This is a genomic window from Streptomyces albicerus (assembly GCF_008905045.1).
GTDB classification, from domain to species: domain Bacteria; phylum Actinomycetota; class Actinomycetes; order Streptomycetales; family Streptomycetaceae; genus Streptomyces; species Streptomyces albicerus.
Map to the genome: position 1 here is coordinate 1 of NZ_VWMY01000023.1, position 57671 is coordinate 57671.

Genomic DNA, 57671 nt, shown 5'->3' on the forward strand with positions numbered 1-57671 from the left:
GAGGACGAGGCCGTTCAGGCCGATAGCGGGGGTCTGGGGGCGCAGCCCCCAGGGGACGGGAACGGGTAGGGGCGGCGGGGGCGAAAAACCCCGCGCCGACCACCCCCGCTCACGCCTCGTCCTCACGGCGGGCCCGGGGCTACGGCCCGGAACCGTACCGCGAGGACGAGGGGACTACTGAGTTGCAGTCCGAGGAGCAGTCAGAACTGCAGGCCCCAGGAGTTGATGTACCCGGTGTCGAGCGAAGCGTTGTCGCTCACCCGCAGCGTCCACGTCCCGTTCGCGACCTCGGACGAGGCGTTGACCGTGTACGTGGTGTTGATGTTGTCCGTCGAACCGCCCGTGCCGTACGCCTTCAGCGTGTAGGCCGTCCCGTCAGGGGCGATCAACTGGACCTGGAGGTCGCCGATGTACGTGTGGACGATGTTCACCGGCACGCTCAGGGCCGCGGGCGCGTTGCCCGTGACGCCGCTCACCGTGACCGGGGAGTTCACGGTGGAGTTGTCGGCTATCGCGTAGTCCGCGGTGTTCTCGAAGAGCTCACCGGTCGGCGGCGGAGTCGTACCGCCGCTGCCGACGCGCAGCAGACGGTTCGGCGAGCCGGTGCCGGGGCTGGTGACGACTCCGGTGGTGGCGGAGTTGACCAGCGAGGTCTGGACGGCGGCCGGGGTCGCGGTGGGGTTGTCCGCGAGATGGAGCGCGGCGGCTCCGGCGACGTGCGGGGTCGCCATCGACGTACCGGAGATGGTGTTGGTCGCACTGTCGCCCGTGCCCCAGGCGGAGGTGATGGAGGAGCCGGGGGCGAAGAGGTCCAGGACCGTGCCGTAGTTGGAGTAGCTGGCCTTCGCATCGGTGCTGGTGGTGGCGCCGACAGTGATGGCCTCGGTGACGCGGGCGGGCGAGCGGGTGCTGGCGTTGGTGGTCTCGTTGCCGGCCGCGACGGCGTAGGTGACGCCGGAGGCGATGGAGTTGCGTACGGCGGTGTCGATCGCGGTGTCGACGGTGCCGCCAAGGCTCATGTTGGCGACGGCCGGCTTGACGGCGTTGCTCGTCACCCAGTCGATGCCCGCGACCACCTGGGCGGTGGTGCCCTGGCCCGAGTTGTTGAGGACGCGCACGCCGACGATCTTCGCCTTCTTGGCGACGCCGTACGCCGTGCCGCCGACCGTGCCGGCGACGTGCGTGCCGTGGCCGTGGCCGTCCTGGGCGGTGTTGTCGTTGTCGACGGCGTCGTAGCCGTAGGAGGCCCGGCCGCCGAAGTCGGTGTGGGTGATGCGGACACCCGTGTCGATGATGTAGGCGGTGACGCCCTCACCTGCGGTGTCGTCGTAGGTGTAGCTCTGGTTCAGCGGGAGGGCCGCCTGGTCGATGCGGTCCAGGCCCCAGGAGGGCGGGCTGGGCTGGGTGGCCTCGATCGAGAGGATGCGGTTCTGGACGACGGAGGCGACGGCCGGGTCGGCGGCGAACTGCTTCGCCTCGGCCTCGGTGGCCTCGACGGCGTAACCGTTCAAAGCCTTCTTGTACGTACGCTCGATCGTGGCGCCGTACTCCTTCGCGAGGGCCTTGCCCTCGGCCGAGCCTGCCTTCGCGGCGTCCGCGTGGAGCGTGACGATGTAGCTGTTCGCGATCGCGTCGGGCGCGCCCGCGTACTGGATCCGGCCTTCGGAGTCCGCGGCGGCGTTCGCCGGGAGGGCGGAGACGAGGCCGACGACGAGGGCTGCCGTGCCTATACCGGCAAGTCTTCGCCGGGCATGACGCATCACTGCCATCTGAGGGATCCTCCTCAATCGGTGGTGCGCTGGTGGGGGGTGGTACGGATGGGGCACACACGGTGATGCGCAGGGATAGCATGGTCATGCCAAGTCATTCGGCACGCCGACCCTGCGCTCAGCCGAAAGATTGAGGCTTCCACAGGAATTGCACAAGAGCCCTGCACAGACGTAACGCAGCTGCCATATGCCAGTCATGACACAACGTCCTCAACCGGTGCGTCCAGGGTCTGCCCGGCGGATCACGCCGGAGACGCGGGGTCCGGCCCGCCCATCTGCGGCGTTGTCACCGGTCGCCGACTCCCCCTCCGAGCCGATCCACCCTGATCCGACCTGATCCAGCTTGATCCGACTTGATCCGACTTGATCCACCGGACAGACCCTAATCTGCGCACATGACTCCATTGCCGGATTGTTTCTGCCCGGTGGACGGCACGCGCGTCCCCACGGACTCGCTCGCGTGGTGCTGCCCGGTCTGCCGCGGCCCGCTCGACCTGGACTTCGCGCCCACGCCGGCCTCGCTCAAGTCTCTTGCGGGGAGGGTGAATTCACTCTGGCGGTACGCGGAGTGCCTGCCGCTGCCGACCCCCTCGGTGTCGCTCGGCGAGGGCCGCACCCCGCTGGTCCCGCTCAAGGAGGGAGTTTCGGCCAAGCTGGACTTCCTGATGCCGACGCTCTCCTTCAAGGACCGCGGGGCCGCCCTGCTCGCCGAGCTGGCCATGCGGCTGCGGCCCCGGCGGGTCGTCGCGGACAGCAGCGGCAACGCGGGCACGGCGATCGCCGCGTACTGCGCAAGGGCCCAACTGCCCTGCACGGTATACGTCCCTGACGGCACATCGGCGAAGAAGCTGGAGCAGATCGGGGCACACGGGGCCCGCCTCGAAGTCGTACCCGGCGACCGGGAGGCGGCCGCGCGGGCGGCCCGGGAGGCGGCGGACGAGGAGGGCACGTTCTACGCCTCGCACGTCTTCAACCCGTATTTCCTGCACGGCACGAAGACCTATGTCCACGAGCTGTGGGAGGACCTAGGCGGGCGGCTCCCCGAGGTACTCGTCGTCCCCGTCGGCAACGGCACCCTCCTGCTCGGCGCGGCCCTCGCGGTCGCCGAGCTGCACGCGGCGGGCATGATCGACCGCCGCCCCGCCCTGTACGCCGTCCAGTCCGCCGCCGTCGCCCCACTCGCCCACGCCTGGCACGAGGGCGCGGACGACCTGGTCGGCGTCACCCCGGCGGCCCCCACCTTCGCCGAGGGCATCGCGATCCCCCGCCCGCCGAGGGCCCGCCAGATCCTCCGCGCGGTACGCGACTCCGGCGGCACCTTCTTCACAGTGACAGAGGACCAAATCCGCCACGCCCAACGGGACTTGGCCTCCCGCGGCCTGTACGTGGAGTCGACCGGGGTCGCGTGCTGGGCGGCGGTACGGGAGGGAGCACTGGGGTCGCGTACGGCGGTGGTACCGCTGTGCGGGGCGGGCCTGAAGACGGGCTTGGCGGGCGCCCCGTAAGGGGCGCGGGGCGGTGACATTGTGCGGCTCCGCCGCGTGGGCGCGACCAGCCACAACGGACCCGCAGTTTCCGTACCCCACCCCCCACCCCGGACTCCCGCGAACGCTACCCACCACTTCCACCAAGTAGGGAGTGAGACCGCCACCCGACGGTCCGGAGACGGAGACCCCGTGACCACACACCTGGACGACGAGGAGCTACTGACCCGCGCCGCACGGCACCCGGCAGCCTTCGAGCCCCTGGTGGCACGCCACTCAACAGCCCTGCACAGCTACTTCGCGCGCCGCGCGCCGGCCGTCGCCGACGACCTGCTCGCCGAACTGTGGCTCCAGGCCTACGCGACCCGGCGCGGCTTCGACCCCGGCAGGGGCCCCGCACGGGCCTGGCTGTTCGGCGTGGCCAGAAACGTACTGTCCGCGCACTGGAGACGCCTCGCGGCGGCGCGAGCCGACGTCCCGGGGACCGCCCGCCACGACGACCCGTGGGAGGCGGTCGACGACCGTCTCGACGCCGCGGCGGTGGCACCCCGGCTGCGCGCTCGGCTCGCTCAGCTGCCGCCCGAGGAACGTGAGTTGCTCCTGCTGGTCGCGTGGGAGCAGCTGACGCCCACGGAGGCCGCCGCGGTGGTCGGCATACCCGCCGGGACGGCCCGCTCCCGGCTCCACCGGGCCCGTAACCGCATGCGCGCGGGCACCCCTCTCAAGCTGACTGGAGACCTGGCATGAGCGAGCGCGACGACTTTCTCGACTTTCCCGGAGCGGACGAACTGATCCTGGCGGGGCGGGTGGCGCCCCCGTCGGCGGAGCGGACGCGGGCCGTACGAACGCTGCTGGCGCAGGCGGCCGAACGCGACGCCCGGCTGTCGCGCACCTCGGACACCACGGTCGTGCCGGACGCCCCGGAGACGGGCGCGGAGGTCGTACCCGCCGCCGCGCGCCGCGACGGACCGACGGCCGCGCTCGCGCCGCCGCCCGACGGGCCGGTGGTCGTCCTCGCCGCCCCCGGACCCCTCGGAGAACCGGGCGCCGCCACCCCCCGGCGTTCCCGCGTCACGCGCCGCCGCCGGGTCCTGATCGCCGCGGCGGCGGTGGCCGCGATCGCCGTCGGCACCGTCGCCTACCCCGTGCTGGACGTGGGCGGAAAGCAGGCGTCGACAGCCTCGGCGGCCTCGGCGTTCCTGAACGACATGGCGGAGGTCTCGGAAGACGCCCCGGCGACGCAGGCGAAGTACTGGAAAGTCCATGCCGAGACGGTCAAGGGGGGCAAGCCCCGGGCGGAGACCTGGTACGTCGACCGTGCGGGTCGCACCTGGATCGTGGACGCGAAGGGCAAGGCGAGCGAGTGGGCCGAGAACCACGCCAGGTGGCGGGTGGGTGGCCGGTACCTGACCTGGCCCGAACTCGACAGGCTGCCCACCGACCCGAACGCGCTGGAAGCCCGCTTCGCGAAGGACCCCGAAGTGCGGTTCTCCGAGGTCGTGAATCTGCTGGAGTCGTCGCCCGCGAGCCCCGAGCTGCGTTCCGCGCTCTTCCGCGTCATCGCGGAGATCCCCGAGGTGACGCTGACCCCTGGGGTCAAGGACGGCAGGGGCCGATCGGGCACCGCGATCACGAAAGCGCAGAAGGTCATCCGCCACGCTGTCAACGGGGGCGAGCGGACCTACTTCTGGTACACCGTGCGCTACGTCATCGACCCGAAGACCGGCCGCATGCTGGAGTCGAGCGGCACGCCCGCGGGGGAGAATCGCAGCACATGGCTGGAGTCCGGCCCGGCCGACCGAATCAGCTGACCCCGGCCGACCGCATCGGCTGACCCCGGCCGACCGCATCGGCTGATCCCGGCGGCCCGGATCCGCTCCGGCCTCCGTACGTGGGACGCCCCCGGCGCGCGTGCCGTGCCGGGGGCGTCCGCCGCCGCAGAGTCGGACGGTGATCCTTCGCCGTCTGCTCGCCCCTCTCCTCACCGCCGCGCTCCTCCCCCTTCCCCAGGCATCCGCCGCGCCCGCCGCCGGTCCCGCCGAGTGCTTCCCCGGCGACCCCACCTGGTCCCCCACGGCGACCGAGGTCGACCCCGAGGACACGCACCACCCCTACGTCGGAAACGGCTACCTCGGCACCCGTGTCCCGCCCGCCGGCCAGGGCTACGCCGCGTCCGGCGACAAGACGGGCTGGCCGCTGTACACCCCGCGCTACGACGGCGCGTTCGTGGCGGGGCTCTACGCGCAAGGCCCCGAGAACACGGCGGGCCGCGAGGCACTGGCCGCGCTGCCGACGTGGACGGGCCTCGACGTCACGGTCGGCGACGAGACGTACGGCAAGGGAACGTACGACACCCGGGACCGGATCAGCGACTACCGCCAGACCCTCTTCCTGCGCTGCGGCTTCGTCCGTACGTCGCTGACCTGGACGACCTCGGACGGCCGCCGCACCGACCTGACGTACGACGTCCTCACCGCCCGGGACGCCCCGCACACCGGAGCCGTACGCCTCCGCCTCACCCCGCACTGGAACGGCGAGGCGACGGTCACCGACCGCATCGACGGACGCGGTGCCCGCCGCATCACGCAGTCGGGCGGCGACGGCGGCGGCGGACGGCTCGGGGAGCGCACGGTCGGGGTGGCGTTCCGGACGGACGGCACGGGCGTCGAGGGCGCGGTGGCGTCCACACTGGACGCACCTGGACGCCCGCAAAAGACAGGCCCGGCAAGGGACTTGAGTGCCCGCCAGTCGGCGCACCTCCGCGTCCGCGACGGTCACTCGTACGACATCACCAAGTACGTAGGCGTCGACACCTCCCTCACCTCGCGCAATCCCCGAGCCGCCGCGCAGGCCGCCTCGGAGCGTGCGGCCGGGCGCGGCTGGAGTGCGCTCGCGGGCGCCCACACAGCCGCCTGGATCCGGCTCTGGTCCTCGGACATCGAGGTGCCGGGCCGCCCGGACATCCAGCTCTGGGTGCGCTCGGCGCAGTACGGGCTGCTGTCCTCCGTACGCCGCGGCGCCCGTCACAGCATCGCCCCCGCCGGGCTGACCAGTGACAACTACGCGGGCATGATCTTCTGGGACGCCGAGACGTGGATGTTCCCCGGGCTGCTCGCCACCCACCCCGAGCTCGCCCGCCCGATCCTCGAGTACCGCCACCGCACCCGCGCGGCCGCCGCCGACAACGCCCGCAGGACCGCGGTCAATGGCCTCTTCTACCCGTGGACGAGCGCGAGTCGCGGCCGCCTGTGGACCGAGTGCCAGAGCTGGAACCCACCCCACTGCGTCACCCAGAACCACCTCCAGGGCGACATCGCGCTCGCCGCCTGGCAGTACCACCTCGCCACGGGCGATCGGAACTGGCTGCGCGACCGCGGCCTGCCTCTCCTCAAGGGCCTTGCGGAGTACTGGAGTTCGCGTGTCACGGCCAACCCGGACGGCACGTACTCCATCAAGGGCGTCGCGGGCCCCGACGAGTACAGCAACGGCGTGAACGACGGCGTCTACACGAACGCCGTCGCGGCGACCGCCCTGCGCGCCGCGGTCTCCGCCGCGCGCACGCTCGGTACCTCCGCCCCCGCCGACTGGACGCGGATCGCCGACCGGCTCCGCATCCCGTACGACCCGGAACGCAAGGTCTTTCTCCAGTACGCCGGTTACGACGGTTCGCAGATCAAGCAGGCCGACACCGTGTTGCTGATGTATCCACTGGAGTGGCCGATGCCGGCCGGCGCCGCGTCCGCGACCCTCGACCACTACACGGCCCGCACGGACCCGGACGGCCCGGCCATGACCGACTCCGTCCACGCCATCGACGCGGCCGCGATCGGTGAGCCGGGCTGTGCGACGTACACCTTTCTGCAGCGCGCCTACCGGCCCTTCTCCCGGGGCCCGTTCGCCCTGTTCTCCGAGGCACGCGGCGACAAGGCGGGTGCGGGCGACGCGCTCGCGGGCTCCCCGGCCCAGGACTTCCTGACCGGCAAGGGCGGTTTCCTGCAGGTCTTCACACACGGCCTGACGGGTCTGCGGCTGCGCGCGGACGCGCTCCGGCTCGATCCGCTGCTGCCGCCCCAACTCGCCCGCGGCGGCGTGCGGTTGCGGGGGCTCAGGTGGCGGGACCGGACGTACGACATCGAGATCGGGCCACGGACGACGACGGTCCGGCTGACCTCCGGGAGCCCCTTCCCGCTGGAGACGCCTCAGGGGCGCTTCACGGTGGACGGCTCGGGCGTCGACCTCAAGACGCGTCGCCCCGACCTCACCCCGACGGACGACCTCGCGCGCTGCCGCCCGGTGACCGCGACCTCCGCCGAGCCCGGCCTGTACGCGGAGGCGGCGGTGGACGGCAACCCGGCCACGGCGTGGCGGCCCGCGGCGGCGGGCGGCGCGCCGACCGTGGATCTCGGCAGGGCCCGGAAGATCTCAACGGTCACCGTGACGGGCACGCGCGCGTACGCCCTCACGACGTCGGCCGACGTCAAGCGGTGGCAGCCGTACGAGCCGAGTACGAAGGCGCGATATGTGCGGATCACACCGAAGGGCGAGAAGCCGGGAGAGGTACGGGAGTTGATGATCCGTTAGATGGGGCTGACGGCGAGTCTCTGCTGCTCTTCCTCCACGATGCGGCGGGCGAGCGTGCCGTCCGACACGTCGACGGCGTCCGGGGTCGCCTCGGCGACGTCGCTGCGGCGGGCATAGGCGTCGAAGAGGCGGGTCTTGCTCTCCAGGATGCGCAGCAGCCGGTCGTCCACGCTGTCCGTGGCGAGGAGGCGGTGCACCTGGACCGTGCGGACCTGGCCCATGCGGTGGGCGCGGGCGACGGCCTGATGCTCCAGAGTGGGCTTTACCTGCGGTTCGCAGAGGATCACCACGGACGCGGCCTGGAGGTTGAGGCCGACACCGCCTGCCTCGATCTGGCAGAGCAGCACGGCGTGGCCGGGTGCGGCGGTGAACTCGTCGACGAGCTGCTGCCGGCGGGCAGCCGGGACACCGCCGGCCAGCGGCCCCAACACCCGCTCCCCCAGGGCCTGTTCGACGGTGGCGAGGACGTCCCGGAAGTAGGAGAAGACGACCACCTTCAGGTCGTTCGCGGCGGCTTCCGCGACGAGCTCGCGCAGCCGCTGGAGCTTCGCCGACTTCTCGGCGTGCGCGTACGCGGCTCTGCGCATCGCCATGAAGTTCCCTGCGCCGACCGCCTCGCGGTAGGCGTCCTGGTCGGCGGCGCTGAACTCCTCCCACTCGTCGACCTGGACCAGCGCGGGCAGTTCGGTGAGCACGTCCTGCTGATTGCGCCGCAGATAGGCCGGGGCGACGGACTTGCGGAACGTGTGCGGGCCCGCGACGGCGTCGCTGCTCTGGATCCTTGGCACCAGCTCGGGCTGGAGGTAGCGGACGAGGGCGCGGAACTCCTCGACGCGGTTCTCCATCGGCGTACCCGTGAGGAACAGGACGCGCTCGCACAGGTCGGTCCATCGCGCGACGGCCCGGGAACGGCGCGCGTCGGGGTTCTTGACGTAGTGGGCCTCGTCGACGACGAGGGCGGCAGGGGCTTCGGCCGGACCTTTCGCGTATTTCTTCGGGTTCGGCAGGCTGTGGAGTACGTCGAAGGTGGTGACCGCGATGCCGCCGCGCTCGCGCCACTCGGCATACGCGTCCTGCCGGTCGGGGCCGTGCACGGGCACCGCGCGCAGGGTGCTGCGGGAGCGGATCTCGCGCGTCCAGTTGATCAGTACGCTCGCCGGGCACACCACCAGGAAGTGGCTGTGCCCGGCGGCGGCGAGGTGCGCGAGCACGGCGATGGCCTGGACGGTCTTGCCGAGCCCCATCTCGTCGCCGAGGACCACCCGGCGCTGGGCGAGCGCGAACCGCGCGCCGAAGGACTGGTAGCCGCGCAGCGAGACCCGGCGGTGTGTGTCGTCGAGCCCCTGCGCGTGCACGCGGTCCGCGACGGCGGACGGCAGGAATCCCTCGGCGGCCGCGACGTCGGGCGCGCTGCCGGCGATCTCGGCGAGCTGGCTGTAGTACTCCGTGGACCGCAGCTCGAAGTCCACCCACGCCTCGGCGTCGGACGCGGACTCCCGCAGCAGGTCGGTGGAGGCCTGCGTGAGCAGCAGGTGTACGTCCTCGGCGACGGCGTCGGCGGTGAGCGCGCGCAGCTCGGCGACGGCGGTGAGCGCGCGATCGCGCTTCGCCGTGCTCGCGAGGCCCGTGAGGGCCATCCGCAGCCGCCCGGTGGCGGGCCGGGCCGCCGGAAGGAGCGCGGTGACCTTCCGCCCGATCTCCTGGGCGGCGTCCACGGCGCGGCGCAGTTCGGGTCCCGCCTCGACGAGCCGGCGCAGCGCGATGACGAGGGCGGTGGTCCGCGGCTCCGGATGATCGACATCGATCCGCACCGACACGGTCTCCTCGACCGCGCGCGCGATCTGCCGGGCGGCGGCGAGCGCCTGGTCGGCGGTCTGGGCGCCGACTCCCGGTATCTGCCGCAGCTCGTACCGGCTCGCCTCGAACACGGCCCGCACGCTTCCGAGCCCCGCCGTCTCGAGGGCCCCGAGCCGCAGCCGCCCCTCGGTGACGTCCTTCAGCCGGGAGACGGGGATGCCCTCCAGCTCCTCGGCGACCAGCTCGGCAAGGACCGGCGCCAGGGCCGTACGCACCTGGTCGAGTGCCCGGGCGTGATCGTCGAGCACGCCCCGCGCGAGCCCGTACAACCGCTCGGCCCGCGCGACGATCCCACGCGCCTTGCGCCCCACCGGTACGGGGCTGCCGACCGCCCCCTCACCCTCCGCCATGACGCCCCTCGTGTGCTGTACGCCTGCTGTACGCCGCGATGAGCGGACATCCTGCCACGGGCCACTGACAGCCGACCCTGCCGGATCCGGAGTGGGACCATTTACACAGGAGACCGACAAAGGAGGAGGAATGTCCGCCATCAAGGAGAGCGTAGACATCTCTCGCCGACCCGAGGACGTCTACTCCTACGTGATCGACCCGTCCCACCTCACCGAGTGGCAGGAGAGCGCCGTGTCCGTGGTGCCGCTCGGCGACGCCCCGCTGAGCGTCGGGTCGCGCATGGTCGTGACGCGGCGCATCGGCCGCCGGATATTCCCGATGACCATGGAGGTGGTCGAGCTCGACCCGCCGCGCAGCTGGCACATGCGCGGCGTCGACGGCCCCGTCCGAGGCGATGTCCACGGCACGATCGAACCGCTCGGAGACGGCGAACGGTCCCGCCTGACGATCGACCTCGACTTCGAAGCCCACGGCAGGGGCAAGCTCCTCGTCCCGCTGGTCGTCCGCCCGAACGCACGCAAAGAGGTACCGAGGAACGAGCAGAAGCTCAAGGACGTACTCGAAGGCAGCGCCGCGTAGGCGGCAGGGGCCCGTTGGTTCGGGGTCGGGTACGGGTTCGGGGTCGGGGTCGGGTTCGGGTTCGGGTTCGGTCAGGCCGTACTACATCCCGTCACCGCAGCAGCTCGAACGTCACCCCCGCCACCACCCCGCCCAGCACCGCTCCGGCCACGACCTGGGCCGGGGTGTGGTCGCGCAGTGCGATGCGGGACCAGCCGACCAGGGCGACCAGGGGGTAGACGGCCAGCAGCCAAGGGCCGTAGTCGAGGGCGAGGATGGCGATGCTGCCGGAGGAGACGGCGGCGTGGACCGATATCTTCCACGCGAAGGTGATGGCCATGAGGACGACCAGAGTGGAGACCATCGCCGCGATGAGCGCGATCATGGCCGACGGGGCGCCCAGGAGGCTCATCAACAGGGTGCCGGTGGTGACCGAGCAGATGATGAAGATCATGACCACGAGCCGCTGCTGCCGCTCGCCGAGGTGACGGTCGGCCCAGGTGCCGCGCCGGACACCGAGCTTGATGAAGAGCACCGGGATGACGGCCGCGAACAACGCGCCGAACAGCCCCCAGCCGACCCCGGTCAGTCCGTCGGTGTGCCAGCCGACGACCAGGGTGACGACGAGGATCCAGTTCTTCGGCTCGAAGTAGTCGGTGACGAAGCGGGCGGCGCGGGACTCCGGCGGAGCGGCTGAAACGGTTTCGGTGCTGGTCACTGGTGGGCTTTCTGCTGGGCGGAGCGGTGGCTGCCGTCGGTGCTGTGGGTGCGGACGAAGTCCCGTACGGTGTCGCCGGCCCGGGCAGCCTCGATCCGCCGGAGCCATTGGGCCTCGACTTCGAGGTCGAGGGCAGCGTCATCGCCGGCGGAGCCGACGTCGCGGCGCTGGACGGCGTCGTCCGGGGCGCGGCCCGCGAGCTTGGCGTGGCGGGCGGTCTCGATCCAGCATGCCTCCGTGATGTCCCGCCGGGCGGCGGGCGCGACGGCGTCGGCGGCGTCCCGCTGGGTGGCCGAGACATACGGCTGGAGGGCGAGGATCGCGTCGCGGATCTCCACGACTCGGCGGTGCAGCCGCATCCGCAGCTCCCGGCGCCGCAACTCCTCGCCCAGCACGACCTCGGGGACAGCGCCGGTCAGGTCCTGCCACAGGGGGTGCAGCGCGCGCAGGTACCGCCAGTGCCGGGCCGCCCGCCAGGCCACTCCGACGGCCGGGACGGAGCTGCCGACGAGGATCAGGCCGATGGCGGCATGCTTCATCGCGTCGGTGACCGTGCTCGCGTCCGCGTCGCTGTCGGGTCCGGCCACCTCGGTCAGGCGCAGCACGAGGTAGACGGCGCGGGACAGCGCGTAAGCCACCCCGGCCGCCGTGCCCGCGCCGAGCAGCCGCAGGCCGGTGCGCAGCCAGCCCGCGCCCGCGTGGCGGCTGGAGCCCCAGAAGAGCCAGGTGGCCATGGCCATCGCCGTGGCCAGGTAGGCGAACCAGACGAGCAGGTAGGCGGTGGCCGGGACGGATCCGGCGCTGCGGTCGAAGAAGTCCTCGGCCTCGGTCCGGCGCGGTACGAAGACGAACAGCACGGTCAGCACGGCCATGGTCGCCCCGACGGCGGCCATCCGTCGCCGTACCCCGGTACGGCTGTGAGGCCGGGAGATGACGTAGACGAACTCCAGGACGGCGGCCGCCGCCGTGAGGCCCAGGTAGTGCTTGAGCAGGGTCGACAGGTTGTTGATGCCGATGCCGTCGTCGATGGCGTGCATGATGGCCGGGCGGCGCAGGGTCATGGCGAGGGTCAGCGCGGCGAAGGCGATCCACAGGGTGCGCTGCTTCGACGACCGTACGGCTGCGGGAGCACGCCAGGCGGCGACCGTCCACAGCAGGACCAGAACCACGGTGGTCATACGCGCGCCCTCACGATCTGCGGTCCCGGGGGGTGTCTGTGGAGGTGCGGATGGGGTGGCCGAGCGCGTCGCCCAGCCGTTCCAGCACGGGGTTCGTGGTGGCCTCGCGGTCGAGGATGCGATGACTGAGGATCGTCGCCAGAAGCTCGGCGTCCTTCTCCTCGTTGTCGCTGTAGCTGGTGCGCCCGAGGATGTGCAGCACCTGGTCGAGGTCGATCCCGAGGCCGTCCTCGTTGTCTTCGCAGTCCTCGGTGTCCGGCAGCAGTCTGGTGGCGTACGCGGGCCGGTCGGCATCGGGCGCGCCGTGGCCGAGGAGCAGATGGGCGAGCTCGTGCAGCACGATCTGGAGCTTGTGCAGGGCGCTGGTCGCCGGCTCGTAGAAGATCAGGTCCGCGCTCTCGGTGGCCACCAGAACCCCGCAGGGCATGCTGCTGTCCGGAGCACCCTCCAGTGCGACCAAGCGCAATGGACGGCTCCTCTGAGCCGCGATGCCCTCGCACAAGGCGTCGAGGTCGAAGGGGCGCGGGATGGCGACCACGTCGGCGGCGGCCTCGCAGCGGGCGCGGCGGCGCGTGATGTACATGCGGTCCTCGCTGGCCGGGCAGACCTGGGCTGGCCGGAAGTCCCGGGTGTCCATGACATTTCGCCGAAGCGTTGTGCGCTAAACAGGTTGTGCGCTAAACAGAGCGAACGAATTCCGTGTGAGCCTAAGCGATGGCGTGCGCATGCTCAAGTCACGCCATGTCGGCTGTGCGGCACATCGATACATTCCGGCCGCGAACGGCTCGCACCTCAGGACTTCGTGTCCCGCGCGCGGCCGGGCGGCGGCTCCGGCAGCCCCTCCAGCCTGCGCGCCTGGTCGATCACGCCGCGGATCGCCTGGATGCTTCCGGCCGACAGGCCGTTCATACGCAGCGCGACGTCCCGTACGTCGCTGTCCTCCAGGATCTTCACCAGCTCCCGCTGGGCCCGGGTCAGCTCGACCCGCTCCTTGATCCGGGCGAGCTTGGCGTCGACCCGCTCGGCGACCGCGTCGTCGAAGAAGTAGGTCACGGGGACGCCGAAGAAACCCGCGATCACGGTGAGGGTACTGACCTTCGGATCGACGATCTCGCCCTTGCGGATCTTCTGGATCGTGGCATGCGACACCGTCGGCCCGTCCGGCCCGGCCTTCGTGCGGATCCCCTCGGCGATCTCCATGTAGCTGAGCGGGCCCCGGTCCGCAGGATGGACGGTGCCGATCAGGTGGTCGAGTTTCTGGGCGATGGTGCGCCCGCTCGCCGGATTCCGGCTCTCCACCCGATCACCCCTCGCTGCTGACATCGCCGACACCACTGCTCGCCCTCGGCGGCCACACCTTCACTGCGCGCCTTCACTGTGCACCGAAGTTTACGGAGGAGGATAGCGGCACAGGTACGTAAAGTTCGATTGACAAGCCGGAGGAAGTTTCGGCATGCTGGCACAGGCTCGTAAAACAAAGTAGACGGCGCCCGCGTGCGGTCCAAAACGGGGGAACGCATGCCGCGCCGTCGACCACGGGGGCGAGTCACGGGGGAGGGGGTCGGGTCGGGAGCGTGGGGGCGCTCCCGACCCTGTGTGGGGTGCGGTGCGCGGTGCGCCCATCATGGGCGATCACTTGGGGATGGGAAGCCCCCTGAAGGAAAGCCCGAGGCGGCAACTGATACCCCGGTACCGCGACCGCTGCACGGGCAGTTCCCCACCGCTGTGATGGACACACTGGCCGCAGCTGACGTCCTGCTGGACCGGCTGTACGCGACCGGCGAGGTCCTGCACGTCGACGGGGGCACCTCACCCTGATCCCGGCGGAGCTCAACTCCGTGACGCCGATCGCCGGCTTCGTCGTCTTCGACGCCGAACGTTTCGCCGTGGGGCACGCGCGGGCCAAACGGCCTGCGATATGGCTCGACACCGAGAAATCCGTCGCCCGGCGGACACCTCAAGGCCAATACGTGGCCCCGGCCTTGGGGCGTGGAGGTCTTCACTCACGCCCCAAGGGGACGGTCGCGAAGTTCACCACTGACGGAGAGCACCCCCATCCCCACCTCTCGCCCCCAGTCCCCCACGATGGACTGGCCGCCGGGCCAGCAGCGTCAGGAGCGCATCATGCTCTCCGCCCCCTCAGCACCCCAATGAGCCGGGCGACACCAACCGCGTCGTCCAGCCGGACGCGGCGGGCTGGCTGCTCGCTAGTCGTTCTTCGTGTAGGTCAGGCGTTCAACCTGGCCGGGCAGGGAATCGTTCTGAATCTTCTTGCCGTTGACGACGAGCTGGACGGCGCTCGCATCGCCGAGGACGAGGTCGATGCGTTCCTTGTCCGTGAAGGTTTTGGTCTCGCCCCGTTTGAGTACTCCGTCGAAGAGCAATCGGCCATTGGCGTCCTTGGCCGAGACCCAGCTCTGTCCGCCCTCGCCGCTGATCAGCACCATGACCTCATCCTTGGGCGTGCCGGTGATCATGCTGTCTGCGGGGGTGGATTCCGGCGCGGGCGACGATGCCTGCCGCGACCCCGACGGCGAGGCGGAGGGAGTGTCGGTGCGGTCGTCCTGGTGTGTGTGGTAGACCGCGCCGCCGACGAGCGCACCTGTCGCGGCTGCGGCCGCGAGCGCCATGAACAGGAGACGCCTGGGTGAACGCTTGGCCCTGATGAGCCCGAGGGTGCCGTCGGTGCGGATCTCGTCTCTGGCAGGCCGGATGCCTTGGCTGCCGAAGCCGACAGTGAGTGCGCTACCGCTGTGCATCCCGGAACCACCGGGGTCGTCCGCAGGGGTGAAGGCGGCCTCAGGGCTGTCCGTACCGCTTGCTTCCCCGGCCGGGGACCGAGAGCCCGCGGGCAGGGTCGGCATCTGCTCCCCCGGGGCGGTCGGCGTCGGCGTGTACGGAGCCGGGCCGGGCAGAAACAGGTCCAGGAGCCCGTCGGGCGTGGGCCGGCGAGCCGGGTCCTTGGACAGACAGTCGGCAACCAGGGAGCGCAAGCCCTGCGGCACGGCGGACAGGTCCGCGGGCTCGTGCACCGAGCGGTACATCAGCCCCATGGGCGTGCCTGTGCCGAACGCACTGCCGCCTGCCGCCGCGACCAATACCGCGCCGAGTGCGAACACATCGGCAGCGCCGCTGACTTCGAGGCCCTGCGCCTGCTCGGGGGCCAGGAAACCGGGTGTGCCGAAAGCTGCTCCAGTAGAGGTCAGCCGAGTGGACTCCACCGCCCGTGCGATGCCGAAGTCGAGGACCCTGGGACCGTCCTCGGCCATGACGATGTTTCCGGGCTTCAGGTCGCGGTGTACGAGGCCACAGCCGTGGATGGCCTGCAGAGCCTCCGCCAGGGCGGCACCCAGCAGCCTCAGGCGGTGCTCGTCCATCGGCCCTTGATCCGCGAGCAGCCCGGACAGGGTGGGGCCTGGGATGTACGCCGTAGCCAGCCACGGCGCTTCCGCGTCCGGGTCGGCGTCCACGACCGGGGCCGTGTGGAAACCACCGACTCTGCGGGCGGCATCCACCTCGGCACGGAACCGATCACGAAAGTGCCGGTCACTGGCCAACTCCGGGCGTGCCACCTTGACGGCCACGGCGCGGCCACCACGCGACCGGGCCAGGTACACCGTGCCCATGCCACCCGCACCCAACTGCCGTTCCACGGTGTAAACGCCGATACGCTCCGGCAGGTCTGTCCCGGACCCCATGTGCTGCACGCCTCCCCCGCTGCGACAGGTCCACCAGTATGACCGCGACGGCCGACGCCACGCGGCTGTTCGGTCACCGGCCGGACGGCACCCGCGCCAAGGAAGGCCGTTCGTAGAAGCGGTGAGCTGTGTCCCCTTGCCCGCCGTGACCCGGAGTGATGTTGCCAGGCCGAGAAGACCAGCGGTGGATCGCTGATGGATCACTGGCCTTGCGTCTGCGTCAGATCAACGACCTCCCGGGCCCCGCCGACCGGATCTTGCAGGTGCCGAACGGGTCCCGGGCTGGGCATATCGCTCGCTACGCTTCCGCCGCCGCCCACCCGGCCCATCCTGGCCTTCCAGCCACGCCGACCGAACCAGCAAAAATCCAGCATCCGGAAACCCCACCCGGATTCAACTACCTGACGGCACGCCCCGACCTGCACAAACACTGCGCCGCACCCAGGCCTTGAACGTTCCGCCGCAACGCACGAATGCGAGCGGTGAATCGCTCCCTGACCTGCACAAACGCAGGCCAGGTGGGCGATTCGACGCGGAACTAGACGTTGAAGCGGAACATCGACGACTCCGCTACGACCTGCGGAGAATGCCTTACACGTAAGCCCGATCCAGCACGGATCCAGCAAGCGTCAGACCGTCGAGACCGCCTCAAATCGACACCATTCCATGTTAGAATATGGTGTCGTTTTGATGGGTGAGAGGAGTCGCTGATGGCTCGAACCATGATCGACCTAGATGACGAGATGGTCGCACAGGCCAAGGAGATCTACGGAACGAAGACCAAGGCCGCTGCGGTACGGGCCGCGGTGGAGGACGCCGTCAAGCGTCACCTTCGACAGCAGTTCATCGATGCCGTCAAATCAGGCGAGCTCGACTTCAGCGAGATCGTCGAGGAGACCAAGGTGACCGACTCTGCCAGGGATGCGAAGGCTGCCTGAGTGAGCGTCCCGTTCCTCGCCGACAAGTCCGCTCTCGCCCGCTGGCACCGGCCGCTGGTCGCCGCCGCCCTTGACCCGCTCCACGAACGCGGCCTGCTGGCGATCTGCCCCGCCGTCGAGTACGAGCTCATGTACAGCATCCGCGGCAAGAGCGAAGCCCCAGCCGTGACCGAATGGCTGCGCGGCTTCGACTACCTCTACGGTGACGACTGGGTCTTCGACCGCGCTCTTGAGGTACAGCGCGCCGCGATCGAGCGGGGCTTCCATCGAGCATTATCCCTCCCCGACCTGCTCGTCGCCGCGACCGCTGAGCGCAACGACGCCATCGTGCTCCACCACGACGCCGCCTACGACATGATCACAAGCATCACCGGACAGCGCTGCCAGTGGGTCGTAGAGCCCGGAGCCGCGGACTAGCCTGGCGCCGACCGGCCAATCCTGAGGGCTGAAGTTCGCGCTCCTCCCGGTTCTGCGTGGGCGAGCTCGCGCAGAACCGGTTCGGTCGTCCGGCATCATGTCGCGTGATCTTGTCCGTGATATCCACCGTGCCCCGCCGCCTCCTGTCACTGCCCGCACTCCTGCTGCGTGGGGGCATCTCCAAGGAGGTGGATCTGCTCGTGCTACGCCACGACTGAGATAGCCGACCGGCGTGGAGAAGTGCCCTCCCCTCAGCGGTGTTCACTCGGCCCGCCCTGCCGATCAAGCAGGTGCGGCGATCCAGCGGGCCATGGCGTCGAATGCGTTCAGTGCTCGGAGGTCGGTCGGGCCGAAGAAACGCTTGCAGTCCTCTCCGAGCGTCTCGTACTGGTCGGCGGCGCCACGGGAGTCACCGGACTCCCCCGTCAACTCCGCGAGGGTGAAACGGGCTTCGATGACGGAGGAGTGATACTCCCCGTTTTCGGCGAGGAGGTGCCGAATACGCTGCTCCGATTCCCGGATCCGCTCAACGTAATTCGTGTTCACGTGCGGTGTGCCGACGGGCCCGAGTTGTCCGGAGCCGTCCGTATCGGCGTCAGGGGTGTGCTCGACCTGCCTGATGAGGCGGATCACCGCGCGCGCGTGCTGCGGTCGCTGCGAGGGCTTCTTGGCCAGCAGCGCCATGACCAACTGACTCAGCTCCTCCCGAATGCCCCGGCGGACATTGAGCGGAGGCGCCGGGTGGTGGCGCAGGTGCATGACACCGACCTCCATGATGTCGGCACCGCGGCTGGCGAACGGCGGGTTCCCGGTCAGCATCTCGTACATCACACAGCCGAGGGAGTAGAGATCGCTGAGATGGTCGCCGGGGCTGCTCTCCCAGCGCTCCGGTGCCGCATACTGCCAGGTGGCGCCAGCGCTGCGCGTCTCGGACATGTCGAGGAGGCGGGCCAGTCCGAAGTCGACTATCTTCGCGTTACCCCGTTCGTTGATCATGATGTTGGCCGGCTTGATGTCACGATGCACGACGTCGACGTCACTCGCGTCCGCGAGCCCCTCGCAGACCTGCACGGACCAGCGCACAGTCTGTTCCAGGGTCAGGGAACTCCCATGCCCCATATACCCGTCCAGTGAAGTGCCATCGACATACTCCATGACCAAGTACACCTGCCCCTCGTCTTCTCCTCGGTCGTGGATGGCAGCCACATAGGGACTCTGGATCCGTGCCATGGACTGCCACTCCTTCTCGAACCGTGCGCGCATGTCCTCCGTGAGCGACGCCTTGCGGTTCCGCTGCCCCATGCGGATGCGGTCCATGTCGAGGAGCTTGACCGCGACGGGTCGATCGAGCTTCCTGTCGTACGCGAGCCAGACGTGTCCCATGCCGCCGTTCCCGAGGCGGCCGTCCAGACGGTAGCGGCCGTCGCCGAGCAGACGCCCGCCCGTCATGCGTCCGCCTCCCCGTCTCGGACGGGGCTCCACTCCTCCAGAGCCACCGACGAGCGCAGTCCGATCCGCCAGTCGTCCAGCAGGGCATTCAGTTCCGCGACGGCCTGCCCGAGCACATGCGCCGCGTACAGTCGCTGGCGGTCGCCAGCCTCGCGCACGCTGCGTTTACGGAACGGCACATGCGCTATGCCACCGAGTCCCACAAGGATGAGCGCTCCCATCAGGACCGAGAACATCAGGATGAAGCCCCCGCTGACGAACGGCACGATGAGCGCCCCGTCCACCGCGGCGAGGAAGCAGGCTCCCCCGGTGAGCGTCCAGGCCGGAACGATCGACTCGACCTGCTCGTGCGTCCGCCGTTCCACATGCTCCGCCAGATCGTCCGCCTCCCGGACCACGTCAAAGACCCGGGACGGATCCGTGGAGTACTCGCAGGACCAGTCCTCGATCGAGAGGGTGATCGTCTCTGGCAGCAGGGATCGTGATGTTCTGGCCATCGACACGGCCGCCGTGCGCACGCTCTCCCAGACACAGTCCAGGGCCAGCCGCCGGGCGGGCACGCCCAGTTGGAGCAGCTCGGGTTGGAAGACGGCCCGCTCCAGCAGCGTCACGAAGTCGAGCCGTTCGTTCTCCGGTGTCGACTCCTCGGCCTCCGCCTCGGCGACTTCCACGTCTCCTTCCTTGTCGATCAACGCGCGCAACCGTGCCATACGGTCCTGGAGTTCCGCCTCATCCGGTTCGAGCTGGTCGATCAGGTGGTCCAGTGCGCTGTCCGTGTAGTGGCCCTTGTGGGCGGGCTGATCGCTGACTGTGGGGAAGGACTCCAAGTAGGTCAGCGTGCCGTCGAGTGCCGTTGCAGTTCGCCAGCCGCTCTCCAGCCCGGGCCACTGCAGGCCGGTCAACTCCCGCAGGGCGGCGAAGCGGTCGCCGGAGATCTCCTTCTTCCCGAGCTCCATCAGACGGCTTCCCCACGGGGCCAGATGCGGGCTCGACGGGAGCGCACGTGCGGTCTGGAAGGCCGACCGGTCCTCGCGGAACCAGCGGGCCATGGCCTCACGGGCATAGGTGTACGCGTCGTACCCGAGTTCGGCGTTGGCGATGGCCTCCAGCACCACGGGGAACTCCGAGCCGAGGTCGTCGCGGTCGAGCGAGTTGAGGTAGCGGTCCATCCAACCCGCTGCCTCGCTCAGCCGGCCCTGGCGCGAACAGGTGAGGGCGAAGAACAGTTTGGCCTTGGCCGAGTCGAGCCACACCGCGTGCGCGGTGGCTCGGGGGACGATCGTCGCCGCCGCGTTATGCCGGGCCGCCACCGCCATGATCGCCGGGGCGAGCCAGTAGGTCGGCTCGGCGAGGAACTGCTGCCGGACGCAGACATCGATCGTGTCCTGGTCGACGAGCCCACCGGCCACCGCGTGGGCCGTCAACGCGTGGGTGAGGCCGCGCGCCAGAGCGCGCACACGTTGCCGGTGGGCGAAGTCCGCCTTCCAGACGACGGTCAGCTGCGTCAGCTCCGACTGGGCGTTGGCCACGATCTGGTGCCGACCGTAGCGCTCCACGAAGTCGTTCAGCACGTCGTGGGTCGCTGTCACCGTTTCCTTGACGGCATCGATCTCGTCGCATGCCGAGGACAGCGACTTGGCGATCCCGTCGTTCTCGCGCCGCAGCACCGTCAACTCGACGTGAAGTGCGCTCGAGTCCGTGCGCAGCGAGGTCAGGTCGGCGCGCAGTGGCGCCAGTAACTCCTCGAGATCCTGCTGTTCGTCCATGACGCCCCCCGATGCCGGCCGACGAAGACGCGGCCTGTTTACCGAGACAGTTCCCCACCAACGCGCCTAATCTTCCTATGAGTTGATGATTTACGCATCGCCGAGGGGGAGAGCATCATGGAGCACGAACCCAATCCGATCAGCGACCTGTTCTTCGGCCGCGACGATGCCGAGAACGACCTGACGGCCGGTCTGCTCAATGGCATGGTCTTCCGGCCCACGTACGCCTACCGGCAAGCCCTCTCCGGCCGCACATCACTGATCATCGGCCGCAAGGGCGCGGGCAAGAGCGCGATCTGCCGCCAGCTCGCCACCCCGAACGGCCATCCTGGCACCACGGTCTTGATCACCCCTGACGACGCAGCCGGTGACGAGATCCGGCGGTTCGAACTCCAAGGAGTCTCCGGAGACACCGCCAAGTCCCTGATCTGGCGCTACGTCTTTGCCGTCCATGCGGCGCGGTATCTGTGCGAGCATGCGCGAGCCGCCCACGGCTGGCGCGCCCGTACATCGGTGCGGGCACTGCGCGGTTTCCTAGAGGCGAATGGCGAGACCGATGAAGAACGCCTGTACGACAGACTTCGGCGAGGGGTCCGGGGCCTGCAGTCGGCGAATCTCGCCCTCAGGGCGTTCGGCATCGAGGCGGAGGTCGGTCTGAACGGCTCCTCCGAAGGAGCCCGCGCCAGCCGGCAGCTGGAGGTTCTGGAAAACGGCGTAGCGGCGGCCTTTGCCGAACTCGGCTGTGCCGGAGCACATACGCTGCTCTTCCTGGTCGACCGGCTCGAACAGGTCTGGACAATCGACCCGGACAGTCACGCTCTGGTCACCGGGTTGCTCCTGGCGAGCAAGCAGGTCACGGGACGGTACGGCAGCGCCGTGCGCTGCACGCTCTTCCTGCGGGCGGACATTTACGACACGCTCAGCTTCGGCGACGCCGACAAGTTCCACAGCGACGAGCTGCGGATCACCTGGACCCAAGAGGAACTTGCGGACCTCGCGCTGGCCAGGGCGGCGGCCTCACTCAAGAGAGAGCTCACTCCAGAGCAACTGTGGGGTCAGTTGCTCCCCTCGACGGTGTCCGGTGAGCCGACGGACGAGTACCTGTTCCGGCGGGCGCTGCCGCGCCCCAGGGACACGATCCAGTTCCTCAACGTGTGCCAAGGCGTCGCGGACCAACGGGGCCACCGGCGGATCACCGAGGAGGACGTACTCACCGCCACCGGACAGTTCTCCCGCTGGAAACTCACGGACCTGGCCAGGGAGTACTCCGTGACGCATCCTTTCCTCAGCCGACTCTTCCTCCTGTTCGAGAACTACGGATACGTGGTGATGCTCCCGGCACTCGCCACTCGGTTCGAGCCCCACCGTGAGCGGCTGCAGCAGGACTTCGCCGACTACGCCGAGAGCCTCACCACGCAAGGAGTACTGGACGTCCTGTTCGGAATCGGCTTCCTCGGTGTCAAAAGAGGCCACAAGGTCGTGTACTCCGACGGTGTTCAGGTACCCCCGCAACCCGGCGAGGAGGAATTCCACGTGCATCCTTGCTTCCGGCCCGCACTGGGCGGACTAGGCCCCGTGGACCTGACGCCGTACAGCCCTAGTCGGAACCGGAACATCTATGTCGGCAACGCGCTGGTCCAGGCCGCGACGGGTTCGGACGTTTCTTTCGGCATCAGCCGCGGCTCTCAACTGCTGGACGATGTCGTCCGTGCCTGCGAACGGCTGCTGCGCCAGCTCATGCGGGCAGGGCTGCCGGACGACATGCGAGCCGAGGTGCAGGCCCGGATCGGCCACGTCCTGGACGGCGCCCGCCGCGCCCGTGAGGACCTGAGGAACGGAGTACCGGTCGATGTGACAGACCATGTGCTCGCAGCGTCGGACTTCCTGGGAAACCTGGCCACACAGCTGGGTGAGCACGGCATCCGCGACGAGCCCATCACCCGCCGCCTGGAGGACGAGGCCCGGGCACTGATCCGATCGGCCGGCGGTGCGGTGGGCGGTGGCAGCGGATCGGCTTCAGCCCCGTGACCCGTCCTCGATCCATCGACCGGTCGGCACCCCGCACCAAGGAAAGACGGTCGCAGTACAGGTGAGTTGCTCCGTCGGCGACAGTTCCACACGGAGCGGCTTCATCAGCATGGCAGCCCTTCCTCCAGACCGTGGACTGCACGGAGATCCGCAACCCCGAAGACCGCCGCCTGAGGTTCCCGAGACGCGGGGAACCTCAGCCCAGCGCATTCCGGCCTTCCAGCCACACCGACCGAACAGCAAAAATCCAGCAACCGGAAACCCCGCCCAGATTCAACTACCGGACGATAGCGCCCCGACCTGCACAAACACTGCCCCGCATCTCACGAACCCAGGCCTTGACCGTTCCGCCGCAACGCACGAATGCGAGCAGCAAATCGCCCCCTGACCTGCACAAACGCAGACCAGGGGGCGATTGGACGCGGAACTAGACGTTGAAGCGGAACGTGGTCGGCAGCGCAATGACCTGCAGAAACAGCCGCTCTCGGAACATGATCCAGCAGGGATCCAGCTACGGGACCGCGGTACACGCTCGGCGTCGTGGAACAGCAGCCGGATCAGCCCCTCCTCCTGCCCTTGGCCGCGCTGGGCGAATACCCGCCGACCCCGGCCGCCCACCGTGACCTGATGACAGCTCTCTTAAGTCTCCGGGTCCTGACGCAACTGCCGCCACTCCGAGATAGGTCTTATGACCGGCCCTCCAACGGTCCTAGCACCACAGACGTAAGCTAGCCAGCGGAACTCTTCACATGGAAATGCTGGCTCCCCAGATGAGTCGACCCATAGCAGTACCCCATCATCGGAAACTGGGGTGGCATCCCACCATGCCCAACCCCTCAACTGCGGGTCGAAGCAGAAGAGCCAGTCCTGAAGGTCCCATGGCTCTTCGCCTCGACGGAAAACATACTCACGGGCCCCCGAGGAAGCCAACTGGTCTCGGCCCACAACAACAGCACCGCGAGTCACTTCTGCGAACCAATCCGGAATGAGGGACTCAGGGAGACTCTCCGAATCGAATTCGACCTGATTCGCCGTACGGATTGCTCCAGACAAGACAGCGCGGAGTCTAGCTACATAGCTGGTCGCGTCCACGCTGACGTCGACCAGGAACGTAGCGAACACCGGCGGGCCTTCACTTCCGCCTGCGGGAGAGGAATCGACTCTCTCCAGTTCACCGGCAAACCTTCGGGAACTCACCGGACCACCCGACCAGAACCGGGAACGATTGCCGCCCTAAAATCATCGAACATATTCGATGGGATTCCGTACAGTCCAGGTGTAGATCGGTCCGCAATTTCGGGCCTTGACATTCGGAGGTGCTTCCATTCTCGCGCGCTGCCAGAAAACCCAGGCGGCTTTCGCTGTGGAAGAGCCGACTCCCGGACACGGCTCACGAATGCGCTATCCACATCGAAAGCCAAAACTTTCCCGTCTGCACCGCGGAACTGCAGTGAATGCGCAGCATCCCCACTCATGTTCAAGTACAAACGGCCTTCTCCACTCAACGAAACGTTGCCAGCCGCATCGATCGCAAGACGCTGACTGTCAGGGTGGGAAGTCTGCGTCCGATAAACTGTGCAGCTGGAATTATGAACGAGGACTGGCGTGCCCTCCGCCACTACATAATACGTGTGCAGATCTGCAACAGTGAGGTTGTGGACAACGGACTGCTGGATCCAGCGGTCGACCGCTGTGATCTGTACGCGTGTTCCCGCGCTCGTGCGGAGCCACTGCCCAGATTGCAGGTCGGTGGCGTCGACCCATTCCTGCAGTTCGGGGACCCAGAACGGGTGGCCGTCCGTGGCCGTGACAGAGGCGATCTTGTCGTGCTTTTTGCCGTCCGTTCGGAAGGTGATCTTGACGAGGTGTTTGAGTCCTTCGCCCTTGATCTCGGCGGTGACCTTCTTGGCTGTGGTCTTGCCAGTCTTCGGGTCGGTGGCGAGGACTTTGTCGCCGATCTTGAGTTCTTCGATCGGCTTTGTGGTGCCGTCCGCGAGAAGGACCTCGGTGCCGGGGACGAAGCTGTTGCAAAGGCCACTCAGCCTGCCGCCGAATCCTGAGCCGGTCGCAAGGGCGATGGCACCTGCGGCGCCAAGTGCCTTGCCCAAGGAGGCGAGTTGCTTGGGGCAGTTGTTGCCCATACGTCCACAGGCATGGAACTTGGCGAGTTCCAACATGTGCTGGCCGCCTGCCAGCTCGTCCCCGTCGACAGGATCCGTGATGTTTGAGGCGATGCCCTCCATGCCGGAGTCGGGCCGGTTCGGCAGGTCGTAGGTCTGAAGGATTTGATTGAGTTCGCTCTTGAAGTCCTGCGCGCGGTCCCAGTCGGCGGGGACGTGTACGCCGGGGAAGACCATCGTGTAGCCGGGGATCAGCGAGGGGCCGGTTGGGGCGGAGCTCCAGCCGCTGGTGGTCCACCAGCCGTTGTTGTAGCTGTTGCCGTCGCAGCCGTTGCAGCCCCAGCTGGGGTGGTTGAGGGGCTTGCCGCCGCTGTTCTTGGTGGGGGTGTTGTTGCCGTACTGGGCGCCGCCGCCGCATTCAATTGGTGAGGCGCAGGCCATGAGGCCGCTGGGGTCGCTCGATGTGATGGGGGTGTTGTCGGCGTAGCTGTAGCCGTTGAGTTGCTGGGGGTTCGCCGGGTCCATGAGGGGGTCGACGGAGATGAAGCGGCCGATGTCGGGGTCGTACTCGCGGGCTCCCAGGTGAGTGAGGCCGGTTGAAGCGTCGTTCGTGCCGCCGACGAAGGACTTGGTGCCGGGCCAGGAAGCCGGCTCGTTGCCGCGGAGGCCGCCGAAGGGCAGCGTGCGGCGCACATTCAGCTTCTGGGCGTCGGCGCTGATGGCGAGTTGGCCGGTGCCTTGGTGGTCGGCGAGGGTGAAGGAGATGCTGCCGTCGTTGTCCTGGACGGCCTGGTGGCCGCCGCCGAGGCCGACGTAGCGGGTGGCCTTCTTGGTGCTGGATCCCTTGGGCACGGTGATCTCGGTGTGCCCGAGGTAGAGGGTGGTTTCGGTGGGGGTGCGGGCGATCAGCCGGTTGCCGTCGGCGTCGTAGGTGTAGCGGGTGGTGTCGCTGGGGCTCCACTGCTGGGCCTCGGTGCCGTTGCAGGTGTAGAGCTGCAGGTCGGTGCCGTTGTCCTGGTTGGAGGACGGGACGTCAAGACACTTGTCGGTGGCCGGGTGATAGAGGGATGCGTCGTCCGCACGCTCGATGAACGTCTGGTCCGCGCCGCCGTCGCAGGTGGACAGCTGGACCTTTGTGCCGCTGCCGGTGGCGCACTTGCCTAGCGCCTTGAGGATGTCCCCGGTGCGCTCCCACTGCTGGGCGTTGGAGCCGTTGCAGTCGTAGAGCTGGATCGGAGTGCCGTCCGCGTTCTGGCTGCTCTCGACGTCGACGCACTTGCCAGCCAGGCCCTTGATCGGACCGGCTGCGGTACCGGCGACCTTGGCGAGGTGGCCTTCGGCGTCCCAGGTGAGGGTCTGGGTGTCGCCTCCCAGGACACGGGTGCGGGTGTTGCCGGCCTCGTCGTAGGTGTAGCTGTCCTGGGACGTGACGCTTCCGGCCGTGGTGGTGCTGGATGCCAGCGCGTGCGGTCGCCGCTGCCCCGTCGGCGGGTAGGTGTAAGTGGTCTTCTCGTCCTTGTTGGTGTCGCCCATGGGGTCGTGCTGCGTCTGGGTGAGGCGGTTGCCAGTTTTGTCGTAGGTGTAGCTGTGCCAGTACGCGGCCGACCCGCCGGTCCCCTGGCTGGTCGGCGTGGCTGCGCAACTGGTGTCCGCTTCGGTCCAGGCTTCGGTCAGACGGCGCAGGTAGTCGTAGGTGTAGCACTGGGTGTCGGTGCCGGACCGGGAGACGTCTGCGGCGGAGAGGACGTTGCCGCTCTGGTCGTAGCGGTAGGTGGTGTCCTTGTCGACGCCGGCGATGTCCTGACGGTCGACGCGGATGTTCGCCAGGCGCTGGGTTCCGGTCTCGTAGGCGTGGTTGACCCAGGTCTTCTTGCCGCCGCTGGTGTTGCCGAGTTCGTACTGCAGAGGCTTGCCGGTGAGGCTGTAGCTGATCTTGGTGCTGTAGCCGTCGCCGAGCATGGTCAGGGGGCGAAGTGTGTCCTCGTCGTAGGTGTAGCTGTAGCTGCCGCCGGGGAGTGCACCGGCGGCCGAGTAGGTCACACCGGCCACCACGCCGGACGGTTTGTAGGAGACGCCCGTCTGATACGTCCCGGCCAGGCCTGTCTCTGCTGTCGGGATGGTGACGGCCGTGCGCGTGGCACGGTAGAGCCGGTCGTACTGGGTGACCTCGTAGGTGTAGGCGTTGTTGCCGTCGTAGCGGGTGGCCTCGGCGAGCTGTCCCTTGCCGCCGGTGACCGTGTCGTAGACCCACTTGGCGCGCAGCGGACCGGTACTGCTGTTCTGGCGCAGTTCTGTTTGCCGGCCGAGTCCGTCGTAGAGGTGGGCGAGGACGGTGTTGCGGGCGTCCTTGGTGGTGGTGAGTTGGCCGCGGTCGTCGTACGTGCTGCGGGTGATGCCCTTGTCCGGGTCGTCCGCCGTGATCTGGCGGCCGAGCTGGTCGTAGGAGTAGCTCCAGGTGTTGCCCGCGGGGTCGGTCAGCTTCTCCAACGCGCCCTGCTTGGTGTGGTCGTACGACGTCTTGTCGTAGGCGGCGTCGGCGGTGCGCTGGTGGTGTTGGCGTAGTTCGGTGGTCTGACCGCGGGCGTCCACCAGGGTGGTGGTGGCGGTGCCGCCCTCCGGGGGGATGACCGTGGTGCGGTCGCCGCCGTAGATCGTCTTGGCGACGCCGAGGACGGTGCCGCCGTCGCCGGTTCCGGCGAGCGTCTTGGTCTCGGTCTCCCGGCCGAGCCCGTCATAGGTGTGGCGGATCTGGGTTTCGACGCTCAGCGCGTTATCAGGCTTGAACAGTTCCCCAGGGGTGGCGTCCTTGGTGTAGTAGGTGGCGAACTCCTTGCCGAGGTGGCCGCGTGCGTCGTAGAAGCTGTCCGTCAGCAGCAAGCCGCCGTCCGGCCCGGGCGACTGGGTCTGGCGCTGGCGCAGGAAGCCGTCGTAGAGCGTGTAGGCGGCGACTTGGCGACCGCCTCCCGCACTGAGAGTGCGGCTGGTGACAGCCACCGGTTTGCCCTCGGTGACCTGGTAGTCGAACTGGAAGTTGGGCAGGCTGTTGCTCGTAGTGGAGCGGTCGGCGGTCCACACCTTGGTACTACGGCCCAGCGCGTCGTAGGCGAGCTTGGTCTTGTTCCCGTTGGTGTCGGTGATCTCCGCGGCCTGCCCCCGCTTGCCGTCCAGTGTGGTGACCGTCTTCTGCGCGGTGGACGCGTCCTGGGCGACGGCGGGCGGAGTGACTTCGGTGACGGAGCTTGCGAAGCCTGTGGTGGGGCTGTAGGTCAGAGTGCTGACACGGCCGTCGTTGCGGACGGTGCGGGCGGGGCTGGCGCCAACCGCCGCGGTCACATCGGCGGTCAGGTCGGTGGTGGTCAGCGGCCGCCCGTAGCCGTCATAGGTCGCGCCCGACTCAAGGTAGGTGGCGGTCGTGCCGTTGTGCTCCTTGAGGACGGCCGTGGCGGTCGCGTCGCCCTTGGTGGGGGCCGCGTCGTAGGCAAGGCCGTCGTAGGAAGTACGGGTGTCGGAAACGACGTCCTTGGAGCGGTCGGGCTTCGCGTCGCACGCGACACCGACGGTCTCTGTCCGCGAAGGCAGAGTGAGGATGTTGTCGCTCGTGTTGGTGACGTAGGTGGTGCGGGTGCACCGGTTGTCCTGGGCTGCCGCGTTGTCTCCGTAGTCGTCGACCTGGGTGGGACGTCCGGCAACGGTGTCGTGCTCGGTACTGGCGGAGGTGACGCGCCAAGCGGATCCCGCGCCCTCGTCCAGCGAGGCCCAGGTCTTGGTGTGAGCAGTGCCGGTGAAGTTGGCGGTGACGGTGCCCCAGTCCCGCTTCTTCTCCGCCGTCTCGTGGTACCAGGGGCGGTTCACGGTCTTGGCAAGGATCTTGCCGTTCGGGGCGGAATAGCTGACGGTCTTGTAGGCGAAGCCGGCTGCTGCTTCGTGGTCGGTGATGGGGTCGCCTTCACCGTCGCCCAGCGTGACGCTGACGGACTTGGTGCCGCCGGAGGTGGCTTTGCGGTCTCCGTCCATGCCCCGCAGGAAGAAGGTGTCGCCCTGGGAGAGCATCGCCGCGTCGCCGCCCAGGCCGCCGGTCTTGACCCGGACGTGCCCGTAGCCTCGCCACTGTGACCAGGTCTTGAACTTCTCCTTGGTCAGGCCGTCATCGTCGTCGTAGTGCCAGGCCGCGTCCCCGAGATAGTCGTACGCGGTGACCTGATCCGGAGCCCGGCCGGTGCGGTCGTGGGCGGTGACGGAGTCGACTACGTACTTGTTGAACCACTGCTGCTCGGGGTCGTCGCTGAAGCTGCCGCCGATGTACTGCGGGAAGCAGCGGGTGGTGTTGTTCTCCGGGGTTGGCAGGGCGTTCCAGTCGCAGACCGGTGCCGAGTAGTCGACGGAGATCTGCCCGCCGGATTCGTCGTCCACGGTGGACAGTCGCTCTTTGATGAACGGGGCGAAGCCGTCGCCGGTCTTGTCCAGGCGGTTTTCGAGCTGGGTGTACGTGAAGGTGGTCTTCGGAACAGTGATGGCGGGTTCGGCGGACTGGCCGGTGCGCTGGATGGAGTCGAGGAGCAACTGGTAGTCGGTGTCGGCCTTGCCCCAGCGGTGGCCCAGCTTCCAGGAGTCGATGTTGTCGTAGCCGCCGGCGGCGTTGAGCACTTGGGTGGCAACTGAGGTCAGCCGCTTACGAGTCCAGAACGTCGGGGCGAACTTGCCGTCGTCGCAGTCGGTTGCTTCGGCGCAGTTCAGATCCCAAGGGGTGTCGTACCAGTAGAAGGCGTCCGTGCCGATGGACGCGCAGTCGGTGTTGGCGTCGGGCAGGCAGCGTTCGGAGTTGCCGAAGGTGATCTTGGCCAGGGCCTTGGCGCTGTACATCGAGGACGACTTGAGGCCGTATTCGATGCGGTCCAGGTAGCCGCCCCGGGTATAGCGGGTGTCGTTGGCGGCTTCCTGGTTGCGGCCGTAGGAGTTCTTCTCCTGGTTGTAGTAGTAGGCGACGGCATTGCCGTGGGTGTCGACGGCGTAGTCCAGGTTCCAGCGCCATGCCTGGTTGCACCAGGAGTCCGCGAAGGTGCTGGCGTGGCAGGGTTCCTCCGCGTCGTCACCGAAGACGGGCGCGGTCCAGGTGGATCCCGTGGTTTCCTTGCCGTCGCTCCAGCCGGGCAGCCGGTGGTAGCCGAAGTAGTAGCGGGTGCCGTCCGGGGTGGTGACTCTCCAGTACTCGTCATTGTGGGCGCCGTTGCCGCGTACGTTGTCGGAAGATCCGTCGATCCGGTGGATCTTGGTTCCGTCGTCCTTCTTCAGCCGCCAGGAGTCCTTGCCGGCGGAGACGAGTTCACCACCCTTGCCATTGAAGGTGAGGTAGGCGTTGTCATATGCCCAGCAGAGGTCGCCCGGCTTGCGGCCTCCGTCGCCCACCACTCCGTCGTCGGCACACGGCTTGTAGCGGCGTTCGATGAAGCCGGGCCACAGGTCGAAGCCGTCACCGACCCAGGAGGACTGGTTGTTGGTACCGCCGGTTCTGCCGTCGATGCCGCCCGACGAGTAGGAGAGACCGACCTGCGGCTTCAGCCCGCCCGGGACCGCCGGTACCGGCATGTCGTAGGACCAGCTGAAGTCACCGGTGTTGAGGTTCGTCTTCCAGGTTGAGGATGCCGACAGCGGGGTGGCTGAGTAGTCACCCTTCCCTCCGTCTTCCGCCGCGACCGCGGCCAGCACGGTGGGAACCGTCTCCCTCAGCCTGACGCTGTTTGCAGTGAGCGTCTGCTTCTCGGTGTTGTTGACGGTCTTGAGGGGCTTACCGGTCTGGCAGCGCTTCTCTTGTGGGGTCGTCAGGACGCACTGCGGCAGCTCGACCAGGGTCAGGCGTGAGCCGTAGGAGCCACCGAAGGATTCGGTGAAGGCTGCGTAGTCGAGGGTGGTGCTCACGATGCCGGCGGTCGCGCTCTTTTCCGGCTGAAGGGTAAACAGAAGCCCGTTGAGATCCGCTTTCTCGGCTGTCTTGCGGTCGAGCAGCCGGGCTTTGACCGCACCGACAGCGTTGTCTTCCCGTTTGGTCTTGGGGGGTTGCTGCAGAGACAGGGGCAAGCCGTCGGCCTTGACCCGACGGGAAGAATCGGCGGGCTGGGCTTCGGGAAGTTCGACGCTCGCGGATGCGGTCTTCGGCCACCGTCCCTTCGGTACGGCCTTCGGGGTGCGGGGCCCCTTCATGGTCTTCCGCGGCGTGCTCTTGGTGATGGCAGTACCCTCAACGGGTTTCTCCGCCTTGGGCAGGGCGGGGCGCCCGTTGCCGTCGTCCGCCGCCACAACGGTGGGAGCCATCGCCTGTAGCAGCGTGCCTACCATCACCGCAGACGTCGCCAGGGCGATCCGGCGTCTCAGGGTGCGGATGTTCCTGCCCGATCTGGCTTTCATCTGCTTCTCGTTCCTCACAGGATCGACCAAGGTCAGTGCCGCTTCACCGCGGCCGGGAAGTCTCAGGTGCGTGCCGGATCTCCTCCCGGGGCGCACCGCCCCGGGAGGTCGGATCAGCTGCCGGGTACTTGTGTGGGCACGTCGAACCAGCTGGCGGCCAGCTTTTCGATCTGTGCGTCCGTCAGAGGGCCCTCGAAGGCCCAGACGTCATCGACCAGGCCAGGGAAGTACTCACCGAACGTTCCAGCCTGCTTGGCACGGCCGACTTGCAGGGCGCCGGGGGCCTTGAAGGAGAGTGCGTTCTCCGCCCACGGGACCAGGTCCGTGCAGCCGGCCTGGTCCGGTGCCGCGTCGCCGTCGGCATCCGCGCAGGCGACTTCTTCGATGTTGCCGTTGACGTACAGCCTGACTTCCTTGGCGAATCCGTCGTAGACCACAGCAAGGTGGTTCCAGTCGCGGACGTCGTTGAAGTTCCCGTTGTCCGCCTCGCTCACGGCAGCTGCGTCAGAGTCTTGTGCGGGCAGGCTCAGCCGCCACCTGCCCAGCCCTTCTGGATCATTCGCATCGGGCGCGTACCGCACGGCGAAGGCACTGGTGCGGGTACCGTCCGCGCTGACGAGAGCGACCTCGTCTCCAGGGGTGGCCGATGCCTGGGCCCATGCCGTCACCGTGAAGCTGCCAGTGGTGTCCACCGGTATCCGGCTCGTGGCGCCATAGTCGTCGACACCGTCGAGTTCAACGCCTCCCAGATCAATGAATCCGGGGCCGGCCTTGGCACCGCTGCGCAGGTCCATCGTGTTGCCCTCGGCGGTGTCGTCCGGGGTCGTGGCCGTATCGGTGACGTCCTCGAACTTCCACCGTCCCTTGACCAGCGGGCGCTGCTTGAGCATCTGCTTGACTTCGTCGGCGGAGACCGGACGGTCCAGCAGCCGCACGTCGTCGATGGTGCCCGGGAAGTAGCTCCTGATCTGGCCGCCGTAGTTGTCGGCCCCGATGTACATGGATTGGTCCGCGTAGAAGGCGCCGGACAGTGCCGTGGAACCGGCTTTCGTTCCGTTCACGTACAGGGTCAGTGTGTTGGCGATCGTGTCGTGGACGCCGACCAGGTGTACCCACTCCCCCACTCGGGCCGTGGTGCCCTCCGGCTGCATGGCGCGTACGGGCGTCGCGTCAGCGGCATCGGAGGAGTACTGGTTGACGGCCCATCGGTCGTACGCCTGGGTGTAGTACAGCTCGAAGCCGGGGGCGAACTTGCCCGCCTGAGCGGTGATGATCGCCGGGCCGTCCGGCTTCTTGTCCAGTTTCGCCCAGGCTGAGACGGTGAAGCTTCGCGAGGTGTTCACGTGCGGCCCGCTGGTCTGTCCGATCTTCGCGTAGCCGTCGGTGCCGTTGAACTTGGCGGCCTTGCCCGCCACACCGGGGACACCGGTGGTCACACCGCCGTTGTACTTGGCGGGCAGCACACCACCGTGCCCGGTGATCTCGGTGGCGTCGGCCGGCTCGTCCAGGTCGAAGACCGCGACGGCGGGGCGGCCCGGGTCACCCACGGTCTGCTGGGCGAACAGTTTGTCCACCTCATCCTGGGCCAGCGGTTTGTCGAACAGGTGCAGGCCATCGACCGCGCCAGGGAAGAACGCGCTGGGGACGCCGCTGTAGGAGCCGGCGCCGATCTGCAGGCCGCGCCGTGCTTCCCAGGGGGTGCTGTAGGCGGTCTGGCCGACCAGCTTGCCGTCGACGAACAGCTCCAGCATGTCCCGTCCAGAACTGTAAGAACCGACCAGGTGCGTCCACTTGTCGGCTGTCACCCCGCCGGGCTGGGCAGCCATCACCCGGGCGATGCCCGCGTCCGCGGCGTCGGCCTTGTACTGGTTGAACACCCAACGGTCGTACGCCTTGGAGTAGTACAGCTCGAAGCCCGGCGCGTGATTGCCTGGCTGAGTGGCGATCACCGCGGCGCCATCGGGCATCTTTGACAGCTTCACCCACGCTGACACCGCGAACCCACCGCTGGTGTTCACCACCGAGAGATCGGTCGACGCGTAGCCGTCAGTGCCGTCGAAGGCTACGGCCGTTCCCCGAATGCCCGACACGTTCGGCGTCACGCCACCGTGCAGCGCGGCGGTACGGGGCGGAGTCGACCCCTTGGCCTCGCTCCCGCCCGCGTCTTCGTCCAGCTGCCACGTCGCTCGTTCCGGCTGCCCCGCCTTCACACGGAAGCGGTAGCTGACGGGTGCTGAGGCGTTGCCCGCGGCGTCGAAGGACTTCACGTACAAGGTGTTGACGCCGACCTTGGGCGGCAGGACCTTGAGGGTCTTGGCGGCCCCACTCGCGGTCGTGATCGCATTGCCCGACGTCGGGTCGACATTGATGCCGTACCAATACTTGGTCACTTGGCTGTCGTTGGCCGCGATCGTGAACGTGCCATACTTGCCGATCCCGTCGAACCACGGATCATCGGGATTGCCAGAATCGGATGCAGGATAATCGCTCGACGAGATCGCGGGCGGCTTGGGTGCCTTGGTGTCGTAGTAGAAGTAGCAGCCGGTCGCGTCGCCCGCATACGACCACGGCGAATACTGCGCCCCGTCGTAAGCCCGCGCGTACCAGTGGATCTGTTTGTTCTCCGGTATGGACGAAGGCAGCCCGATGGAGAATCCCGAGCCGGACTTCCTCGATCCGCTCACGGACGGCTTCCAGCGAACGATCAGTCCCTTACCGTCCCCGGCATCCCACTTGGCCTGGAACTGCACGGCGACGTTGTCACCGTCCGGGTCCGTGATGTCGTCGGCGTAGATTGTCCCCAAGGAGCGGCTCCGCGCCGCGCTGTCGGGCTTCTTGCACGTGCCGCCATACTCCATGCTCAGCTGCGACATCTTGATCTGCGCAGGAGGCCGGTTGTACTTGACGCGCAGGTAGGCCTTGTCCGAGAACCTCTTCCAGCCCTTGGCATCGCTCTCGCTCGAGGCCCGCATGCCGAACGTCATCGTCGACCACTTGCCGTTCGCGGCCTGCTGCACGGCCGACTTGACGTCGAACTCCGCGTCCTTGGCCGCACAGCCGTCGTAGCCGTGCGCGAACGACTCGGACTTGAGATGGTCGATCCAAAAGCCGTCGGCCTTCTGGGAGTTCCACGTGGTCGACGACGAGATGTCCTTCGTCCGCCACAACTGCACACCGCGCGCCTCACAGGACGCGGACCACACGTTCCGCACCACGAACTCGGCCTGCAGGATGCTCTTGCCCGCGAACTTCGACACCGGAATCCGATAGAACAGCCGCTTGGTGTCATTCGGCTGGCAGTACGCCCACCCGCAATACCCCATACCGGCGTTCGACTCGCCGTTGAACTTCCACTGAGGCGAGGACGCCCAGTACTCCGACGCCATCGTCCACGCCGTTGCCCTCGGCGAGTACCACTGAGGGTCGATGAACACCGGGTAGGTGGTGTCCTTCCCCTTCAGCACCTCCGCGTCGGGGGTGAGTACCAGCTCCTTGCCGTCCGCCGGCACGTCGACAGCGACCGGCGCCAGCTTTCCCGACTCACCCGCCGCAGGCTCCTCGGCCGCATCCGCTGGAGCAGCGTCGCCAGCTGTGGCGGCCGCCGCCTTGGACTGCACGGCCTCGGCACTCTGCCCACTTTCGGCAGCCGTGCTGGAGTCCCACATCATCGGCTTGGGCGCTTCGAACACCGCCCCGTTCGCGCCCTGGTCGATCGCTTCCAGACCGCCCCCGGCCGTCTCACGGACCCTCATTCCATCCGCGGTGAGCTTGAGCCGCAGCTCGGACAGCTCGCCACTGGCCGCGGCTTCCGCCGACTTGACCACCAGCAGCTGGGTGAACCCGTCCTCCTGCGCCCCCATTCGGAGATCCACATCGGGAAGCACGTCGCGATACGTGGCTGTGGCACCACTCAGTTCCGGCTCCGGCAGTTCACCAGGCCAGGCCAGAGCCAGTTCACGGCCCGCCTTCGTCATCCGCACCAGCGGCGCATTACCGCCCGCAGAGAACTCGACCCCCACGGTGGTCGCCTTCGCGGCTACCATCCCGCCCGACGACTTCGCCAAGTCCGTATCTACTGGCTTCCATTCACCCCCCACGCGGGCCCGTACCGGCCGCAGATACTCCCGGGCCTCGAGATCACCATCAGGGGTGGCAAAGACATCGCTGCTCTCCCCGCGCAACGACCCGACCTCGACGCTCTTGCCAGAACGTTTCGCCTGCGCCAGCGCCTCGTCCGTGGTGACTGGAGTGAGGTTCTCGTCGCCGGCCTGCGCGGCTTGCGCCTGCACACCTCGCGCTTGAGCGGCCGCCGGGCCGACTGTGTCCGCGAGAACCCCCACGGCGAGCGCGGCAACGACCCCGAAGGCCACCACGGGCGGCGTTGGTCTATGACGCCGCCGTCTCTTGGCCACAGCACTGCGAACGCCCCGCCCCCGTTGCATGAACCCCACCCCAACGTCACAGAAATCTCACAAGTGCGCAGAGTTAACGTTCATGACGCGACGTCGTCAAGAGCGGCTTACGCCACACCAGTGGAAGTGCCCCTTTTGAGGTCATTGGCAATTGGCGTGATTACACCTTGGCCTCAACTCGCCACCATCTACCGCGAATCGACGTGAGTGCGGGACCACGTAGACACTCAGTCACCACGGGTCCAGATAAGAAACAAAACTCCCAGCACCGTCAAGCCCAAGGCCCACTCGCGTCCGGCGCATCACAGCGCAGCAGACGACGGCAATCGCATACGGCATAGACGGAATTCGCCAACGAACGCACCGTGCGTGGCGGCACCGCCCTCATCCGAACACCCGCCGGAGACTGGCCCAGGCATCAGCGGGACTCCAAAACCCCACCCACCTTGGCCTTCCAGCCACGCCGACCGAACCAGCAAAGATCCAGCAACCGGGAAACCCCGCCCGCATTCAACTAGCAGACAGCAACGCCCTGACCTGCACAAACACTTTGCCGTAATTCGCGAACCCAGACCTTGAACGTTCCGCCGCAACGCACCGATCTGAGCAGCAAATCGCCCCCTGACCTGCACCAACGCAGACCAGGGGGCGATTCGACGCGGAACTAGACGTTGAAGCGGAACTCCACCACGTCGCCGTCCTGCATCACGTAGTCCTTGCCCTCCATGCGGGCCTTGCCCTTGGCGCGGGCTTCGGCTACTGAGCCTGTTTCGACGAGGTCGGCGAAGGAGATGACCTCGGCCTTGATGAAGCCCTTCTGGAAGTCGGTGTGGATGACACCGGCGGCCTCGGGGGCGGTGGCGCCCTTCTTGATGGTCCAGGCGCGGGATTCCTTGGGGCCGGCCGTCAGGTACGTCTGCAGGCCGAGGGTGGTGAAGCCGACGTGGGCGAGCCTGGAGAGGCCGGCCTCCTCGACACCGACCGACTGGAGGAGCTCCAGGGCTTCCTCCTCGTCGAGCTCGGCGAGGTCCGCCTCCAGCTTGGCGTTGAGGAAGATCGCCTCGGCGGGGGCGACCAGGGCGCGCTGCTCGGTCTTGAACGCCTCGTCGGTCAGCTCATCCTCGTCGACGTTGAAGACGTAGAGGAACGGCTTGACGGTGAGCAGGTGCAGGTCGTGGAGGAGCGCCTCCCGCTCCGAGTCCTGCTTGATGCCCGCGGCGAACAGGGTCTGGCCCGCGTCCAGGATCTCCTTCGCCGCCTCGATCGCGGCCACCTTGGGCCCGACGTCCTTCTTGATCCGCGACTCCTTCTGGAGACGCGGCAGAACCTTCTCGATGGTCTGAAGGTCCGCGAGGATCAGCTCGGTGTTGATCGTCTCGATGTCGTCCTTCGGCGAGACCTTGCCGTCGACGTGCACGACGTTCTCGTCCTTGAAGGCACGGATGACCTGGCAGATCGCGTCGGACTCGCGGATGTTCGCGAGGAACTTGTTGCCCAGGCCCTCGCCCTCGCTCGCGCCGCGCACGATGCCCGCGATGTCGACGAAGTCGACGGTGGCGGGGAGGATCTTCTGCGAGCCGAAGATCTCGGCCAGCTTGGTCAGCCGCGTGTCGGGGACGCCGACCACGCCCACGTTCGGCTCGATCGTGGCGAACGGGTAGTTGGCCGCCAGCACGTCGTTCTTGGTCAGGGCGTTGAACAGGGTCGACTTGCCGACATTCGGCAGACCGACGATTCCGATCGTGAGCGACACGTTGCGACTTCCCGTACGTGAGGATGCGGACTATGGAGGACTGGGGCTGGGGTGGGCCCGGGTCCTTCTGCGTGATGCGCGGGCCGATCCACCAGTCTACGGCGTGCGTGACCTCGCACCGGCGACGTATCGAACGCTTGGCCAAGGTCGGCCAAAGGGCGTGTCTCAGGGCCCATTCCACACATAACCCGACCTAAGTTGGACCAGTGGAGCAACACAGAACGCGTCCCCCTCAGTCACAGCCGCTGCGACGCGGCACGCCCCTTCCCCCGCAGGCCGGGCGGGGTGGAGCACGTACGGCCCGGCAAGCGGGGGCCGGTGTTCCGCGGCCCGCGCCGACCGTGCCACCGCTGGTGCGGGCGGCACGCAGATTCCCGAACCCCCGGCTCACCGGTCTGGGCAGCGGGCTGTTCTGCACCGCGTCGATGTTCGCGCTGGCCTGCCTCGACCAGCTGCTGTTCGGGGCATCGCTCGTGGTCTACGGGGTGCTGTTCCTGCCGGTCTGCGCGCTCACCGCCGTGTGGGTGCGGCGGGCCGACCTCGTCACCGCGGTCGTCGCCGTGCCGATCGCCTTCGCCGTCGGGCTGCTGCCCATCGCCGACAGCAGTGGCGGGCTCGGGGGACGGCTGATGGGGCTGGTCACCGCTCTCGCGACGCACGCCGGGTGGTTGTACGGGGGTACGTTGATCGCCGGGCTCATCGTGACGGTGCGCAAGGTGCGGATGATGAGCCGGAGGGCTGCACAGCGGCGGGCTGCGGAGGTGGCTCAGCCTCGGCGTCGTACGGCCTGAGTGTCGTACAGCCTGAGTCTCGTGCCTGCCTTCCCGCCCGCCCGAATTCCTCTGCTCAACGGGCGCCGCCCGGATCGCCGGACCGAGCGAGCGCCGCTCGCCGCCGCTCGACAGTGACTGCCGCCCCGCCCGAGGCCCGAGCCCGACGCCGCCCATCGGGCTCGGCTGGCGTGCGGACTATCCCGCCTTCGCCGCCCGCATCGCCGCCCCCACGATCCCCGCGTTGTTCTGCAGCTGTGCCGGCACGATCTCTGCCTTGATGTCCTCGATCAGCGGCAGGAACTTGTGGGACTTGCGGCTGACGCCGCCGCCGATGATGAAGAGCTCGGGCGAGAAGAGCATCTCCACATGGGCGAGGTACTTCTGGACGCGCCGGGCCCAGTGCTCCCAGGTGAGGTCGTGGTCCTCCTTGGCCTTGGTGGAGGCGTGCTTCTCCGCGTCGTGGCCGTTCAGCTCGAGATGGCCCAGCTCCGTGTTCGGAACGAGGGCGCCGTCCACGAAGAGCGCGCTGCCGATCCCCGTACCGAAGGTGAGGAGGATGACCGTGCCCTGCCGGTCACGGCCCGCGCCGAACTGCATCTCGGCGACGCCCGCCGCGTCCGCGTCGTTCAGCAGCGTCACCGGCAGTCCGCCCAGCCGGTCGCTGAGCAGGGCGCGCGCGTCGGTGTCGATCCAGTTCTTGTCCACGTTGGCGGCCGTGCGGATGGTGGCGCCGCCGGTGACCACGCCCGGGAAGGTGATCCCGACCGGGCCCGTCCAGCCGAAGTGGCCGACGACCTCCTTCACGCCGTCCGCCACCGCGCCGGGCGTCGAGGGCTGCGGCGTGAGCACCTTGTAGCGCTCCTCCGCCAGGTCGCCGCGGTCAAGGTCCACGGGCGCGCCCTTGATCCCTGATCCGCCGATGTCCACACCGAAGATCTGCATGGCCCTACGTTACGTCGTACGACTGACAGTCACTCGGCCGCGGGGGTGGTCCCCGTGCGCTCCGCCACCAGGGCCGCCGCCTCCGCGCGCAGGTCGCGGCGGAGTTCCTTGGGGAGGGAGAAGGTGATGGACTCCTCGGCCGCCTTGACGATCTCGACGTCCTCGTAGCCGCGGGCGGTGAGGTATTCCAGGACCTGCTCGACGAGGATCTCGGGCACGGAGGCGCCGGAGGTGACACCGACCGTCGAGACACCCTCCAGCCAGGACTCGTCGATCTCGTCGGCGTAGTCCACGAGGTACGCCTCGCGCGCGCCGGCGAGCTTGGCGACCTCGACGAGCCGCTTGGAGTTCGAGGAGTTGCGCGAACCGACCACGATGACGAGCTCGGCCTCGGCGCCCATCTGCTTGACGGCGAGCTGACGGTTCTGCGTGGCGTAGCAGATGTCGTCGCTGGGCGGGGAGATGAGCTGCGGGAACTTCTCCTTCAGCGCGTCCACCGTCTCCATGGTCTCGTCCACGGAGAGCGTGGTCTGGGAGAGCCAGACCACCTTGGACGGGTCGCGGACCTCGACCTTGGCGACGTCCTTGGGACCGTCGACCAGCGTGATGTGCTCGGGCGCCTCTCCGGACGTACCGATGACTTCCTCGTGGCCCTCGTGACCGATCAGCAGGATGTCGTAGTCCTCGCCCGCGAACCGGACGGCTTCCTTGTGGACCTTGGTGACCAGCGGGCAGGTCGCGTCGATGGTGGCGAGCTTGCCGGCCGCGGCCTCGTCGTGGACGACCGGGGCGACCCCGTGCGCCGAGAACATGACGATGGACCCCTCGGGGACCTCCTCCGTCTGCTCGACGAAAATCGCACCCTTCTTTTCCAGGGTCTGCACGACGTACTTGTTGTGGACGATCTCGTGGCGGACATAGATCGGGGCCCCGTACTGCTCCAGGGCTTTCTCGACGGCGATCACGGCACGGTCGACACCCGCGCAGTAGCCACGGGGAGCGGCGAGCAGGACACGGCGGCCAGTCGAAGCAGTCATGCACCCCATCGTAAGGCCGCGCCCGGCGGGTCAGAGATCGCCGCCTTGGGGACACTGACGGAGAGCTGGGGAGCTGGGAGGGGTGGGGCCAGACGCGACTCTCGGGAGGCATGAATGTCCGGCACGGAGACCTCGGCCCGCGCGGCCGACGAGGAACAGGGGCTGCGGCGCAGCCTCGGATTCCGCGACCTGGTCGTCTACGGGCTGCTGTTCATCGCCCCCATGGCGCCGGTCGGAGTCTTCGGGACCCTGGACGCCAAGTCGCACGGGGCGGTCGCGCTGGTCTACGTCGTCGCCACGGTCGCGATGGCGTTCACCGCCTTCAGCTACGCCCAGATGGTGCGTGTGGTCCCCCAGGCCGGCTCGGTGTTCGCCTACGCGCGCGTGGGGCTCGGAAAAGAGGCGGGGTTCATCGCCGGGTGGATGGCGATGCTGGACTACCTCCTCATCCCCGCGGTGGCGTACCTCTTCTCCGGGATCGCGATGAACTCCCTGGTCCCGGAGGTCTCGCGGTGGGTGTGGACCGCGCTCGCCGTCGTCATCACGACGCTGCTGAACCTGTGGGGCGTACGGGCCGCCGCGCGCGTCGGTTTCCTGGTGCTCGCGATGGAAATCGTGGTCCTCCTTGTCTTCATCGTGTCGGCGGTCGTCGTCCTCGCGCGCGACGGGGCGGAGCGTGGCTGGCTGTCGCCGCTTTCGGGTGACGGCTCTCAGGGGGCGTTCGCGCTGTCGGCGGTCGTCGGCGCGGTGTCGATCGCTGTGCTCTCCTACCTCGGCTTCGACGCCATCGCCTCCTTCGCCGAGGAGGTGACCGGCAGTTCGGAGAGGGTGGCCAGGGCGGTGCTGTTCTGTCTGGCCCTCGCCGGTGTGCTGTTCATCGCGCAGACGTATCTCATCGCCCTTCTCGAACCGATGTCGTCCGCGCAGCTCGCCGCCGAGCCGGCCAAGCAGGGGTCGGCCTTCTACGACGCCGTGGACACCTCCGTCGGTACGTGGCTGCACGATCTTGTGGCGGTGAGCAAGGCGATCGGGGCGGCGTTCGCCGCGCTGGCCGGGCAGGCTGCCGCGGGGCGGCTGCTGTTCGCGATGTCCCGGGACCGGCGGCTGCCGCGGGCTCTGTCGAGGACGGACTCCGGGGTGCCGCGGGTCGCTCTGCTCTGCGCGGCCGTCATCACTCTGGTCGCCGCGGTGTGGGCCGCGCGGCGGGACGACGGGATGGACCACCTGGTGTCGGTGGTCGACATCGGGGCGCTGACCGCGTTCACGCTGCTGCACGCGAGCGTGGTCGGGTGGTTCGCCGTCCGGCGCCGGGGTGGGGCGGTGGTCTGGTGGCGTCACATCCTGATCCCGGTCGTCGGCGCCGCGATCACCCTCGCCGTGATCGTCGAGGCGTCGGGGACGGCGCAGGTCGTGGGCACGATCTGGTTCGCGGTGGGGGTTGCGGTGCTGCTGGCGCAGCGGGGGCGGACGGCTGGGGAGGGCTGACCCACTTGGTTTTCGCCCCCGCCGCCCCTACCCGTCCCATCCCTGGGGGCTGCGCCCCCACACCCCCGCTTCATCGGCCTGAACGGCCTCGTCCTCAAACGCCGGACGGGCTGAAAGCAGGGCGCGGGGAACTGCGCGACCAGCCACCGACCACCCGCAGCCGCCAACTCCCCGAACCCACCACAACCCTCGGCGGCATTGTCCGAGCCGGCGGCTACGCTCGCAGCATGGCTCTCAACACGTCCGCGGACGCCCCGCTGCCCGTCGGTGAGGTGTCGCGGCTCATCGGGGGGTGGATCGACCGGCTCGGCGCGGTGTGGGTCGAGGGGCAGATCACCCAGTTGTCGCGGCGCCCGGGCGCGGGTGTCGTCTTTCTGACGCTGCGCGACCCGTCGTACGACATCTCCGTGAGCGTGACCTGCTACCGGCAGGTGTTCGACGCGGTCGCCGACGTGGTGAGCGAGGGCGCCCGTGTCGTCGTACACGCGAAACCCGAGTGGTACGCGCCGCGCGGGCAGCTGTCGCTCCGGGCCGCCGAGATAAAGCCCGTCGGGGTCGGTGAACTGCTGGCCCGGCTCGAGCAGTTGAAGAAGTCCCTGGCCGCCGAAGGGCTGTTCGCGCCCGAGCGCAAGAAGCCGCTCCCCTTCCTGCCCCAGCTCATCGGGCTCGTCTGCGGCCGCGCCTCCGCCGCCGAGCGGGACGTGCTCGAGAACGCACGCCACCGCTGGCCCGCCGTCCGCTTCGAGGTGCGCAACGTCGCCGTGCAGGGCGTCCACGCGGTCCCCCAGGTCGTCCAGGCCGTGAAGGACCTGGACGCGCTCGACGAGGTCGACGTGATCGTCGTGGCGCGCGGCGGCGGCAGTGTGGAGGACCTGCTCCCGTTCTCGGACGAGCAGCTCGTACGGGCGGTCGCGTCCTGCCGTACGCCCGTCGTGTCGGCCATCGGCCACGAGCCCGACAACCCACTGCTGGACTACGTGGCCGACCTGCGCGCCTCCACCCCCACCGACGCCGCGAAGAAGGTCGTACCGGACGTCGGCGAGGAGTATGAGCGCGTCCAGTTCCTGCGGGACCGCGCCCGCCGCTGCGTCCAGTCCTTCATCGAGAGGGAGGAGCGGGGGCTCGCCCATGCGCTGGCCCGCCCGTCGATAGAGGATCCGCACCGGATGGTCGACGAGCGGGCGGACCATGTCGCAGCGCTCCTCGACCGTGGCCGGCGCACGCTCGGCCACCTCCTCGACCGCGCCGACTCGGAGCTGACGCACACCCACGCGCGCGTGGTGGCCCTCTCCCCCGCCGCGACCCTCAAGCGGGGCTACGCGGTGCTGCAGAAGTCCGACGGCCACGCGGTCCGGAACCCGGACGAGGTGACGGCGGACGAACCCCTGCGGGCGCGGGTCGCCGAGGGTGAGTTCACGGTACGAGTCGATGCTTAGGGTGGGCGCATGACCAGCAAGACGGACGAGGCGCTCGGGTACGAGCAGGCGCGGGACGAGCTCATCGAGGTCGTACGACGCCTGGAGGCGGGCGGTACGACACTCGAGGAGTCGCTCGCCCTGTGGGAGCGGGGCGAGGAGTTGGCGAAGGTGTGCCGGCGCTGGCTGGACGGGGCCCGCGCGCGCCTCGACGCGGCGCTGGCCGAGGAGGCTGCGGAGGGGGCGGCGGCGGAGGACGACGACTCGGAGTAGGACTCCGGCTAGCCCGAGACCTGCTGGTTCGCAGGCGCCCCCCAAAAAAAGCCCGCGATCCCCTTGTTCACAGCCGCCGCGGTCACCGAAGGCCCGCTCCCTGTGCCCACCGCTCACAGCGGCTTCGCCGACCCCCTGACCTGTGAACCGGATCACTCTGCTCCAGTTTTGGTTGAACATTAAACCTCATCGACGTACTGTCGGACATGTCAGCCGGTCCCCCACTGGATCCGACGCACATCTCTGGATCCGACGCACATCTCCGAGAAGGTTCATCCATGTCCCTCGTTCTTGACCCCGCCGCCCAGGACCTGCTCTTCCGCGAGGCCCGCACCGCCAACACGTTCACCGACGAGCCGGTGACCGAGGAGCAGGTGCAGGCGATCTACGACCTGGTCAAGTACGGCCCGACCGCCTTCAACCAGTCCCCGCTCCGCATCACCCTGGTCCGTTCCGGCGAGGCCCGCGAGCGCCTCGTGAAGCACATGGCCGAGGGCAACCAGCCGAAGACGGCCACCGCCCCGCTCGTCGCGATCCTGTCCGCGGACAACGAGTTCCACGAGGAACTTCCGCACCTCTTCCCGCACTTCCCGCAGGCCAAGGACGTCTTCTTCGCCGAGCGTCCGGCCCGTGAGGGTGCCGCCTCCCTCAACGCCGCGCTGCAGGCCGCGTACTTCATCATCGGCATCCGCGCCGCGGGTCTCGCCGCCGGACCGATGACGGGCTTGGACTTCGCCGGCGTCCAGAAGGAGTTCCTGGACGGCGACCACACCCCGCTGATGGTGATCAACATCGGCAGGCCGGCCGAGGACGCCTGGTTCCCGCGCTCCCCGCGCCTGGAGGCCGACCAGGTCATCACGACGGTCTGACCTTCGCGACCCACGGACACGTGTCAATGCCCCCGGCATGCATGCCGGGGGCATTGGTCTGTCCGGGTACGGCAGCGCGGGCGGGCGGCGCCGCCCCCACCGGCCGGCCTCACTCCGTCTTCAGTGCCTCGGCCATCTTCGTCAGCTGCCCGAACGACGCCGTACCGGTCACCACCGTCGTGGAGCCCTTCTCCTGGAGGACGAGAGCGTCGTACTTCGTGCCCTCGTACCGCTTCCAGGTCCGCTCCCCGATGCGCTGCGTGGCGTCCGTCTCCTCGGCGCCCTGGCTGGCGTCCTCGATGAACGTGACGGGCTTCTGAGTGGACTGTTCGATCGCCACGTAGTCACCGTCGGGGTCGTGGAAACCGAGGTGCCACGAATCGAAGTCGTCGCCCTGGAACCGCACCGACGTCGCCTTCCACTCCGCGGGCAGGCCCTCGGGCGCCGCCACCGAATAGGCGGCCGCGCGGCGTGCCGTGAGGAGCTCCACGCGGTAATCGACCCGCTTGAGAGGGGGCTCCGAGTCGTCTTTGGGAATGAAGACGTAGATGAAGCCCGCGACGATGCCGATCAGGCCCAGGGAGAGCACCATGTCCCGGACCGTCTGCTTGCCTTTCATACCTGCCACGTCCCCATCGTCGCAGGTGTACTGGTCTGCTCATCCGTGGGGCCCCCTGCTCATTTTGTCGGACTGAGGATAGAGTCGGCCCGAACCCTCGTCCGGCCGCCCACCCGTCTCCCGCCACCGCCCTCCAGGACGCCCTACGGGCGCAGTTTTTGTCTCGTATCAGAAAGGTGCGCTCCGATGACCGAGCATCACTTGCCGTCCGAACTCGAGGTCCCGTCCGAGGCCCCCGACCGAAACCTCGCCCTGGAGCTCGTCCGGGTCACCGAGGCCGCCGCGATGGCCGCGGGCCGCTGGGTCGGCCGCGGCGACAAGATCGGCGCCGACGGTGCGGCAGTGCGCGCCATGCGGACCCTCGTCTCCACCGTCTCGATGAACGGCGTCGTCGTCATCGGGGAGGGCGAGAAGGACGAGGCCCCGATGCTCTTCAACGGAGAGCGGGTCGGGGACGGTACGGGTCCCGAGTGCGACATCGCCGTCGACCCGATCGACGGGACCACGCTCACCGCCAAGGGCATGACGAACGCGATCGCCGTGCTGGCCGCCGCCGACCGCGGCACCATGTTCGACCCGTCCGCCGTCTTCTACATGGACAAGCTGGTCACCGGCCCCGAGGCCGCCGACTTCGTCGACATCAACGCCCCGGTGTCCGTGAACATCCGCCGGGTCGCCAAGGCCAAGCGGTCCACGCCCGAGGACGTCACCGTCGTCATCCTCGACCGGCCGCGCCACGACGGCATCATCAAGGAGATCCGGGAGACCGGCGCGCGCATCAAGCTGATCTCCGACGGCGATGTCGCAGGCTCGATCCTGGCGCTGCGCGAGGGCACCGGCATCGACCTGCTGCTCGGTATCGGCGGCACGCCCGAGGGCATCATCTCGGCCTGCGCCGTGAAGTGTCTGGGCGGCACCATCCAGGGCAAGTTGTGGCCCAAGGACGACGAGGAGCGGCAGCGTGCCGTGGACGCGGGCCATGACCTGGACCGCGTCCTGTTCACCGACGACCTGGTGTCCGGCGAGAACGTGTTCTTCGTCGCGACCGGGATCACCGACGGTGAGTTGCTGCGGGGGGTTCGCTACCGGGCCGAGACCGCCACGACCGACTCGATCGTGATGCGGTCCAAGTCGGGGACGGTGCGGCAGATCAACTCGGAGCACCGGTTGTCGAAGTTGCGGGCGTACAGCGCGATTGACTTCGACCGCGCGAAGTAGCTCCGCCGGTTGGGCCATTGATGCGGGCCGTGCATTGCTGCGGGTTCGTTGTGGCTGGTCGCTCCCACGCGGCGGAGCCGCAAATGTCACAGCCCCGCGCCCCTTACAGGGCGCCCTGACTGGCGCGGTGCCAGCGACGTCTCTGCGGATTCTCGTACGGAACGGAACAGAACCGCTGCTTCTCGTACGACGATGGGGCGCCCCCTGTGCGGAGGGGCGCCCCATCGTCGTGTCGGTCAGCCGGCTGCGGCTATCGTGCCTGCGGTGCGGGTTGCCTTCTTGAGTTCCAGGTCGCGGCGGCGGCGTCGGGCGAGGACCACGCGGCGCTCGGCGGCGGTGAGGCCGCCCCAGACTCCGTACGGCTCGGGTTGCACCAGCGCGTGTTCGCGGCACTCGACCATCACCGGGCAGCGTGCGCAGACCCGCTTCGCCGCTTCCTCCCGGGACAGCCGGGCCGCGGTGGGTTCTTTCGAGGGCGCGAAGAACAGCCCGGCCTCATCGCGGCGGCACACGGCCTCCGTGTGCCAAGGGGCGTCCTGGTCCCTCTCGCGCACCGGAACCGGCTGGGGCGGAACGGCAGCGACCTGCAGGGACTGATGCGGCGGATGCAGCACGGTCTACTCCTGACGACGGCTTCGCGAGCGAGAGACGATGCAGCAAGGCCTACCCGCTGTGCGCGTGCCTATGCACTGAGTTCCGAAGCGCGGGTGTTCCCGACCGGCACTGAACCGTCACTACTGGACCAATGCCCTCCGCACGCCAGGAAATTCGCGACCGTCAATGCCGGAGGTGTTTGCGCAACGAGGCCTGCACCCGGTCGTTGACCCGGTCGAGGATGTCCTCGACCAGCTTGCCCCGCTTGGGTTTTGCCTCGATGCTGCCCAGGACGGCCAGCCCGTCCACGTACACCACGGGTGCGTCGCGGTCGACCGAATCCAGCGTGTCCACCTCGAAGCTGCCGAGGACTCCGCCGCCGTTGCCGCGCAGCGACACGTTCTCCGGGACGCGGATCTCGACGCTGCCGAAGACGGACATCGCCTTGATCACGACCTGCCGGTGCTCGAAGACCGCCTCGCTGAGGTCTATCTCCACGCTGCCGAAGATCGCGTACGCGTGCGTGCGGCGGCCTACTCGCCAACGGCCCTTGCGTATCGCCGCGCTGAACACCGACACCACGTTCTCGTCGGCGACCGGTGGGACCGTGCCCGGTGTCGGCCGGTTCGGCGCCGGCGCGAATGTGTCCGCCGGGCGCGGCTGGTGGGCGGCCGGCAGGTCCTGTATGAGCGGTTCGAGCTCGCCGACCGTCTTCGCGCGGAAGACCTCCTCGACCCGCTCGGCGTGCTCCTCCGCAGTGAGGCGCCCCTCGGCGAGGGCCTCGCGCAGGATGTCCGCGGTCCGGTCGCGGTCGGCGTCGGAGGCCCGGAGGTCGGTGTGCTTCCGAAGGTCGGGTTCGGTGTGCTTCTGAAGGTCCACGGCAGCAGCGTACCGAAACGCGATAGATCGCGACTACCCCTTCTCGGGGCCTGTGGAAAACCCGCCACGACCCCGTCCGAAAGTCGAACTGAGCCTTACCTCACAAGCTCGCTGTCCGAGCCAGGTTCTACGCTGGTGGGCGCCCGCCAATGGAGGCCGGCCGCTGTCTGTCGAAGAAAGAATGGCTGAGATGCCTGAGTTCGCGTACACCGATCTGCTCCCCCAGGGAGAGGACACCACCCCGTACCGGCTGGTGACCTCCGAGGGTGTCTCCACCTTCGAGGCCGACGGGCGCACGTTCCTCAAGGTGGAGCCGGAGGCGCTGCGGAAGCTCGCCGCGGAGGCGATCCACGACATCCAGCACTATCTGCGGCCCGCGCACCTCGCTCAGCTGCGGCGCATCATCGACGACCCCGAGGCGTCGAACAACGACAAGTTCGTCGCGCTGGACCTCCTGAAGAACGCGAACATCGCGGCCGCGGGCGTCCTCCCCATGTGCCAGGACACCGGCACGGCCATCGTGATGGGCAAGCGCGGACAGAACGTGCTCACGGAGGGCGGCGACGAGGCGGCCCTCTCGCGCGGCATCTACGACGCGTACAAGAACCTGAACCTGCGCTACTCCCAGATGGCCCCGCTGACCATGTGGGAGGAGAAGAACACCGGCTCCAACCTCCCCGCCCAGATCGAGCTGTACGCGACCGACGGCGGCGCCTACAAGTTCCTCTTCATGGCCAAGGGCGGCGGGTCCGCCAACAAGTCGTTCCTGTACCAGGAGACGAAGGCCGTTCTGAACGAGGCCTCCATGATGAAGTTCCTGGAGGAGAAGATCCGTTCGCTCGGCACGGCCGCCTGCCCGCCGTACCACCTGGCGATCGTCGTCGGCGGTACGAGCGCGGAGTACGCCCTGAAGACCGCGAAGTACGCGTCCGCGCACTACCTGGACGAGATTCCGGCCGAGGGGTCCGAGCTCGGGCACGGCTTCCGGGACGAGGACCTGGAGCAGAAGGTCTTCGAGCTGACGCAGCGGATCGGGATCGGTGCGCAGTTCGGCGGCAAGTACTTCTGCCACGACGTGCGGGTGGTGCGGCTTCCGCGGCATGGGGCGTCCTGCCCGGTGGCGATCGCCGTGTCGTGTTCCGCCGACCGGCAGGCCGTCGCGAAGATCACCGCGGAGGGTGTCTTCCTTGAGCAGCTGGAGACGGATCCGGCGCGGTTCCTGCCGGAGACGACGGACGAGCACCTGGAGCAGGACGGGGCCCGCGGCGAAGCCGCTAATGGACACAGTGTCAAGATCGACCTGAACCAGCCGATGGACGACATCCTCGCCGAGCTGACGAAGTACCCGGTCAAGACCCGGCTGTCCCTGTCCGGCCCGCTGGTCGTGGCGCGTGACATCGCGCACGCCAAGATCAAGGAGCGGTTGGATGCGGGTGAGGAGATGCCGCAGTATCTGAAGGATCACCCCGTGTACTACGCGGGTCCTGCCAAGACTCCCGAGGGTTACGCGTCCGGGTCCTTCGGGCCGACCACGGCCGGGCGTATGGACTCGTACGTGGAGCAGTTCCAGGCGGCGGGTGGGTCCAAGGTGATGCTGGCCAAGGGCAACCGGTCGCAGCAGGTCACCGACGCGTGTGGCGCCCACGGCGGGTTCTACCTCGGTTCCATCGGCGGGCCTGCCGCCCGGCTCGCCCAGGACTGCATCAAGAAGGTCGAGGTCGTCGAGTACGAGGAGCTCGGCATGGAGGCCGTCTGGAAGATCGAGGTAGAGGACTTCCCGGCGTTCGTCGTGGTCGACGACAAGGGCAACGACTTCTTCAAGGATCCCGCGCCGGCTCCTACGTTCACGTCGATCCCGGTGCGGGGGCCTGGGCTGGGCTAGGCGTTTTGCGCCCCCGCCGCCCCTACCCGTCCCATCCCTGGGGGCTGCCGCCCCCAGCCCCCCGCTTTATCGGCCTGAACGGCCTCGCCCTCACACGCCGGACGGGCTGGGTGGACGGGGGCTGACGTGGGTGGGTGGGTAAACCGGGGTGGGTGGGAAGACGGCCTGGATGGCCTTGTCCTCAAGCGCTCGACGGGCTGGGTGGGCCTGGGCTGGCGTAGGTGGGTGGGATGACCGGGGTGGGTGGGGATACAGCCTGAACGGCCTCGTCCTCACACGCCGGACGGGCTGAGAGGTGCGGGCTCGGTCTTGAAGGTGCCGGGACGGGACAGGCGGGCGCGCCCCGTCAGGGGCGCGGGGAACTGCGCGACCAGCCACACCCGACCCGCACCCGACCCCGACCCGCACCCGCACCCGCACCCGCACCCGACAACAGCCAAGCAGCCCCCGCTCACACGATTCAGCTCCGGCCGCCCGCAATTCAGGTCGGCCCCCGAGAACGGGGTCTGGGGCGGAGCCCCAGGGGACGGGAATGGGTAGGGGCGGCGGGGGCGCTGTACCTCTCATGACCGACTACCGCATCGAGCACGACTCCATGGGCGAAGTCCGCGTCCCGGCGGACGCCAAGTGGCGGGCCCAGACGCAGCGTGCCGTGGAGAACTTTCCCATCTCCGGGCAGCACATCGAGCGTGCGCACATCGAAGCCCTCGCCCGGATCAAGGCCGGCGCCGCCAAGGTGAACGCCCGGCTGGGCGTGCTCGACAAGGACATCGCGGAGGCCGTCCAGGAGGCGGCCGGCGAGGTCGCGGACGGGAAGTGGGACGAGCACTTCCCGGTGGACGTTTTCCAGACAGGCTCAGGGACCTCGTCCAACATGAACACGAACGAGGTCATCGCCACGCTGGCGACGGAACGGCTCGGCAGGGACGTACATCCGAACGACCATGTGAACGCGTCCCAGTCCAGCAACGACGTCTTCCCCTCGTCCATCCACATCGCCGCCACCGCCGCCGTCACTCGCGACCTCATTCCCGCTCTGGAACACCTCGCCGGCTCGCTCACCCGCAAGTCCGAGGAGTTCGCCGACGTCGTGAAGTCGGGGCGGACTCATCTCATGGACGCCACCCCCGTGACACTCGGGCAGGAGTTCGGCGGATACGCGGCCCAGGTGCGGTACGGGATCGAGCGGCTCCAGGCCTCCCTCCCCCGGCTCGCCGAGCTGCCCCTCGGGGGCACGGCGGTCGGGACCGGGATCAATACCCCGCCCGGGTTCTCCGCCGCCGTGATCGCCGAGGTCGCGCGGAGCACCGGGCTGCCGCTCACCGAGGCACGCGACCACTTCGAGGCGCAGGGTGCGCGGGACGGGATCGTCGAGACCAGCGGGCAGTTGCGGACCATCGCCGTCGGGCTGACCAAGATCGCCAATGATCTGCGGTGGATGGCCTCCGGGCCGCGTACCGGACTGGCCGAGATCAGTCTCCCCGACCTCCAGCCGGGCTCGTCGATCATGCCCGGCAAGGTGAATCCGGTCATTCCCGAGGCCGTCCTGATGGTGGCCGCGCAGGTGACCGGGAACGACGCCACGATCGCCACCGCCGGAGCCTCCGGCAACTTCGAGCTCAACGTGATGCTTCCGGTCATCGCGAAGAACGTCCTGGAGTCGATCCGGCTCCTCGCGAACGTCTCACGGCTGCTCGCCGACCGGACCGTCGACGGGATCACCGCGAACCGCGAACGGGCCCGGGAGTACGCCGAGTCGTCGCCCTCCGTCGTGACACCGCTGAACAAGTACATCGGCTACGAGGAGGCCGCGAAGGTCGCCAAGAAGGCCCTCGCCGAGCGGAAGACCATCCGCCAGGTCGTCCTGGAGTCCGGTTACGTCGACCGCGGCGACCTCACTCAGGAGCAGCTGGACGAGGCCTTGGATGTCCTGCGGATGACGCGGCCGTAACGACATCCGGCCAGCGCGCGAACCGTGACGCGCGCCGCAGCGTCGTATGCCATGGGCACCTAATATCTGTTCATGGCAGAGGGCGGAGCGGTGACACACGTGGAAGCGGGCGGGTCGGCGGCGTACTGGAACCCGGGGAGTCAGATCCTGTGGCGGTACCGGGAGAACGCCGGCGAGCGCTTCCACATCGTGCGTCCCGTGACCGTCGTACGGGACGACGACGAGCTGCTCGCCGTGTGGATGGCCCCCGGGACGGAGTGCGTCAAGCCCGTTCTCGTCGACGGCACGCCCGTCCACGTGGAGCCGCTGGAGTCCCGCTACACCAAGCCGCGGACCGTGCAGCGCGACCGCTGGTTCGGCACGGGCGTGCTGAAGCTGGCGCGGCCCGGCGAGCCGTGGTCGGTGTGGCTGTTCTGGGAGCCCGGCTGGCAGTTCAAGAACTGGTACGTCAACTTGGAGGAACCGCTGGCCAGATGGCCTGGCGGAGTGGACTCCGAGGACCACTTCCTCGACATCTCGGTCTACCCCGACCGGACTTGGGGCTGGCGCGACGAGGACGAGTTCGCGCAGGCCCAGCGGGACGGCCTGGTGGACGGCCAACTGGCCGCGCGGGTAAGGGAGGCGGGGCGGGCCGCGGTGGAGGTGATCCGCGCCTGGGGCCCGCCGTTCTCGGACGGCTGGCAGCACTGGCGCCCCGACCCGTCCTGGTCCGTCCCTTCACTGCCCGACGACTGGGATCGTACGCCCGCGCACGTGTCCACATGAGACCCTTGATGCGCCCCCGTGGTAGAACCGTAGGATCGTCCTCCGCAACGAACAGTCAGGGTCGGTGCGCGGCACCGTCGTTGAGGAGTGGTGGTCTGGTGGCGGGCGGGCGCGGAGCGGCAACTCCCGGAACATGCGCTGGGCTTGACCGAACGTCACCGAGGGGCGGCAGGACGTGAGCGAGCGGTACGAGGGCCACAGCGGTAACGACCTGGGGGGAAATGGAGCGCGGATCAGCTCGCGGCGTCTGGTGCGTGCGATCGCAAGGCGGCGGAGCATCCTCATAGCGGAGCTATTAGGGCGTTTCGCCAACGCGGCGAGCGTGCGTGCCGGACGCCGCGAGCCCGCGGGCCATTTCCCCCCAGGTCGTAAGGCCCGGCGGCGGACGGACGGGCTGTTCCCGCCGGTGTCCGACGGGTTCTCTTCTGAGAGGCTGGCTGACCACGCGGGGATTCCGTTCCTGGGGCACGCATTCCGGGTATCGGGTTTTCTGCGGGACGAACTGCACGCACGGCGCGCAGCACCGGACGGATGGATTCGACACGCGTGACGGAGCACCCCACCTCCCACGAGCGCCGCCAGCCAAGCGCTGCCCGGCCCACCGCCCCCGCGGACCCCCGCGGGGCGCTCCTGCGTACCCCGGAGCCGCCGGCGCAGAGCGCCACCGGCTTACCCGCGCAGGGACGACCGGCCGAGGACCCCGCCTCTCCCGGGATCATCGGCATGCCCGCTCCCGACGACCAGGTTCCGACGGGCACGCAGGTTCCGACAGGCTCGCCCGCGCCCACCGGCATCCGCGCCGCCGCCACCGGTACGCCCGCCGCGTCCGGGACCCCGGCCGGCAGCCAGGGCCCGCCCGCGCCCTCCGGCGGTCACGGCCCGACCGGCGCCCCCGCGGGCTCGGGCTCCGAGCACTCCCAGCCGTCGGCCGCGGAGCCCGATCCGCACCGCCCGCGGCCCGCGCCGGAGACCATCCCGGCCCAGTCGGGTGCCGAGGCGCCCGCCGTCCAGGGCGGCAAGGAGCGGCGTACGGGACAGGGGCTCGCGCCCGGCGCTCCCATGCCGATGCGCCGGGACGGCGACCGGCTGCGCTTCGTGGGGGCCGCCACCCGGCGGATCGCCCGCGGCATCGACCTCGACGAGATCGTGATGGGCCTGTGCCGGGCCACCGTGCCGACCTTCTCGGACGCGATCCTCGTCTATCTGCGCGACCCGCTGCCGGTCGGCGACGAGCGGCCCACCGGGCCCGTCGTGCTGCGGCTGCGGCGGACGGACCGGATCCCGGAGGACCGGGACACCGAGGGCTTCCTGCTGCCCGCGCTCCAGCCCGAGCCCGACGTCGGGATCACCGCCGAGCTGTGCACCGTACGGCCCGGCGGCGCGCTGAACGAAGTACTGCGCGGCGTACGGCCCGTCTTCGCGGACGCGCCCGCCGCGCGTGCCGCGCTGCCCGAGCTGATCGGCGACGACCTGACCGTGCCGGGCGGGCAGCGCGCGATCCTCGCCCCGCTGCGCGGCCGCCGCCGCGTGATCGGCGCCGCGCTCTTCCTGCGCCGCCCGGACCGGCCGGCCTTCGAGGCGGACGATCTGCTGGTCGCGGCCCAGCTCGCCACGCACAGCGCGCTCGGCATCGACAAGGCGGTGTTGTACGGGCGCGAGGCGTACATCGCCGACGAACTGCAGCGCACGATGCTGCCCGAGACGCTGCCGCGTCCCACGGGCGTGCGGCTGGCGTCCCGCTACCTTCCGGCGGCCGAGACCGCGCGGGTCGGCGGCGACTGGTACGACGCGATTCCGCTGCCGGGCAGCCGGGTCGCACTCGTCGTCGGTGACGTCATGGGCCACTCCATGACGTCGGCCGCGATCATGGGCCAGCTGCGCACCACCGCGCAGACCCTCGCCGGGCTCGACCTGCCGCCGCAGGAGGTGCTGCACCACCTCGACGAGCAGGCCCAGCGCCTGGGCACCGACCGCATGGCGACCTGCCTGTACGCCGTCTACGACCCGGTCGCGCACCGCATCACCATCGCCAACGCGGGCCATCCTCCGCCCGTCCTGCTCCACCTGGGCGGCCGCGCCGAGGTACTCCGCGTACCGCCGGGCGCCCCCATCGGTGTGGGCGGGGTGGACTTCGAGGCGGTCGAGCTGGACGCCCCCGCCGGGGCCACGCTGCTGCTCTACACCGACGGTCTTGTCGAGTCGCGGCTGCGTGACGTGTGGACCGGGATAGAGCAACTGCGCGAGAAGCTCGCCGCCACCGCGCAGCTGACCGGCGCGGACCATCCGCCGCCGCTCGAAGCGCTCTGCGACGAGGTGCTCGACATGCTCGGCCCGGGCGACCGGGACGACGACATCGCGCTGCTCGCCGCCCGCTTCGACGGAATCGCGCCGAGCGATGTCGCCCTGTGGCATCTGGAGCCCGAGGACGCGGCGCCGGGCCGGGCCCGCCGGCTGGCCCGCAAGGCGCTCTCCCGCTGGGATCTGGAGGAGCTCACGGACTCCGTGGAGCTGCTCGTCAGCGAGGTCGTGACGAACGCCGTGCGCTATGCGACGAAGCCCGTCTCGCTGCGCCTGCTGCGCACCGACGTGCTGCGCTGCGAGGTCGGCGACGACGTGCCGCAGCTGCCGCGGCTGCGGCAGGCACGCGCCACGGACGAGGGCGGCCGAGGGCTCTACCTGGTGAACAAACTGGCCAGGCGGTGGGGCGCGACCCGGCTCAGTACGGGAAAGGTGGTCTGGTTCGAGTTGAACCACGGCTGACGGGGTACCCAGGCGGGACGCCCCGGCAGCCACTCGGAATCGAACCGGATTTGGACTCCGTCCAAATGTTGCCGACATCCCGTCGGCGGAGTTGACTGCTGGAGTGAGCGAAGCGACCTGAACCAACCCTTCGTCATGACGGGAGGACGCTCGTGACGCAGGCACCCCAGAAGGCTCCGTACACCACGAACAACGTCGGCGTTCCGGTGGAGAGCGACGAGCACTCGCTGACCGTCGGCCCCGACGGCCCGATCCTGCTCCAGGACCACTACCTCATCGAGAAGATGGCCCAGTTCAACCGGGAGCGGGTCCCCGAGCGGGTGGTGCACGCCAAGGGCTCGGGCGCGTACGGATTCTTCGAAGTCACCAACGACGTCAGCCAGTTCACCAAGGCCGACCTGTTCCAGCCGGGCAAGCGCACCGAGATGCTGGCGCGGTTCTCCACCGTCGCCGGCGAGCAGGGCTCGCCCGACACCTGGCGCGACCCGCGCGGTTTCGCGCTCAAGTTCTACACCGAGCAGGGCAATTTCGATCTGGTGTGCAACAACACCCCGATCTTCTTCGTCCGCGACACGATCAAGTTCCAGGACTTCATCCGCTCGCAGAAGCGGCACCCGGTGACCGGGCTGCGCAGCAACGACATGCAGTGGGACTTCTGGACCCTCTCGCCCGAGTCCGCGCACATGGTGACGTGGCTGATGGGCGACCGCGGCATCCCGAAGACGTACCGCCACATGAACGGCTACAGCTCCCACACCTATATGTGGATCAACGGCGCCGGTGAGCGGTTCTGGGTGAAGTACCACTTCAAGACCGACCAGGGCATCGACTTCCTCACCCAGGCCGAGGCCGATGAGCTGGCCGGCAAGGACGCGGACGTCCACCGCCGCGATCTCTACGAGTCGATCGAGTCCGGGAACGCGCCGAGCTGGACGCTCAAGGTCCAGATCATGCCGTTCGAGGACGCGGCGGACTACCGCTTCAACCCGTTCGACCTGACCAAGGTCTGGCCGCACGGCGACTACCCGCTGATCGACGTCGGCCGGATGACCCTCGACAAGAACCCCGAGGACTATTTCATCCACATCGAGCAGGCTGCCTTCGAACCGTCCAACATGGTGCCGGGCACCGGCCCCTCGCCGGACAAGATGCTGCTCGGCCGGCTGTTCTCGTACCCCGACACCCACCGGTACCGGATCGGCCCGAACTACGCGCAGCTGCCGCCCAACCGGCCGCACGCCGCGGTGAACTCGTACGCCAAGGACGGCCCGATGCGGTATGTGCCGTCGAACGCGGCGATGCCGTACGCGCCCAACTCGTACGGTGGGCCTGCGGCGGACTTCGGGCGCTTCGGTGAACCGGCGGGCTGGCAGACCGCCGGGGAGATGGTGCGCGAGGCGTACAAGCTGCATCGCGAGGACGACGACTGGGGGCAGCCGGGCACGATGGTCCGGCAGGTCCTCGACGACGCGGCCCGGGACCGGCTCGTGTCGAACGTCAGCGGGCATCTGAAGGCCGATGTGTCGCGGCCGGTGCTGGACCGTGCGTTCCAGTACTGGCGCAACATCGACAAGGCCATCGGTGACCGGATCGCCCATGACGTGAACGGAAGTTGATCGCTCGGCCGTGAGCGCCGCTGGGGAACTGCCGGCCGTAGGCTGCGGGCCGACCGTGGCTGGTCGCGCCCACGCGGCGGAACCGCAAATGTCACAGCCCCGCGCCCCTTACGGGGCGCGGTTCACTGTGCCTGTGGATCGTCCGGGTCCGACGGTAGTTCGATGCCGTCCGGTGGCGGTGACGGAGAGTTCGTCGGTTCCGTCGGCTCGTCGTCCTCCGGCGGGGTCTCCTCGGGCGGGGTCTCCGCCGGAGGCGTGGTCGACGGCGGCTGCGTCGTCGGTTCCTCGCTGGTCGGCTCGTCCGAGGGCTCCTCGGGGGGCGGCTGCGTCTCGGTCTGCGTCGGCTGGATCGTCGGCTCGACTCCCGCGCCCTGGTCGGTGTCCAGGTCGAACTCGGCGACCTCGCCCATCGCGTCGAAGGTGTACGCCGCCCATATCTGGGCGGGGTAGCCACCGCCGTTGATGCGGCCCTTGCCCGGGATGAGGCCCGTGGCGCCCGTCAGGGGGACCTGCTTGTGCGGGGGCTTGTCGTCCTCGCCGAACAGGCCGACCGAGGTGACCAGATCGGGCGTGTAGCCGGTGAACCAGGCCGACCTGTTGAAGTCGGACGTACCCGTCTTGCCCGCGACCTGCTGCCCGTCGCGCGCCGGGTTGTCCCGTACGGACGTCTTGGCCGTACCGTCGTCGACCACGCCGGTCAGCACCGAGGTGACCGTGTCGGCGGCCTCGCGGCTGATGACCTGTTCGCCGATCGGGTCCGGCATGTCGACCGCGCGGTCCTTGTGCTCGACCGACTTCACCAGGGCCGGGGTGACCTTCTTGCCGTGGTTGTCGAGGGTCGCGTAGGCGCCGGCCATCTCCAGCGGGCTCGCGCCCATGGTGCCGAGGGTCTGGGCGGGCACCGCCTTGTCCCCCTCGACGTCCATGCCGAGCTCGCCCGCGGTCTTCATGACCTGGTCCATGCCGACGTCGACGCCCATCTGCGCGAAGACGGAGTTGATGGACTTGTTCATCGCGGTCTGGACGGTGACGTCGCCGTAGTCGACCTTGTCCTCGTTCGGCGGTGAGAAGCCGACCTTCTTCCCGTCGTCGACGACGGGACGCTTGCTGGTGCCGT

At 68.7% G+C, this 57671-nt stretch carries 37 protein-coding genes (1 of these 37 running past the window's edge); 19 read left to right on the forward strand and 18 right to left on the reverse strand.

Annotated features, from left to right (window positions below; genetic code table 11):
• Window positions 1-200: 200 nt before the first annotated feature.
• A complete protein-coding gene (locus tag GAS53_RS21540; protein ID WP_151479296.1) occupies window positions 201-1769 on the reverse strand; it encodes a S8 family peptidase in 1569 nt (522 codons plus the stop codon).
• A gap of 395 nt (window positions 1770-2164) precedes the next feature.
• On the opposite strand from GAS53_RS21540, the gene GAS53_RS21545 reads away from it, so the two are divergent.
• The 4 genes from GAS53_RS21545 to GAS53_RS21560 all read left to right on the forward strand — a co-directional run bounded on the left by GAS53_RS21545 (window position 2165) and on the right by GAS53_RS21560 (window position 7834).
• Window positions 2165-3274: a threonine synthase gene (locus tag GAS53_RS21545; RefSeq protein WP_151479297.1), complete on the forward strand. Its 1110-nt coding sequence runs from the start codon at window positions 2165-2167 to the stop codon at window positions 3272-3274.
• A 171-nt stretch (window positions 3275-3445) separates the two neighbouring features.
• Entirely contained in the window at window positions 3446-4000 is a 555-nt protein-coding gene (locus tag GAS53_RS21550; protein WP_225859021.1) for an RNA polymerase sigma factor, read from the forward strand.
• Window positions 3997-5064, forward strand: coding sequence for a hypothetical protein (locus GAS53_RS21555; protein WP_151479298.1), 1068 nt, complete (start codon window positions 3997-3999; stop codon window positions 5062-5064). The genes GAS53_RS21550 and GAS53_RS21555 overlap by 4 nt, the downstream gene beginning before the upstream one ends.
• A 139-nt stretch (window positions 5065-5203) precedes the next feature.
• Window positions 5204-7834, forward strand: a complete 2631-nt coding sequence (locus GAS53_RS21560) for a glycosyl hydrolase family 65 protein (protein ID WP_151479299.1) — start codon at window positions 5204-5206, stop codon at window positions 7832-7834.
• Here the strand turns inward: GAS53_RS21560 and GAS53_RS21565 are convergent.
• A complete protein-coding gene (locus GAS53_RS21565) occupies window positions 7831-10041 on the reverse strand; it encodes a DEAD/DEAH box helicase (RefSeq protein WP_151479300.1) in 2211 nt (736 codons plus the stop codon). The two genes, GAS53_RS21560 and GAS53_RS21565, sit on opposite strands and share 4 nt — an antisense overlap.
• 130 nt (window positions 10042-10171) lie before the next feature.
• Between GAS53_RS21565 and GAS53_RS21570 the strand changes: the two genes are divergently transcribed.
• Window positions 10172-10621, forward strand: coding sequence for an SRPBCC family protein (locus GAS53_RS21570; RefSeq protein WP_151479301.1), 450 nt, complete (start codon window positions 10172-10174; stop codon window positions 10619-10621).
• Between the two features lie 91 nt (window positions 10622-10712).
• On the opposite strand, the gene GAS53_RS21575 is transcribed toward GAS53_RS21570, so the two are convergent.
• The 5 genes from GAS53_RS21575 to GAS53_RS21595 form a co-directional block, all read right to left on the reverse strand.
• Window positions 10713-11318 (reverse strand): phosphatase PAP2 family protein, encoded by a 606-nt coding sequence (locus GAS53_RS21575; protein ID WP_151479302.1) that lies wholly within the window; start codon window positions 11316-11318, stop codon window positions 10713-10715.
• On the reverse strand, window positions 11315-12496 hold the full coding sequence (locus GAS53_RS21580; protein WP_151479303.1) for an MAB_1171c family putative transporter: 1182 nt from the start codon (window positions 12494-12496) through the stop codon (window positions 11315-11317). The genes GAS53_RS21575 and GAS53_RS21580 overlap by 4 nt, the downstream gene beginning before the upstream one ends.
• 10 nt (window positions 12497-12506) lie before the next feature.
• Window positions 12507-13133: a hypothetical protein gene (locus GAS53_RS21585; protein ID WP_151479304.1), complete on the reverse strand. Its 627-nt coding sequence runs from the start codon at window positions 13131-13133 to the stop codon at window positions 12507-12509.
• Between the two features lie 155 nt (window positions 13134-13288).
• Window positions 13289-13819, reverse strand: a complete 531-nt coding sequence (locus tag GAS53_RS21590; protein WP_151479305.1) for a helix-turn-helix domain-containing protein — start codon at window positions 13817-13819, stop codon at window positions 13289-13291.
• An 884-nt stretch (window positions 13820-14703) separates the two neighbouring features.
• The gene (locus GAS53_RS21595; RefSeq protein ID WP_151479306.1) at window positions 14704-16194 is read right to left on the reverse strand and encodes a RodZ domain-containing protein; all 1491 of its coding nucleotides are present in this window, start codon (window positions 16192-16194) and stop codon (window positions 14704-14706) included.
• Window positions 16195-16904: 710 nt separating this feature from the next.
• On the opposite strand from GAS53_RS21595, the gene GAS53_RS21600 reads away from it, so the two are divergent.
• Both GAS53_RS21600 and GAS53_RS21605 read left to right on the forward strand, forming a co-directional pair.
• Entirely contained in the window at window positions 16905-17132 is a 228-nt protein-coding gene (locus GAS53_RS21600) for a type II toxin-antitoxin system VapB family antitoxin (RefSeq protein ID WP_151479307.1), read from the forward strand.
• Complete coding sequence (locus tag GAS53_RS21605) at window positions 17133-17549, forward strand: PIN domain nuclease (protein ID WP_151479308.1); 417 nt, start codon at window positions 17133-17135, stop codon at window positions 17547-17549.
• A 282-nt stretch (window positions 17550-17831) separates the two neighbouring features.
• On the opposite strand, the gene GAS53_RS21610 is transcribed toward GAS53_RS21605, so the two are convergent.
• On the reverse strand, window positions 17832-18998 hold the full coding sequence (locus tag GAS53_RS21610) for a serine/threonine-protein kinase (RefSeq protein ID WP_151479309.1): 1167 nt from the start codon (window positions 18996-18998) through the stop codon (window positions 17832-17834).
• Window positions 18995-20764 (reverse strand): hypothetical protein, encoded by a 1770-nt coding sequence (locus GAS53_RS21615; protein ID WP_151479310.1) that lies wholly within the window; start codon window positions 20762-20764, stop codon window positions 18995-18997. The genes GAS53_RS21610 and GAS53_RS21615 overlap by 4 nt, the downstream gene beginning before the upstream one ends.
• 117 nt (window positions 20765-20881) lie before the next feature.
• On the opposite strand from GAS53_RS21615, the gene GAS53_RS21620 reads away from it, so the two are divergent.
• Window positions 20882-22792, forward strand: coding sequence for a P-loop ATPase, Sll1717 family (locus GAS53_RS21620; RefSeq protein WP_151479311.1), 1911 nt, complete (start codon window positions 20882-20884; stop codon window positions 22790-22792).
• Between the two features lie 1193 nt (window positions 22793-23985).
• Here GAS53_RS21620 and GAS53_RS21625 read toward each other — a convergent pair.
• The 3 genes from GAS53_RS21625 to ychF form a co-directional block, all read right to left on the reverse strand.
• Entirely contained in the window at window positions 23986-31218 is a 7233-nt protein-coding gene (locus GAS53_RS21625) for a ricin-type beta-trefoil lectin domain protein (RefSeq protein WP_225859022.1), read from the reverse strand.
• Window positions 31219-31424: 206 nt separating this feature from the next.
• Entirely contained in the window at window positions 31425-35681 is a 4257-nt protein-coding gene (locus GAS53_RS21630; RefSeq protein ID WP_404829266.1) for a LamG-like jellyroll fold domain-containing protein, read from the reverse strand.
• 706 nt (window positions 35682-36387) lie between these two features.
• Complete coding sequence (gene ychF, locus GAS53_RS21635; protein ID WP_151479314.1) at window positions 36388-37476, reverse strand: redox-regulated ATPase YchF; 1089 nt, start codon at window positions 37474-37476, stop codon at window positions 36388-36390.
• Window positions 37477-37817: 341 nt separating this feature from the next.
• Here ychF and GAS53_RS21640 point away from each other — a divergent pair, with 341 nt between their 5' ends.
• A complete protein-coding gene (locus GAS53_RS21640; RefSeq protein ID WP_404829262.1) occupies window positions 37818-38267 on the forward strand; it encodes a DUF6542 domain-containing protein in 450 nt (149 codons plus the stop codon).
• A 177-nt stretch (window positions 38268-38444) separates the two neighbouring features.
• Here the strand turns inward: GAS53_RS21640 and ppgK are convergent, their stop codons facing one another.
• A complete protein-coding gene (gene ppgK, locus GAS53_RS21645) occupies window positions 38445-39191 on the reverse strand; it encodes a polyphosphate--glucose phosphotransferase (RefSeq protein ID WP_151479316.1) in 747 nt (248 codons plus the stop codon).
• 29 nt (window positions 39192-39220) lie between these two features.
• Complete coding sequence (locus GAS53_RS21650) at window positions 39221-40237, reverse strand: 4-hydroxy-3-methylbut-2-enyl diphosphate reductase (RefSeq protein WP_151479317.1); 1017 nt, start codon at window positions 40235-40237, stop codon at window positions 39221-39223.
• 105 nt (window positions 40238-40342) lie between these two features.
• Between GAS53_RS21650 and GAS53_RS21655 the strand changes: the two genes are divergently transcribed.
• From GAS53_RS21655 to GAS53_RS21670, 4 genes are all read left to right on the forward strand, one after another.
• Complete coding sequence (locus tag GAS53_RS21655) at window positions 40343-41713, forward strand: APC family permease (protein ID WP_151479318.1); 1371 nt, start codon at window positions 40343-40345, stop codon at window positions 41711-41713.
• A gap of 227 nt (window positions 41714-41940) precedes the next feature.
• Entirely contained in the window at window positions 41941-43149 is a 1209-nt protein-coding gene (xseA, locus tag GAS53_RS21660) for an exodeoxyribonuclease VII large subunit (RefSeq protein WP_151479319.1), read from the forward strand.
• 9 nt (window positions 43150-43158) lie between these two features.
• A complete protein-coding gene (locus GAS53_RS21665; RefSeq protein WP_151479320.1) occupies window positions 43159-43401 on the forward strand; it encodes an exodeoxyribonuclease VII small subunit in 243 nt (80 codons plus the stop codon).
• A 278-nt stretch (window positions 43402-43679) separates the two neighbouring features.
• Entirely contained in the window at window positions 43680-44270 is a 591-nt protein-coding gene (locus tag GAS53_RS21670) for a malonic semialdehyde reductase (RefSeq protein ID WP_151479321.1), read from the forward strand.
• A 109-nt stretch (window positions 44271-44379) separates the two neighbouring features.
• Here GAS53_RS21670 and GAS53_RS21675 read toward each other — a convergent pair whose 3' ends face one another.
• Window positions 44380-44898 (reverse strand): DUF4245 domain-containing protein, encoded by a 519-nt coding sequence (locus GAS53_RS21675; protein ID WP_151479322.1) that lies wholly within the window; start codon window positions 44896-44898, stop codon window positions 44380-44382.
• A gap of 177 nt (window positions 44899-45075) precedes the next feature.
• Between GAS53_RS21675 and glpX the strand changes: the two genes are divergently transcribed.
• Window positions 45076-46107, forward strand: coding sequence for a class II fructose-bisphosphatase (gene glpX, locus GAS53_RS21680; protein ID WP_151479323.1), 1032 nt, complete (start codon window positions 45076-45078; stop codon window positions 46105-46107).
• A gap of 236 nt (window positions 46108-46343) precedes the next feature.
• On the opposite strand, the gene GAS53_RS21690 is transcribed toward glpX, so the two are convergent.
• Together GAS53_RS21690 and GAS53_RS21695 are read right to left on the reverse strand one after the other, a co-directional pair.
• Window positions 46344-46721 carry a WhiB family transcriptional regulator gene (locus tag GAS53_RS21690; protein WP_151479325.1) on the reverse strand — a complete coding sequence of 126 codons (378 nt, stop codon included), beginning with the start codon at window positions 46719-46721 and terminating at the stop codon, window positions 46344-46346.
• Between the two features lie 163 nt (window positions 46722-46884).
• Window positions 46885-47580 carry a DUF1707 SHOCT-like domain-containing protein gene (locus tag GAS53_RS21695; protein WP_151479326.1) on the reverse strand — a complete coding sequence of 232 codons (696 nt, stop codon included), beginning with the start codon at window positions 47578-47580 and terminating at the stop codon, window positions 46885-46887.
• Between the two features lie 190 nt (window positions 47581-47770).
• Here GAS53_RS21695 and GAS53_RS21700 point away from each other — a divergent pair, with 190 nt between their 5' ends.
• The 5 genes from GAS53_RS21700 to GAS53_RS21725 all read left to right on the forward strand — a co-directional run bounded on the left by GAS53_RS21700 (window position 47771) and on the right by GAS53_RS21725 (window position 56554).
• Window positions 47771-49462 (forward strand): fumarate hydratase, encoded by a 1692-nt coding sequence (locus tag GAS53_RS21700; RefSeq protein ID WP_192583218.1) that lies wholly within the window; start codon window positions 47771-47773, stop codon window positions 49460-49462.
• Window positions 49463-50027: 565 nt separating this feature from the next.
• Window positions 50028-51413 carry a class II fumarate hydratase gene (locus tag GAS53_RS21705; protein ID WP_151479328.1) on the forward strand — a complete coding sequence of 462 codons (1386 nt, stop codon included), beginning with the start codon at window positions 50028-50030 and terminating at the stop codon, window positions 51411-51413.
• 72 nt (window positions 51414-51485) lie between these two features.
• Window positions 51486-52178 (forward strand): cytidylyl-2-hydroxypropylphosphonate hydrolase, encoded by a 693-nt coding sequence (gene fomD, locus GAS53_RS21710; RefSeq protein WP_192583219.1) that lies wholly within the window; start codon window positions 51486-51488, stop codon window positions 52176-52178.
• Between the two features lie 546 nt (window positions 52179-52724).
• Window positions 52725-54938 (forward strand): ATP-binding SpoIIE family protein phosphatase, encoded by a 2214-nt coding sequence (locus tag GAS53_RS21720; protein WP_151479330.1) that lies wholly within the window; start codon window positions 52725-52727, stop codon window positions 54936-54938.
• A gap of 152 nt (window positions 54939-55090) precedes the next feature.
• Window positions 55091-56554, forward strand: a complete 1464-nt coding sequence (locus GAS53_RS21725; protein WP_151479331.1) for a catalase — start codon at window positions 55091-55093, stop codon at window positions 56552-56554.
• A 122-nt stretch (window positions 56555-56676) separates the two neighbouring features.
• Here GAS53_RS21725 and GAS53_RS21730 read toward each other — a convergent pair whose 3' ends face one another.
• A protein-coding gene (locus GAS53_RS21730) for a transglycosylase domain-containing protein (protein WP_151479332.1) crosses the window boundary here: on the reverse strand, window positions 56677-57671 show its end. The gene runs 1315 nt beyond the window's last position; 995 of the gene's 2310 nt are visible here — the last part of the coding sequence; the start codon falls outside the window, past its right edge — the gene reads right to left on this strand; the stop codon is at window positions 56677-56679.

What these genes read in the sequence shown, in the direction of transcription:
- GAS53_RS21585 (WP_151479304.1), bottom strand. Translation starts at nt 13,133, where the DNA reads ATGGACACCCGGGACTTCCGGCCAGCCCAGGTCTGCCCGGCCAGCGAG.
- GAS53_RS21650 (WP_151479317.1), bottom strand. Translation starts at nt 40,237, where the DNA reads ATGGGGTGCATGACTGCTTCGACTGGCCGCCGTGTCCTGCTCGCCGCT.
- GAS53_RS21565 (WP_151479300.1), bottom strand. Translation starts at nt 10,041, where the DNA reads ATGGCGGAGGGTGAGGGGGCGGTCGGCAGCCCCGTACCGGTGGGGCGC.
- fomD (WP_192583219.1), top strand. Translation starts at nt 51,486, where the DNA reads ATGGCAGAGGGCGGAGCGGTGACACACGTGGAAGCGGGCGGGTCGGCG.
- GAS53_RS21665 (WP_151479320.1), top strand. Translation starts at nt 43,159, where the DNA reads ATGACCAGCAAGACGGACGAGGCGCTCGGGTACGAGCAGGCGCGGGAC.
- GAS53_RS21545 (WP_151479297.1), top strand. Translation starts at nt 2,165, where the DNA reads ATGACTCCATTGCCGGATTGTTTCTGCCCGGTGGACGGCACGCGCGTC.
- GAS53_RS21540 (WP_151479296.1), bottom strand. Translation starts at nt 1,769, where the DNA reads ATGGCAGTGATGCGTCATGCCCGGCGAAGACTTGCCGGTATAGGCACG.
- GAS53_RS21655 (WP_151479318.1), top strand. Translation starts at nt 40,343, where the DNA reads ATGTCCGGCACGGAGACCTCGGCCCGCGCGGCCGACGAGGAACAGGGG.
- xseA (WP_151479319.1), top strand. Translation starts at nt 41,941, where the DNA reads ATGGCTCTCAACACGTCCGCGGACGCCCCGCTGCCCGTCGGTGAGGTG.
- GAS53_RS21705 (WP_151479328.1), top strand. Translation starts at nt 50,028, where the DNA reads ATGACCGACTACCGCATCGAGCACGACTCCATGGGCGAAGTCCGCGTC.
- GAS53_RS21600 (WP_151479307.1), top strand. Translation starts at nt 16,905, where the DNA reads ATGGCTCGAACCATGATCGACCTAGATGACGAGATGGTCGCACAGGCC.
- GAS53_RS21700 (WP_192583218.1), top strand. Translation starts at nt 47,771, where the DNA reads ATGCCTGAGTTCGCGTACACCGATCTGCTCCCCCAGGGAGAGGACACC.
- GAS53_RS21610 (WP_151479309.1), bottom strand. Translation starts at nt 18,998, where the DNA reads ATGACGGGCGGGCGTCTGCTCGGCGACGGCCGCTACCGTCTGGACGGC.
- GAS53_RS21615 (WP_151479310.1), bottom strand. Translation starts at nt 20,764, where the DNA reads ATGGACGAACAGCAGGATCTCGAGGAGTTACTGGCGCCACTGCGCGCC.
- glpX (WP_151479323.1), top strand. Translation starts at nt 45,076, where the DNA reads ATGACCGAGCATCACTTGCCGTCCGAACTCGAGGTCCCGTCCGAGGCC.
- ppgK (WP_151479316.1), bottom strand. Translation starts at nt 39,191, where the DNA reads ATGCAGATCTTCGGTGTGGACATCGGCGGATCAGGGATCAAGGGCGCG.
- GAS53_RS21620 (WP_151479311.1), top strand. Translation starts at nt 20,882, where the DNA reads ATGGAGCACGAACCCAATCCGATCAGCGACCTGTTCTTCGGCCGCGAC.
- GAS53_RS21590 (WP_151479305.1), bottom strand. Translation starts at nt 13,819, where the DNA reads ATGTCAGCAGCGAGGGGTGATCGGGTGGAGAGCCGGAATCCGGCGAGC.
- GAS53_RS21625 (WP_225859022.1), bottom strand. Translation starts at nt 31,218, where the DNA reads ATGGCTCCCACCGTTGTGGCGGCGGACGACGGCAACGGGCGCCCCGCC.
- GAS53_RS21595 (WP_151479306.1), bottom strand. Translation starts at nt 16,194, where the DNA reads ATGGGGTCCGGGACAGACCTGCCGGAGCGTATCGGCGTTTACACCGTG.
- GAS53_RS21555 (WP_151479298.1), top strand. Translation starts at nt 3,997, where the DNA reads ATGAGCGAGCGCGACGACTTTCTCGACTTTCCCGGAGCGGACGAACTG.
- GAS53_RS21580 (WP_151479303.1), bottom strand. Translation starts at nt 12,496, where the DNA reads ATGACCACCGTGGTTCTGGTCCTGCTGTGGACGGTCGCCGCCTGGCGT.
- GAS53_RS21570 (WP_151479301.1), top strand. Translation starts at nt 10,172, where the DNA reads ATGTCCGCCATCAAGGAGAGCGTAGACATCTCTCGCCGACCCGAGGAC.
- GAS53_RS21670 (WP_151479321.1), top strand. Translation starts at nt 43,680, where the DNA reads ATGTCCCTCGTTCTTGACCCCGCCGCCCAGGACCTGCTCTTCCGCGAG.